58 protein-coding genes (2 of these 58 only partly in view) are annotated in these 55,702 nt (G+C 71.9%); 32 read left to right on the top strand and 26 right to left on the bottom strand.

All coding sequences use genetic code 11. The annotated features are described in order from the left end of the window. Positions 1 to 137 carry the end of an ABC transporter substrate-binding protein gene (locus AB0927_RS16545; RefSeq protein WP_366668281.1) on the top strand. It extends 1,408 nt beyond the left edge of the window, so 137 of the gene's 1,545 nt are visible here — the last part of the coding sequence; its start codon lies beyond the left edge, outside the window; its stop codon occupies positions 135 to 137. On the opposite strand, the gene AB0927_RS16540 is transcribed toward AB0927_RS16545, so the two are convergent. From AB0927_RS16540 to AB0927_RS16500, 9 genes are all read right to left on the bottom strand, one after another. Beyond that, complete coding sequence (locus AB0927_RS16540) at positions 138 to 743, bottom strand: Uma2 family endonuclease (RefSeq protein WP_366668280.1); 606 nt, start codon at positions 741 to 743, stop codon at positions 138 to 140. Positions 744 to 833: 90 nt separating this feature from the next. After that, positions 834 to 1,580: a TetR family transcriptional regulator gene (locus tag AB0927_RS16535; protein WP_366668279.1), complete on the bottom strand. Its 747-nt coding sequence runs from the start codon at positions 1,578 to 1,580 to the stop codon at positions 834 to 836. Positions 1,581 to 1,617: 37 nt separating this feature from the next. Continuing rightward, a complete protein-coding gene (locus tag AB0927_RS16530; protein ID WP_366668278.1) occupies positions 1,618 to 2,028 on the bottom strand; it encodes a VOC family protein in 411 nt (136 codons plus the stop codon). Positions 2,029 to 2,082: 54 nt separating this feature from the next. Beyond that, the gene (locus AB0927_RS16525; RefSeq protein WP_366668277.1) at positions 2,083 to 2,610 is read right to left on the bottom strand and encodes a hypothetical protein; all 528 of its coding nucleotides are present in this window, start codon (positions 2,608 to 2,610) and stop codon (positions 2,083 to 2,085) included. Positions 2,611 to 2,708: 98 nt separating this feature from the next. Then, the gene (locus AB0927_RS16520) at positions 2,709 to 3,488 is read right to left on the bottom strand and encodes a succinate dehydrogenase iron-sulfur subunit (protein ID WP_366668276.1); all 780 of its coding nucleotides are present in this window, start codon (positions 3,486 to 3,488) and stop codon (positions 2,709 to 2,711) included. Next, positions 3,488 to 5,242 carry a succinate dehydrogenase flavoprotein subunit gene (sdhA, locus tag AB0927_RS16515; RefSeq protein WP_366668275.1) on the bottom strand — a complete coding sequence of 585 codons (1,755 nt, stop codon included), beginning with the start codon at positions 5,240 to 5,242 and terminating at the stop codon, positions 3,488 to 3,490. The genes AB0927_RS16520 and sdhA overlap by 1 nt, the downstream gene beginning before the upstream one ends. A 19-nt stretch (positions 5,243 to 5,261) precedes the next feature. Next, positions 5,262 to 5,744: a succinate dehydrogenase hydrophobic membrane anchor subunit gene (locus AB0927_RS16510; RefSeq protein WP_366668274.1), complete on the bottom strand. Its 483-nt coding sequence runs from the start codon at positions 5,742 to 5,744 to the stop codon at positions 5,262 to 5,264. 5 nt (positions 5,745 to 5,749) lie between these two features. Then, complete coding sequence (gene sdhC, locus AB0927_RS16505) at positions 5,750 to 6,130, bottom strand: succinate dehydrogenase, cytochrome b556 subunit (protein ID WP_145483083.1); 381 nt, start codon at positions 6,128 to 6,130, stop codon at positions 5,750 to 5,752. A gap of 192 nt (positions 6,131 to 6,322) precedes the next feature. Then, positions 6,323 to 6,871, bottom strand: a complete 549-nt coding sequence (locus tag AB0927_RS16500; RefSeq protein ID WP_366668273.1) for a 2-oxo-4-hydroxy-4-carboxy-5-ureidoimidazoline decarboxylase — start codon at positions 6,869 to 6,871, stop codon at positions 6,323 to 6,325. Between the two features lie 207 nt (positions 6,872 to 7,078). Here AB0927_RS16500 and AB0927_RS16495 point away from each other — a divergent pair, with 207 nt between their 5' ends. From AB0927_RS16495 to AB0927_RS16460, 8 genes are all read left to right on the top strand, one after another. After that, positions 7,079 to 8,644 (top strand): glycoside hydrolase family 20 protein, encoded by a 1,566-nt coding sequence (locus AB0927_RS16495; protein WP_366668300.1) that lies wholly within the window; start codon positions 7,079 to 7,081, stop codon positions 8,642 to 8,644. A 179-nt stretch (positions 8,645 to 8,823) separates the two neighbouring features. Next, entirely contained in the window at positions 8,824 to 9,543 is a 720-nt protein-coding gene (locus tag AB0927_RS16490; RefSeq protein WP_366668272.1) for a DUF4328 domain-containing protein, read from the top strand. 92 nt (positions 9,544 to 9,635) lie between these two features. After that, positions 9,636 to 10,187 (top strand): hypothetical protein, encoded by a 552-nt coding sequence (locus AB0927_RS16485; RefSeq protein ID WP_366668271.1) that lies wholly within the window; start codon positions 9,636 to 9,638, stop codon positions 10,185 to 10,187. Between the two features lie 170 nt (positions 10,188 to 10,357). Then, complete coding sequence (locus AB0927_RS16480; RefSeq protein WP_366668270.1) at positions 10,358 to 10,804, top strand: hypothetical protein; 447 nt, start codon at positions 10,358 to 10,360, stop codon at positions 10,802 to 10,804. 160 nt (positions 10,805 to 10,964) lie between these two features. Then, on the top strand, positions 10,965 to 11,612 hold the full coding sequence (locus tag AB0927_RS16475; RefSeq protein WP_366668269.1) for an RNA polymerase sigma factor: 648 nt from the start codon (positions 10,965 to 10,967) through the stop codon (positions 11,610 to 11,612). Continuing rightward, positions 11,605 to 12,234, top strand: coding sequence for a hypothetical protein (locus AB0927_RS16470; RefSeq protein WP_366668268.1), 630 nt, complete (start codon positions 11,605 to 11,607; stop codon positions 12,232 to 12,234). The genes AB0927_RS16475 and AB0927_RS16470 overlap by 8 nt, the downstream gene beginning before the upstream one ends. 210 nt (positions 12,235 to 12,444) lie before the next feature. After that, positions 12,445 to 13,197 carry an RNA polymerase sigma factor gene (locus AB0927_RS16465; RefSeq protein ID WP_366668267.1) on the top strand — a complete coding sequence of 251 codons (753 nt, stop codon included), beginning with the start codon at positions 12,445 to 12,447 and terminating at the stop codon, positions 13,195 to 13,197. Further along, entirely contained in the window at positions 13,197 to 14,456 is a 1,260-nt protein-coding gene (locus AB0927_RS16460; protein ID WP_366668266.1) for a hypothetical protein, read from the top strand. The genes AB0927_RS16465 and AB0927_RS16460 overlap by 1 nt, the downstream gene beginning before the upstream one ends. 225 nt (positions 14,457 to 14,681) lie before the next feature. On the opposite strand, the gene AB0927_RS16455 is transcribed toward AB0927_RS16460, so the two are convergent. Further along, entirely contained in the window at positions 14,682 to 15,461 is a 780-nt protein-coding gene (locus AB0927_RS16455) for a L,D-transpeptidase family protein (protein ID WP_366668265.1), read from the bottom strand. 79 nt (positions 15,462 to 15,540) lie between these two features. Between AB0927_RS16455 and AB0927_RS16450 the strand changes: the two genes are divergently transcribed. Together AB0927_RS16450 and leuE are read left to right on the top strand one after the other, a co-directional pair. After that, on the top strand, positions 15,541 to 17,121 hold the full coding sequence (locus tag AB0927_RS16450; protein ID WP_366668264.1) for a methylmalonyl-CoA mutase family protein: 1,581 nt from the start codon (positions 15,541 to 15,543) through the stop codon (positions 17,119 to 17,121). A gap of 72 nt (positions 17,122 to 17,193) precedes the next feature. Beyond that, complete coding sequence (gene leuE / locus AB0927_RS16445; protein WP_366668263.1) at positions 17,194 to 17,844, top strand: leucine efflux protein LeuE; 651 nt, start codon at positions 17,194 to 17,196, stop codon at positions 17,842 to 17,844. Between the two features lie 31 nt (positions 17,845 to 17,875). On the opposite strand, the gene AB0927_RS16440 is transcribed toward leuE, so the two are convergent. The 3 genes from AB0927_RS16440 to AB0927_RS16430 form a co-directional block, all read right to left on the bottom strand. After that, complete coding sequence (locus AB0927_RS16440; RefSeq protein WP_366668262.1) at positions 17,876 to 18,820, bottom strand: class I SAM-dependent methyltransferase; 945 nt, start codon at positions 18,818 to 18,820, stop codon at positions 17,876 to 17,878. A 160-nt stretch (positions 18,821 to 18,980) separates the two neighbouring features. Continuing rightward, positions 18,981 to 20,315, bottom strand: a complete 1,335-nt coding sequence (locus tag AB0927_RS16435) for a polysialyltransferase family glycosyltransferase (RefSeq protein ID WP_366668261.1) — start codon at positions 20,313 to 20,315, stop codon at positions 18,981 to 18,983. Next, the gene (locus tag AB0927_RS16430) at positions 20,312 to 21,289 is read right to left on the bottom strand and encodes a glycosyltransferase family 2 protein (protein WP_366668260.1); all 978 of its coding nucleotides are present in this window, start codon (positions 21,287 to 21,289) and stop codon (positions 20,312 to 20,314) included. The genes AB0927_RS16435 and AB0927_RS16430 overlap by 4 nt, the downstream gene beginning before the upstream one ends. A 199-nt stretch (positions 21,290 to 21,488) precedes the next feature. Here AB0927_RS16430 and AB0927_RS16425 point away from each other — a divergent pair, with 199 nt between their 5' ends. The 5 genes from AB0927_RS16425 (at position 21,489) to AB0927_RS16405 (ending at position 26,911) form a co-directional block, all read left to right on the top strand. Continuing rightward, positions 21,489 to 22,802, top strand: a complete 1,314-nt coding sequence (locus AB0927_RS16425) for a DUF6716 putative glycosyltransferase (RefSeq protein ID WP_366668259.1) — start codon at positions 21,489 to 21,491, stop codon at positions 22,800 to 22,802. A gap of 23 nt (positions 22,803 to 22,825) precedes the next feature. After that, complete coding sequence (locus tag AB0927_RS16420; protein WP_366668258.1) at positions 22,826 to 24,067, top strand: acylneuraminate cytidylyltransferase; 1,242 nt, start codon at positions 22,826 to 22,828, stop codon at positions 24,065 to 24,067. Between the two features lie 11 nt (positions 24,068 to 24,078). After that, positions 24,079 to 25,017 carry an N-acetylneuraminate synthase family protein gene (locus tag AB0927_RS16415; RefSeq protein WP_366668257.1) on the top strand — a complete coding sequence of 313 codons (939 nt, stop codon included), beginning with the start codon at positions 24,079 to 24,081 and terminating at the stop codon, positions 25,015 to 25,017. Positions 25,018 to 25,361: 344 nt separating this feature from the next. Continuing rightward, positions 25,362 to 26,420, top strand: a complete 1,059-nt coding sequence (locus AB0927_RS16410) for a hypothetical protein (RefSeq protein WP_366668299.1) — start codon at positions 25,362 to 25,364, stop codon at positions 26,418 to 26,420. A 95-nt stretch (positions 26,421 to 26,515) separates the two neighbouring features. Beyond that, positions 26,516 to 26,911, top strand: a complete 396-nt coding sequence (locus AB0927_RS16405) for an SSI family serine proteinase inhibitor (RefSeq protein ID WP_366668256.1) — start codon at positions 26,516 to 26,518, stop codon at positions 26,909 to 26,911. A gap of 21 nt (positions 26,912 to 26,932) precedes the next feature. On the opposite strand, the gene AB0927_RS16400 is transcribed toward AB0927_RS16405, so the two are convergent. Then, positions 26,933 to 27,766, bottom strand: a complete 834-nt coding sequence (locus AB0927_RS16400; protein WP_366668255.1) for a helix-turn-helix transcriptional regulator — start codon at positions 27,764 to 27,766, stop codon at positions 26,933 to 26,935. Between the two features lie 117 nt (positions 27,767 to 27,883). Here AB0927_RS16400 and AB0927_RS16395 point away from each other — a divergent pair, with 117 nt between their 5' ends. Further along, the gene (locus AB0927_RS16395; protein WP_366668298.1) at positions 27,884 to 28,948 is read left to right on the top strand and encodes an aldo/keto reductase; all 1,065 of its coding nucleotides are present in this window, start codon (positions 27,884 to 27,886) and stop codon (positions 28,946 to 28,948) included. A gap of 90 nt (positions 28,949 to 29,038) precedes the next feature. Next, entirely contained in the window at positions 29,039 to 30,580 is a 1,542-nt protein-coding gene (locus AB0927_RS16390; protein ID WP_366668254.1) for a hypothetical protein, read from the top strand. A gap of 11 nt (positions 30,581 to 30,591) precedes the next feature. Here the strand turns inward: AB0927_RS16390 and AB0927_RS16385 are convergent, their stop codons facing one another. Further along, positions 30,592 to 31,251 carry a class I SAM-dependent methyltransferase gene (locus tag AB0927_RS16385; RefSeq protein ID WP_366668253.1) on the bottom strand — a complete coding sequence of 220 codons (660 nt, stop codon included), beginning with the start codon at positions 31,249 to 31,251 and terminating at the stop codon, positions 30,592 to 30,594. A 233-nt stretch (positions 31,252 to 31,484) separates the two neighbouring features. Here AB0927_RS16385 and AB0927_RS16380 point away from each other — a divergent pair, with 233 nt between their 5' ends. The 8 genes from AB0927_RS16380 (at position 31,485) to AB0927_RS16345 (ending at position 40,675) form a co-directional block, all read left to right on the top strand. Continuing rightward, positions 31,485 to 32,726 (top strand): amidohydrolase, encoded by a 1,242-nt coding sequence (locus tag AB0927_RS16380; protein ID WP_366668252.1) that lies wholly within the window; start codon positions 31,485 to 31,487, stop codon positions 32,724 to 32,726. A gap of 262 nt (positions 32,727 to 32,988) precedes the next feature. After that, positions 32,989 to 34,053: a BMP family ABC transporter substrate-binding protein gene (locus AB0927_RS16375; RefSeq protein WP_366668251.1), complete on the top strand. Its 1,065-nt coding sequence runs from the start codon at positions 32,989 to 32,991 to the stop codon at positions 34,051 to 34,053. A 201-nt stretch (positions 34,054 to 34,254) separates the two neighbouring features. Next, positions 34,255 to 35,814, top strand: coding sequence for an ABC transporter ATP-binding protein (locus AB0927_RS16370; RefSeq protein ID WP_366668297.1), 1,560 nt, complete (start codon positions 34,255 to 34,257; stop codon positions 35,812 to 35,814). Further along, the gene (locus AB0927_RS16365) at positions 35,811 to 36,941 is read left to right on the top strand and encodes an ABC transporter permease (protein WP_366668250.1); all 1,131 of its coding nucleotides are present in this window, start codon (positions 35,811 to 35,813) and stop codon (positions 36,939 to 36,941) included. The genes AB0927_RS16370 and AB0927_RS16365 overlap by 4 nt, the downstream gene beginning before the upstream one ends. After that, positions 36,941 to 38,230: an ABC transporter permease gene (locus AB0927_RS16360; RefSeq protein ID WP_366668249.1), complete on the top strand. Its 1,290-nt coding sequence runs from the start codon at positions 36,941 to 36,943 to the stop codon at positions 38,228 to 38,230. Before AB0927_RS16365 ends, AB0927_RS16360 begins: the two co-directional genes overlap by 1 nt. Then, complete coding sequence (locus AB0927_RS16355) at positions 38,227 to 38,631, top strand: cytidine deaminase (RefSeq protein ID WP_366668248.1); 405 nt, start codon at positions 38,227 to 38,229, stop codon at positions 38,629 to 38,631. Before AB0927_RS16360 ends, AB0927_RS16355 begins: the two co-directional genes overlap by 4 nt. Positions 38,632 to 38,709: 78 nt before the next feature. Further along, positions 38,710 to 39,993, top strand: a complete 1,284-nt coding sequence (locus AB0927_RS16350; protein ID WP_366668247.1) for a thymidine phosphorylase — start codon at positions 38,710 to 38,712, stop codon at positions 39,991 to 39,993. Positions 39,994 to 40,090: 97 nt separating this feature from the next. Continuing rightward, positions 40,091 to 40,675, top strand: coding sequence for a Uma2 family endonuclease (locus tag AB0927_RS16345; RefSeq protein WP_366668246.1), 585 nt, complete (start codon positions 40,091 to 40,093; stop codon positions 40,673 to 40,675). A gap of 3 nt (positions 40,676 to 40,678) precedes the next feature. Here AB0927_RS16345 and AB0927_RS16340 read toward each other — a convergent pair whose 3' ends face one another. Next, complete coding sequence (locus AB0927_RS16340; protein ID WP_366668245.1) at positions 40,679 to 41,599, bottom strand: AEC family transporter; 921 nt, start codon at positions 41,597 to 41,599, stop codon at positions 40,679 to 40,681. Positions 41,600 to 41,719: 120 nt separating this feature from the next. On the opposite strand from AB0927_RS16340, the gene AB0927_RS16335 reads away from it, so the two are divergent. Next, positions 41,720 to 42,073, top strand: a complete 354-nt coding sequence (locus tag AB0927_RS16335) for an STAS domain-containing protein (RefSeq protein WP_366668244.1) — start codon at positions 41,720 to 41,722, stop codon at positions 42,071 to 42,073. Here the strand turns inward: AB0927_RS16335 and AB0927_RS16330 are convergent. From AB0927_RS16330 to AB0927_RS16320, 3 genes are all read right to left on the bottom strand, one after another. Continuing rightward, positions 41,957 to 42,970 (bottom strand): sigma-70 family RNA polymerase sigma factor, encoded by a 1,014-nt coding sequence (locus tag AB0927_RS16330; RefSeq protein WP_366668243.1) that lies wholly within the window; start codon positions 42,968 to 42,970, stop codon positions 41,957 to 41,959. The genes AB0927_RS16335 and AB0927_RS16330 overlap by 117 nt on opposite strands. 102 nt (positions 42,971 to 43,072) lie before the next feature. Then, on the bottom strand, positions 43,073 to 44,200 hold the full coding sequence (gene dnaN, locus AB0927_RS16325) for a DNA polymerase III subunit beta (RefSeq protein WP_366668242.1): 1,128 nt from the start codon (positions 44,198 to 44,200) through the stop codon (positions 43,073 to 43,075). Positions 44,201 to 44,318: 118 nt separating this feature from the next. Then, on the bottom strand, positions 44,319 to 45,614 hold the full coding sequence (locus AB0927_RS16320) for an MFS transporter (RefSeq protein ID WP_366668241.1): 1,296 nt from the start codon (positions 45,612 to 45,614) through the stop codon (positions 44,319 to 44,321). Positions 45,615 to 45,676: 62 nt separating this feature from the next. Between AB0927_RS16320 and AB0927_RS16315 the strand changes: the two genes are divergently transcribed. After that, entirely contained in the window at positions 45,677 to 46,627 is a 951-nt protein-coding gene (locus AB0927_RS16315; protein ID WP_366668240.1) for a LysR family transcriptional regulator, read from the top strand. A 21-nt stretch (positions 46,628 to 46,648) separates the two neighbouring features. Here the strand turns inward: AB0927_RS16315 and AB0927_RS16310 are convergent, their stop codons facing one another. Continuing rightward, complete coding sequence (locus tag AB0927_RS16310) at positions 46,649 to 47,413, bottom strand: alpha/beta hydrolase (protein ID WP_366668239.1); 765 nt, start codon at positions 47,411 to 47,413, stop codon at positions 46,649 to 46,651. Between the two features lie 145 nt (positions 47,414 to 47,558). Here AB0927_RS16310 and AB0927_RS16305 point away from each other — a divergent pair, with 145 nt between their 5' ends. Then, on the top strand, positions 47,559 to 48,746 hold the full coding sequence (locus AB0927_RS16305; protein WP_366668238.1) for an adenosine deaminase: 1,188 nt from the start codon (positions 47,559 to 47,561) through the stop codon (positions 48,744 to 48,746). 174 nt (positions 48,747 to 48,920) lie between these two features. Continuing rightward, positions 48,921 to 49,256 (top strand): ATP-binding protein, encoded by a 336-nt coding sequence (locus AB0927_RS16300; protein ID WP_366668237.1) that lies wholly within the window; start codon positions 48,921 to 48,923, stop codon positions 49,254 to 49,256. Between the two features lie 65 nt (positions 49,257 to 49,321). On the opposite strand, the gene AB0927_RS16295 is transcribed toward AB0927_RS16300, so the two are convergent. From AB0927_RS16295 to afsQ1, 5 genes are all read right to left on the bottom strand, one after another. Further along, positions 49,322 to 49,525 (bottom strand): PspC domain-containing protein, encoded by a 204-nt coding sequence (locus tag AB0927_RS16295; protein ID WP_366668236.1) that lies wholly within the window; start codon positions 49,523 to 49,525, stop codon positions 49,322 to 49,324. 78 nt (positions 49,526 to 49,603) lie between these two features. Then, the gene (locus tag AB0927_RS16290; RefSeq protein ID WP_366668235.1) at positions 49,604 to 50,167 is read right to left on the bottom strand and encodes a VanZ family protein; all 564 of its coding nucleotides are present in this window, start codon (positions 50,165 to 50,167) and stop codon (positions 49,604 to 49,606) included. A 262-nt stretch (positions 50,168 to 50,429) separates the two neighbouring features. Next, positions 50,430 to 51,053 (bottom strand): hypothetical protein, encoded by a 624-nt coding sequence (locus tag AB0927_RS16285; protein ID WP_366668234.1) that lies wholly within the window; start codon positions 51,051 to 51,053, stop codon positions 50,430 to 50,432. Next, the gene (locus AB0927_RS16280; RefSeq protein ID WP_366668233.1) at positions 51,053 to 52,663 is read right to left on the bottom strand and encodes a HAMP domain-containing sensor histidine kinase; all 1,611 of its coding nucleotides are present in this window, start codon (positions 52,661 to 52,663) and stop codon (positions 51,053 to 51,055) included. The genes AB0927_RS16285 and AB0927_RS16280 overlap by 1 nt, the downstream gene beginning before the upstream one ends. Further along, positions 52,660 to 53,337 carry a two-component system response regulator AfsQ1 gene (gene afsQ1 / locus AB0927_RS16275; protein WP_106980762.1) on the bottom strand — a complete coding sequence of 226 codons (678 nt, stop codon included), beginning with the start codon at positions 53,335 to 53,337 and terminating at the stop codon, positions 52,660 to 52,662. The genes AB0927_RS16280 and afsQ1 overlap by 4 nt, the downstream gene beginning before the upstream one ends. 286 nt (positions 53,338 to 53,623) lie before the next feature. Between afsQ1 and AB0927_RS16270 the strand changes: the two genes are divergently transcribed. Then, complete coding sequence (locus AB0927_RS16270) at positions 53,624 to 54,415, top strand: SigE family RNA polymerase sigma factor (protein ID WP_366668232.1); 792 nt, start codon at positions 53,624 to 53,626, stop codon at positions 54,413 to 54,415. Between the two features lie 183 nt (positions 54,416 to 54,598). Here AB0927_RS16270 and AB0927_RS16265 read toward each other — a convergent pair whose 3' ends face one another. Beyond that, entirely contained in the window at positions 54,599 to 55,201 is a 603-nt protein-coding gene (locus tag AB0927_RS16265; RefSeq protein ID WP_366668296.1) for a uridine kinase, read from the bottom strand. Between the two features lie 160 nt (positions 55,202 to 55,361). Here AB0927_RS16265 and AB0927_RS16260 point away from each other — a divergent pair, with 160 nt between their 5' ends. Next, positions 55,362 to 55,702, top strand: the 5' portion of a protein-coding gene (locus AB0927_RS16260; protein ID WP_366668231.1) for a hypothetical protein. Its footprint extends 64 nt past the window's final position; the window shows 341 of its 405 coding nt (coding positions 1–341); it begins with the start codon at positions 55,362 to 55,364; the stop codon falls past the right edge of the window.

The following is a 55,702-nucleotide window of genomic DNA, read 5'->3' as shown; positions in this document are numbered from 1 at the left end:
CCATCGCGACGGACGTCCCCCTGATCCCCCTCTGGCAGCGCAAGGAGTACACGGTCAGCACGGAGGACGTCGGCGGCGGCCAGTACCTCTCCGACGGCACGGGCGTCTACCGCCTGTGGCGGCTCGACTGGATCTGATCAGCGACCCTGGTTCCGCCCGGTCCGGATGATCTCCCCGACGTCGAGGGTGATCTTGGCACCGAGGGAGTCGGGGAGTGCGACGGTCTCGCCGGGAGCGTGGACGCGATGACTCGCGTACTCGCTCCCGGCCGGCTCGGTGAGCACGTGGAGACGCTCGTGCTTGCGGTCGACGATGACGTAGACCGGGACCTTGGCCTCCGCGTAGGCGCCCACCTTGGTGCGCAGGTCGGTCCGGAAGTTGCTGGAGGTGACCTCCAGGACCATGCGGAAGCAGACGGGGTCGTAGCAGTTGTTCTCGATGTAGTGGTCCGCGAAGTCGGCGTCGACCAGGGAGACGTCGGGGATCGCGAAGTCCTCGGGCCCTGTCGGCAGCCAGAGGCCGATGTTCTGGATCAGCCTGGATTCGGCTCCGTGCAAACCGGCTGCCATGAAAGGCGCCATCAAGTCGGTCAGGACATCGCCGTGATGGCCGTCAGGGGGCGGGGACACGATGATCTGGTCTCCGATGATCTCGACGCGGTAGCCCGGGAGGCGCTCCATGATCCGGTCGGCTTCCGCGATCAGCGGACGGTCGTGAGATCGCTCGACGGCTGCTGCGGACATCAGGTGCCTCCCAAGGGCCGGTATCGAGAGCATCATCGTAGGCAGACCGATGGCAGGACGACCCTTTCCCACGCCTTCACCCGAAAGTGATCACTCGCCTTCTGCCGGTTCCCGGCCCGGGGCCGGCAGGAACCTCGTCATTCCCGGCAGGAAGTCCGTGAACAGCTCGTGGACCTCCAGGACCAGGGGGCGCAGGACGCGGAAGCGGGCGAGGGTGACGCCGCGGGTGGTGAGGCGGGCGCCGCGGCGGGCCAGGCGGTAGCTGCGTTCGCGGTTCTCCGTGCGGTCGAAGATCCAGTACATGATCAGGCCCATCTGGGAGAGCCACATCAGTTCCGGGAGCACCTCCCGGAGTTCGGCCGGGACCTTGGCCCTGGAGCCGGCCAGCACCTCCCGGTGCACCTGGATCGCCTGCTCGCGGGCGTGCTCGCTCTCCTGGGAGAAGGGGCTCAGCGGACTGTCGGGATCGGCGGCGTTCTTGAAGAACTGCACCGCGAACTCGTGGTACGGCCGGGCGATGTCCAGCCAGGTGGTGAGCACCCCCGCGAGCCGCGCCTCCAGGTCCGTCTCCCGCTCCAGGATCCCCCGGACCGCCTGCCGGTGCTCGGCCGCGATCCGGTCGTAGAAACCCTGGATCAGGTGTTCCTTGCCCTCGAAGTAGTAGTACGCGTTGCCGACGGAGACCCCCGCCTCCTGGGCGATGGCCCGCATGGTGGTCTTGTCGTACCCCCGCTCCCGGAACAGCCGCATGGCCGTCTCCAGGATCAGCGCACGGGTCTGCTCGGACTTGCTGCTGGGGGTACCGGCCGCCTCGGGACCGTCGTTCTTCACGGGCACGCCACAGAGCCTAACGAGTGCCGTACACGCCCTGGGCTCAGCCTCTGCGGCCCAGCTCCGGGCGCCGGGTGTAGTCCGTCAGGCCGAGCACGTTGCCCCATGGATCGGCGATCTCCACCGTCCAGCCGGTCGCCGTCTGGAACACCTCGTCCACGGGCCGGATGCCCAGGGAGACCAGCCGCCGCGCCGCCGCCCGCGCGTCCGGCACCTCCAGCCAGACGCGCGGCGAGGGCCACGGCGGACCGCGGTGGCCCAGCGCCTCCTCCACCCGCAGCAGGATCCCGGGCGTCTCCGCCCCCGCCCGCAGCAGCGCGATCCCGGCCTCGTCGAACCGGAACCCCACCCCGAACCCGGCCCGCTCGTAGAACCCGACGGCCTCCGCGAGGTCGCCCACGGGGAGCAGTACGTTGTCGAACCCGAGCAGTTCGTACGACCCTTCGTCTGACATGTCGTCAGATTAGGGCGCCGTCCGCCGGGATCCGGTGATGACCGGGCCGTGGGTTCACATGCTGCTCAGCGAGCGGGCGTAGTTGACCTGCCCCATGATCGCCGGGAACGTCTCCGGACCGAGCGCCGGGACCATCGTCTGGTGGTGCCGGCCCGCGCTGGTCACGGTGACCTGGATGTAGCCCGTGGTCTTCTTCTCCTTCATCAGGAGGAAGAGCAGCCCGAGCAGGCAGAACACGAAGAACACGATCGCGAGCACGATGGCGTGCGTCGGTATCTTCTCCTCGGTGTGCGACATGTCCGTCGCGTTCCATATCGCCCCGCGCAGCGGCAACTGCCCGGCCGGCGTGATGATCTGATCACCCACCACCGTGATGTCACCGATGGCGAGCACCGGCGCGCCGCCCATCGGCATCGGGGCACCGGCCGGGGGAGCCGCCGGCTGCTGTGGATAGCCGTACCCCTGCGCGGGATCACCGGCGGCGGGGTACCCGTACCCCGGCGGCGGCGTGTCGGACGGCACGGGCGGATGACCGGGGCCCCAGTCGCCGGCGCCGCTCTGGTACGGGTTCTGCTCGGTCACGCTGGTGCCCCCCGGGATGTGGTGAAAGACGCGGATGAGAATACGAGGGCCGTTCACCCCGACGGGTGAACGGCCCTCGTATTGTGCCAGGCGTCGCGTCAGTAGCGGCGGGTGATCAGCGCCCGCTTGACTTCCTGGATCGCCTTGGTGACCTCGATACCGCGCGGGCACGCGTCCGTGCAGTTGAAGGTCGTACGGCAGCGCCACACGCCGTCACGGTCGTTCAGCACCTCGAGACGCTGCTCCCCGGCCTCGTCACGCGAGTCGAAGATGAAGCGGTGGGCGTTGACGATCGCGGCCGGGCCGAAGTACTGGCCGTCGTTCCAGAACACCGGGCAGGACGACGTGCACGCGGCGCACAGGATGCACTTGGTGGTGTCGTCGAAGCGCGCCCGGTCCTCCACGGACTGCAGACGCTCGCGCGTCGGCTCGTTCGTCTCCTTGGTGATCAGGAACGGCATCACGTCCCGGTACGCCTGGAAGAACGGCTCCATGTCCACGACCAGGTCCTTGAGGACCGTCAGGCCCTTTATGGGCTCGACCGTGATCGGCTTCTCGGGGTTGATGTCCTTGATCAGCGTCTTGCAGGCAAGGCGGTTCTTGCCGTTGATCCGCATCGCGTCCGAGCCGCAGATGCCGTGCGCGCACGACCGGCGGAAGGTGAGGGTGCCGTCGACGTCCCACTTGATCTTGTGGAGACCGTCGAGGACACGCTCCTTGGGGTCGATCTCCAGCTGGAAGTCTTCCCAGACGGCCTCGGCCGAGACCTCCGGGTTGAACCGGCGGATCCGGAAGGTGACGGTGATGTAGGGGGAGTCGGCGAAGCCGGGCTCGGGCTGTCCCGCCGCGTCCGCCTTGTCCAGAACAGGGGTAGCCATCAGTACTTACGCTCCATCGGCTGGTAGCGGGTCTGGACGACCGGCTTGTAGTCGAGACGGATGGACTCGGTGCCGTCGTCGCCCACCTCGCGGTACGCCATGGTGTGGCGCATGAAGTTGACGTCGTCGCGGTTCGGGTAGTCCTCGCGGTAGTGACCGCCGCGGGACTCCTTGCGGGCCAGGGCCGACGTGGCCATGACCTCGGCCAGGTCGAGCAGGTTGCCCAGCTCGATGGCTTCGAGGAGGTCCGTGTTGAACCGCTTGCCCTTGTCCTGGATGGACACGTTCTTGTAGCGCTCGCGCAGCTCGGCGATCTTCTCGACCGCCGTCTTGATCGTCTGCTCGGTGCGGAACACCATGACGTTGGCGTCCATGGTCTCCTGCAGCTCACGGCGCAGGGTGGCCACCCGCTCGTTGCCGGTGGAGTCGCGCAGCCGCTCGATCTGCTCGACGACGAAGGACTCCGGGTTCTCCGGCAGCTCGACGAAGTCGGCCTTGTGGGCGTACTCCGCGGCGGCGATGCCCGCGCGACGGCCGAAGACGTTGATGTCCAGCAGCGAGTTGGTGCCCAGGCGGTTGGCGCCGTGCACCGACACGCAGGCGACCTCGCCGGCCGCGTACAGACCCGGCACGACGGTGGTGTTGTCCGCCAGGACCTCACCCTCGACGTTGGTCGGGATGCCGCCCATCGCGTAGTGCGCGGTCGGCTGGATCGGGATCGGGTCCGTGTACGGCTCGATACCGAGGTAGGTGCGCGCGAACTCGGTGATGTCCGGCAGCTTGGCGTCCAGCTGCTCCGGCGGCAGGTGCGTGAGGTCCAGGTACACGTGGTCGCCCTCGGGACCGCAGCCGCGGCCCTCGCGGATCTCCGTGTAGATGGAACGGGACACGACGTCACGGGACGCCAGGTCCTTCATGACGGGAGCGTACTTCTCCATGAAGCGCTCGCCGTCCTTGTTGCGCAGGATGCCGCCCTCACCGCGGGCGCCCTCGGTGAGCAGGATGCCCATGCGCCAGATGCCGGTCGGGTGGAACTGGAAGAACTCCATGTCCTCCAGCGGCAGGCCCCGGCGGTAGCAGGCGGCCTGGCCGTCACCGGTCAGGGTGTGCGCGTTCGAGGTCACCCGGAAGAACTTGCCGGTACCGCCGGACGCGTAGATGACCGACTTCGCCTGGAAGATGTGGATCTCGCCGGTCGCCAGCTCGTAGGCGACGACACCGGCCGACCGCTTGACGCCGTCGACCTCGGTCATGAGCTGGTCCAGGACGTAGAACTCGTTGAAGAACTCCACGCCCTCCTTGACGCAGTTCTGGTACAGCGTCTGGAGGATCATGTGGCCGGTGCGGTCGGCCGCGTAGCACGCGCGGCGGACCGGGGCCTCGCCGTGGTTGCGGGAGTGGCCGCCGAAGCGGCGCTGGTCGATCTCACCCTTGGGCGTGCGGTTGAACGGCAGGCCCATCTTCTCCAGGTCGAGGACCGCGTCGATGGCCTCCTTCGCCAGGATCTCGGCGGCGTCCTGGTCGACCAGGTAGTCGCCGCCCTTGATCGTGTCGAAGGTGTGCCACTCCCAGTTGTCCTCCTCCACGTTGGCGAGCGCGGCGGCCATGCCGCCCTGCGCGGCGCCCGTGTGGGAGCGGGTGGGGTAGAGCTTGGTCAGCACGGCGGTGCGGCTGCGCTTCGTCGCCTCGATGGCGGCACGCATGCCCGCGCCACCGGCGCCGACGATGACGGTGTCGTACTTGTGGATCTTCATGATTCTCGCAGCCCCGTGCCTAGCGGATGTTCGGGTCGAAGGTGAAGATCACCAGCGTGCCCAGCAGGATGGTCCACACCGTGGCGGTGTACAGCAGGGCCTTCAGCCACATGCGGGACGCAGGCCGCTCGGCGTAGTCGTTGATGACCGTGCGCAGGCCGTTGGCGCCGTGCAGCATCGCGAGCCACAGCATGGCCAGGTCCCAGACCTGCCACCACGGGGACGCCCAGCGGCCGGCGACGAAGGCGAAGCCGACCTTGGCGACGCCGCCGTCCAGCACCAGCTGGATGAGCAGGTGGCCGATGACGAGGACGACCAGCACGACGCCGGACAGGCGCATGAACAGCCACGCCGCCAGCTCGAAGTTGCCGCGGGTGGACTTCGGGGTCTTCTTGGTCCGCTGGCGCGGAGCCTCGATCAGCGGGGCCGGGTTGTCCACGTTGTAGACGGCGGCACCCTCGACGGGGCCGACCCCGGAGGCAGTGGTCTCAGTGGTAGACATCGGCGTCAGCTCCCGAACAGAACACGAGCGGCGTGGCCGAGGACGGGGTAGATCGCGCCGAGCATGAGCACGATCCAGACACCCATCACGGTCCAGAACATCTGCTTCTGGTAGCGCGGGCCCTTCGACCAGAAGTCGACGGCGATGACGCGCAGACCGTTCAGCGCGTGGAAGAGGATTGCGGCGACGAGGCCGTACTCCAGCAGCGCGACGATCGGCGTCTTGTACGTGGCCACGACCTTGTCGTAGGCCTCGGGGGAGACACGCACGAGAGCGGTGTCCAGCACGTGAACGAACAGGAAGAAGAAGATGAGGACGCCGGTGACTCGATGAGCCACCCAGGACCACATTCCTTCCCGGCCGCGGTACAGCGTTCCAGCCGGCACGGAAGAACCCTCCGGGAGCGGGGACTAGGGCCGCGCCGGCTTCGGTGTCGGTCGGGCCCGGCCGGGTACGGTCCACCGGCCCCCAGCATGGTATCCGTGTGGCGGGGTGAGGCTTACGGGGGGCCTACCTGTGTGATCAAACTGGCACGCGGTTGGGCTAGCCGGGGCGGCCGGCTGGGATGGTTCGTGCCGTTATCTGCCGGGTGCGGGCGCGTTCGGGCTGGTCGTACAGGTCCCCGCGCCGCTGAGGAAAGTGCCCAGACGGCCCCTTGCGAGGCGGCGGAGCTCGTCCGCGGCCGTCGCGCGTTCCTCGTCGGGATCGTTGGCCGATCGTGACTGGATGGCTTCCAGAACGTAGTCGGCGGTCTCGGCCGCCGGGACCTCACCCAGATAGATGACGAACACATGTCCGAATCTGGCCTCGTACGCCGCGTGGGCCGCGTCCAGGGCCATATGGGCGGCCGAGTAGGTGTCCTTCGGCAGCCGCGGCAGCGCCTCGTGGGCCAGGGCCTCCGAGATGTCCGCCGGGGACAGGTCGTACGCCGCCTCGTCCGCCGCGGCCAGGAGGGCGTCCAGGTCGGGGTAGGGGCGGTGGGCCGCGAGGCGATGGGACCAGCGCGGACTGTGCAGGCAGCGCAGGAGGAGGGCGCGGGCCTCGGTGGCGCTCGCCACGTTGAAGGCGTCGAGCGGCCGGGGCAGATGCGGGGGGCGGTGGGCGGGCAGCGTGGGTCCTCGCGTCACAGTCGTGTGTGGCAGGGAAATGCTGTGAAAGGTGTGTCGTCAGGTTATCGAGGATGGTCACTCTGTGTCCGCACGATGCCTGAAATTCACCCGATCGGTAGAGTTTGCGAACTCTCGGGTGACCGTTCGAGTGGTGAAGGGCCTTACGTTGGCGGAGTGAGCCAGCACAGGCGCCGTGCGACGGCGCAACAGGTGAAGCGGAAGCGGATGGCGGTGGCCGCCGCGGTGGTCGGTACCGTCGCGCTCGGCACAGGCGTGGGGGTGTGGGCCTCGTCGAGCGGTGACGGCCAGCAGGGCTCGTCCGGACAGGCGACCGTCGCTGAGACGAGTCCGTCGCCCACCCGGTCGTACCCGATGTCCCAGGCGCCCCGGACGATTCCGGCGGTGCGCTCCCATACCCCGGCGCGCGGCCCCGGCTGGCGCCCGCAGCACGGCGAACGCGTGGTGATCAGCGACCCCGGCCTTGCCGACGAGGGCAAGCTGATAGCCGGCGAGCTGGGGATGAGCTACGCCGGCCAGACGAACGACACCAGATCGGGCGACGTACGGCTGTCCCTGGGCGGCGGAAGCGGCAACCAGGAGTCGTACACCATGACCGTCCACGGCGGACGGGTCGACATCAGCGGAGCCGGCCAGGCGGGCGTCTTCTACGGCACCCGGACGCTGAAGCAGGAGGTCCACGGCGGCGGTACGGCGCCGGAGGGCGTCGTGCGCGACGAGCCGGCCAAGCCGGTGCGCGGCTTCATGCTGGACATGGCGCGCAAGCCGTACACCGAGTCCTGGATAGAGGACCGGATACGGGAGCTGGGGGACCTGAAGTTCAACGAGCTGGGGCTGCACTTCTCCGACGACCAGGCCTTCCGGATCGAGTCCAGCAGCCACCCGGAGATCGTCTCCGCGGACCATCTCACCAAGGCGCAGGTCAGGCGGATCGTGGACCTGGCCGACAGCCGGCACATCACCGTCGTACCGGAACTCGACTCGCCGGGACACCTGGGCGCGGTCCTCGCCGCCCACCCCGAACTCCAGCTGCGCAATGGCAACGGTGTCGCGACCAAGGGCGCGATCGACATCTCCAAGCCCGCCTCGGCCAAGCTGATCGACGACCTGCTGAACGAGTTCGCCGATCTGTTCACCGGCAACCAGTGGCATCTGGGCGGCGACGAGTACACGGCGCTGATGGCGAGCAACCCCGCTACCGCCTATCCGCAGCTCGCCGCGGCCGCCCGGCAGAAGTTCGGGGCGAACGGCACCGTCTCCGACCTCGCCACCAGTTGGCTGAACGACCGGGCCGCCACCGTCCGCGCCCACGGCAAGACCCTGCGCGCCTGGAACGACGGCTTCTACCGCGGCACCTCCGTGCAGCCCGCGGGCGATCTCCAGGTCGCCTACTGGACCGGCAAGGAGATCGGCGCCCGGCCGCCGGAGGACTACCTGGGCACCGGCCGCAAGCTGATCAACTACAACGACGAGTTCCTCTACTACGTCCTCGGCCAGCCGCAGACCTTCGTCTACCCGACGGGCCGGCGGATCTACGAGCAGTGGACCCCGCGGGTGGTGCGCGGCACCACGGCGGTCCCGGAGCGGTACGACAGCCAGATCCTCGGTGGCACCTTCGCGGTGTGGGGCGACTTCCCCAACGCCCAGACGCAGGACCAGGTCGCGGCCGGGATCCGGATGCCGCTGCGGGCCACCGTCCAGAAACTGTGGGACCCGCGAACACCCACCCTGTCCTGGGCGGACTTCACGGCACTGGCGAACCGGCTGGGCTGACGTATGTAGGGGACGGACAGGCAGGGGAGGCGAGCGGACGGGGCCGGAGGTGAGGGGAGGCGAGCGGACGGGCCGGTGAAAACAGTGGACGCGCGACGATCTTCGATCGTATGTTCCAGTGTCCTTGTCTCCGGCCCGTCACGCGCCGGTCACCGTCCGTACCCCAGGGGAATCCCACCATGGCCTCGCCGAGACCCGTCCCGTTCCAGCCCGTCCCGCCGCCCCCGGTGCTTCCGCTCGGCGCCCGGCTGCGCTCGCCCGCCGGGCTCGGCCTGGCCGCGGCCATTCTGCTGGGCCTCGTCCTCGCCGCCGACCTGTTCGCCTGCTTCGCGGACCAGATGGAGGCGGAGGTCGCCCACGATCTCCTCGGGGGTGTCGACGCCGAGCTGTCCCGCCGGGCCAACCGCGCCGACGGGCTCTACGGCACCGCCGGCATCATGCAGGGGGTCACGATGGTGGCCACGGTCGTCGTCTATCTCTGCTGGCTGTGGCGGGCGCGGCTGAACGCCGAGGTGTTCGAGCCGTACGGGCACCGCATGAAGCGCGGCTGGGCCATCGGGAGCTGGTTCGTGCCGATCGGGAACCTGTGGCTCCCGCGCCGGGTCGTCCTGGACGTCTGGACGGCCAGCGTCCCGCCGGGCGCGCGCGTCCGGAACACCCCGGTCAACGCCTGGTGGACGCTGTGGATCATCAGCCTCCTCGCGGGCCGGGCCGCGGCCCAGCAGTACGACGCCGCGGACACCGCCGCCGAGGTCGGCGACGCTGCCCGGCTGATGCTGTTCTCCGACGCGCTCGACGCCGTGGCCGCGATCCTCGCCATCGTGGTCGTCGTGCACCTGACCCGGATGCAGCGGCGCAGGCTTCTCGTGCCGCCCGGCGCCGCGCCCGCCTTTGGCTGAAACCCGACGGCTGTGACACTTCCGCACGGGTGCACGCAGTAAGGGGAAGTGCGGGCTCCGTACCGGTCGGCGCCCAGGGTTGGGAGGCTTTCATGAGCCTTGGGGAACGGATCGCGCGGGCCGACGAGCGGGGGATGGCCGCCAGCGGGTTGGCCTGTTTGGATCGGTGCCTGCCCCTGCTCGACGGCGACGAGGAACTGCTGCGCCCACTGTGGGGGAGCCTCGCCGACGGGTCGGACTGGGGCGGCCATCTGGAGAAGGCGCGGGACGCGCTCGGTTCCGGTGGGGGCGGGGGCGAGCACGAGGAGGCGGCGCGTCTCGTCCGGCGCATGCTGGACACGGCCCCGGCCGAGCGCACCGCCGACGCCGTACGACCCTGGGCCGAGGCCTGCTCGGCCGCCTCGCTGCGCGTCCACCACCTGCTCGACCCCGCCGCCGAGGGCGCCCCGGACCCGGCCGGGGCCGAGGACCCCTCGCCGCTCGTCGCCGCCGAGCTGCGCCGCCAGCTCACCGTCCTGGAACTCCTCGAAGGCCACGGCAAGCAGGGCCTGCGCCGCGCCCTCGACGTGTCGGGCGAGGGGCGCCGGGTGCTGCGCGCGGTGGTCTCGCGACGGGCCCGCGGCGGCGCCGACGCCATGGCGTGACGGCGCGTGACGGCGCGTGACGGCTGACCCGCCGGACGCGCGGGCTCTGTGCCGGTCGTGCGGCGGCGGTGGGGCGGTCCTGCGACGGTTGGCGAAACGCTTCCGCGAAGGGTGACGAAAGCGCCGCCCCGCTCGCTCTTCCTATTGTGAACGCCCATGTGAACGCCCCCATGACAGCTCGTGTGCCGGTCGATACGGCCGCGACGACCGCCGACGTGGCCGCCCCGGACGGGACGGCCCCGCAGGAGAGCAGGCCCCACGCCGCCGCGACGCCCGTGCGCTGGGCGGCGGACGCGGTCGCGACCATGCGCGAGGGCGCCCGGGTGCGGCTCGACTACTCGGCGCGGAGCCTGTGGCGCGTGGACCGCGTGATCGAGGAGATACGACGCGAAGGCGCGCCGATCGAGGCGGTCCAGAGCGTGCTGCGCGGCTTCGGCGCCTACGCCGGCGAGGTGCTCGTCCGCCACACCGGCGCCGAGTGGTGGGCGACCGGCGGCGAGTACTGGGTGCGCACGACCGACGGCCGGCTCTGGGACCCCATCGAGGAGGCCCGGCGCTGCTTCACCGGCCACGGCTCCCTGCGCCTGCTGTGCCGGGACGCGTCCGCCGACGTCTGACGGTCCGTTTGCCGCGCCGCTCCTGACGGACCGTCCGCTGTGACACTTCCGTGAGGGCGGACGCTGATGACCGTGGAGGGCGAAAGACACGGCCGGAGCGTGTCGCACCGTGCGGCACGCGCCATGCGGTGGCCATGAACTCGGCACGACGGGGACGGTCTTGGGCCAGGGAGGGGAACCCAGCCGCCGGCAGCCGCGGGACGGGGAACTGGGCGCGGCCGTCGCGCGGGCCCAGGACGGCGACGAGCGCGCCTTCGCGGTGGCCTACCGGATCGTGCAGCCCGGACTCCTCGGCTATCTGCGCGGTCTGGTCGGCGAGGACGCGGAGGACGTGGCTGCCGACGCCTGGCTGGAGATCGCCCGGGACCTCGGCCGGTTCACCGGCGACGGCGCGGGCTTCCGCGGCTGGACCGCGACCATCGCCCGGCATCGCGCCCTGGACCATCTGCGCCGCCGCCGCACCCGGCCCCGTACCACCGCGCTCGACCAGGACGTGCTGGACCGGGCGGGCCCGCACAGCACCCACGACCAGGCCCTGGAGAGCCTGTCCACCGCGCGCGCCCTCGAAATGGTGCGCGCGCTGCCCCCGGACCAGGCGGAGGCCGTGCTGCTGCGGGTGGTCGTCGGCCTCGACGGCCCCGCCGCCGCCCGCGTCCTCGGCAAACGCCCCGGCGCGGTCCGCACCGCCACCTACCGCGGTCTCAGACGCCTCGCCCGCGCCCTGGCGCCCGGCCCGGGTGTGACGGATGAGGGCCCCGGCACGCTGGGGGAGGTGGACGGCACGGGGGACGGGGACGGACATGGGTGAAGGCACCGGCGGCGACGGACCGCCCGGCCACCGGCGCGCACCGAGGGGCGGCGCCCTCGCCCCACCGTGCTCCGGTACGACCGACGTCGAGGCACGCCTCCGCACCGCGCTGCGCGCCTACGGTCCCGACCCCGGGGGCGAGGGCCGCGCCGTGGCCGCCTTCCGGGCCGCCCGCGCGTCCGGGGCGCGCCCGCCGCGCACCCGCACCCGCGACGACTGGCGTCCGGCGGCACCCCGCCGCTCCCTGCGCACCGTGCTGTCCCTGGTGCTCGCCTGCCTCGCGCTGGGCGGTGCCGCCACGGCTGCGATCGGGGTCTCCGGGGCCCACTCCGGCCGGCCCGAGCCACGGCGGACACACCCCGCCCCGGCGGCGACGGCCCCGGCGGTCACCGCTGCCCCCGCCACCATGACGCCTTCGCCCACCGTGCCCGGCTCCCGCGAGGCCACCCACCCGGCCAGGGGGCCGCGGCCTGCCGCGCGGCCCGGGACACGCACAAGTCGGGCGGAAACGGCGCGAGTTCGAGGCGGGGCGACCGCGGGAAACGAGAGGGCGAAGGGAGCGGCAAAGGGCAACGGCCGGGGCCGCCACCCCCCACAGGAGAGGCCCCGACCGTCGCTCTGAGGGCCGCTCGGCGACCCGTACTCTCTACAGCGCCGTCCGTGCGTTTTCTGTCACACCCCGGCCGCACTCCGTTCTCACAAGGTGCTCACGCTGCGCACACCCGCACCCGGTCACGAGTTAGTTGCATCTTCTACGGACATGGACGGCGCAAGGTTTCACGCCGTAACGTGCCATTCGCGCCGACCAGGAGACAGGCGTAAAGGGAGTGCGGTGCTGGGGGACGACGCGGAGCTGACCGCCGCGGTGTGTGCGGCACAGGGCGGAGACGAGAGCGCGTTCCGTACGGTGTACCGCGCGGTGCATCCACGGCTGCTCGGGTACGTGCGCACACTCGTCGGTGACCCTGACGCCGAGGACGTGGCCTCGGAGGCCTGGCTCCAGATCGCCCGCGACCTCGACCGGTTCAGCGGTGACGCCGACCGGTTCCGCGGCTGGGCCGCCCGGATCGCCCGCAACCGCGCCCTGGACCACATCCGCATGCGCGGCCGCCGCCCCGCGATCGGCGGCGACGAGACCGAACTGACCGGCCGGCCCGCCGAGTCCGACACCGCCGGCGAGGCCATCGAGGCGCTCACCACCGGCAGCACCCTCTCCCTCATCGCCCGGCTCCCGCAGGACCAGGCCGAGGCGGTCGTCCTGCGCGTGGTCGTCGGCCTGGACGCCAAGACCGCGGCCGAGACCCTCGGCAAACGCGCCGGCGCCGTCCGCACCGCCGCGCACCGCGGCCTCAAACGGCTCGCCGAACTGCTCGGCGACGACCCGGAGACGGCGGGCGTCCTCGACGCGCTGCCGCTCCAGCGGGATTCCGGGCAGCCGTCGCCGTCCCGGCCGGTGTCCCGGCAGGAAGCCCGGCGGCAACGCGAGCGGACGTCCCAGCAGGACCCCGAGCGAGAACCGCGCCGACGCGCGGTGACGTCCGGCACTGTGACGCATCCGCGCGCGCGGACGCAGAAGGACATGTGATGGCCGACGAGCAGGACAAGTGGCTCAACCGGGAGACAGCGGAACGCCTACTGCGCGGTGAGCCCCTGGACGCCGTCGACCCATCCGCCCGTGACCAGGCGGAACGCCTGTCCCGGGCGCTCGGCGCGCTGTCCGCCGAGGCGGCCCCCGCCCCCTTCGAACTCCCCGGTGAGCAGGCCGCCCTGGCCGCGTTCCGCAAGGTCCGCGAGGCCGGGACGGACGAGCGGACGGCGGCGTTCGCCGCGGGCGGCTCCGGCCGTCGCGCCGGTGCGTGCGGACGCGGCGCGGGCGCCCGGGGGCATGACGGGGGCCTGGTCCGCATCGGCGCCCCGGCCCGGCCGGCGGGCACCGCCCGCCGTCCCCGCTGGGGCCGCCCGGTGCGGCTCGCGCTGGCCGCGATGGTGGCCGCCGGCACGCTCGGCGGGGTCGCCGTGGCCGCCGGCAGCGGGGTGCTGCCCACCCCCTTCGACCTGGAGCGGCCCGGCCCCGCGGCCACCGCCGGCGCGGACGCCTCCGGCCGGCCGCCGGCGCCGGTCGCCCCGCAGCTGCCCCTGGACACCGGCGCGCCCGGCGGCGGCACGGACACCGGCCGCGCCGACGGCTCCGGCCGCGTCGACGGGCCGGACGGCCGTACGGGTCCGAGCGCCCACCCCGGCATCTCCACCGGTCCTGGCGGCCGTTGGAACGATGTCGTCACCGCCTGCCGCGACCTGCGCTCCGGCGCCGGGCTGAACGCCGAGCGCAGACGGGTCCTGGAAAACCTCGCGGGCGGCTCCGCCCGGCTGCCCCAGTACTGCAAGCTCGTCCTGTCCGCCGGCGGCCACGTCACCGGCGACCCCGTCCGGAGCGAGGGCGGCGACAACGGCGGCCAGGACAAGGACACGGGCCAGGGCCGGGGCTCCGGCCAGGACGGCAAGGGCCAGGGCGGTGACGGCCAGGGTGGTGACGGCCAGAGCGGTGACGGCCAGGGTGGTGACGACGAAAGCCACCCCGGCGGCGGCTCGGGGTACGGCCAGGGCGTCGGCGAGGGCAGCGGAACCGGCGGCGGCAAGGTCCGTTTCCCGCACCGCGGCCCCACCGCACCGGCGCCCGACCCGCACGGTCACGGCCACGGCCGGCCGTCGTCCCCGGCCTCCCCGAAGGCGACCACCGTCGCCCCCGCTTCGACCACCCCGGCTCGCACGCCGACTCCGACCGCCACCGCCCCCGCTCCGACCCCCACTCCCGCCGCGCCCGCTCCCACACCTGCTCACTCCTGATCATCCACACCCCCCTGACCTGTCACTTTCGGACGTCGCGAAAGTTTTTCCGCTCAGGGTGTGACACTTTCGGGCCCCGCGACGCAGTACAGAGTGAGCCGACTGGTCATCGGCCGTAGCACTGAGCCGGGGTTCCCCCCGTACCCGCGGCTCGTGCACCTGGCGCGGGCGGGGCATGTTCCCCCGGTCCCGCCCGCGCCCCCACAGCCCGCCGCCGTGCGGGGCTCACCGGTACACCACGACCTTGTCGCCCACCCGCACCTGTGCGAACACCTGGGCGATCGCCGCCTCGTCCCGTACGTTCACGCACCCGTGCGAGCCCCCGGCGTAGCCGCGCGCGGCGAAGTCGTACGAGTAGTGCACCGCCTCGCCGCCGCTGAAGAACATCGCGTACGGCATCGGCGAGTCGTACAGGGTCGACACGTGGTGCCGTGACTTCCAGTAGACGCGGAAGGTGCCCTCGCGGGTCGGGCTGTACTGCGTGCCGAAGCGCACGGCCATGGTGGACACGGTCCGTCCGTCGGTCATCCAGCGCAGCGTCCGGCTGGTCTTGCTGATGCACAGCACCCGCCCGGTCAGACAGCGCGGATCGGGCGCGGCGGCGGGCTGGCCGCCCATCAGGTACAGCTCCCACTTGCCCGGCGGATGGGTCATCCTCACCAGCCGCCGCCAGGTGACGGCGTCCGTGTCGCCGGTGACCGGCAGTCCGCGCTTGCGCTGGAAGCCCCGGACGGCCCGCTCGGTGAGATCGTCGTACGAGCCGGTGGGCCCGTCGAACAGCCAGTCCAGCTCCCGCAGCCGCGCCTGGAGTTCCCGCACCCCCGAGCCGCTGTCGCCGGGCCTCCACAGCACCCCCGAGGCGTGGCTCCCGGGAGCACCGGGGGACACCGGGCCCGGGCCCAGCGGCCGGCCGTCGGCGTCCAGCGGCTGGACGGTGCACCCGCAGAGCGCGGCGAGGGCGGCGAGCACACCGAGCACGGCGACGGTCCTGCCCCTGGTCCTCATCCCCGAATGCTTCCCCGCGTGACCCCGGTCGAACTACGGGGCATGGTGAGGAGGTACGGAACGTACTGCGGAGGCATCCATGGCGCGTGAGTCGGAGTCGGGCCTGCCGATCGAGCCGGTCTACGGGCCGGACGGGCTGACCGGCTGGAACCCGGCCGAGAAGCTCGGGGAGCCGGGTTCGTACCCCTTCACCCGCGGGGTCTACCCGAGCATGTACACCGGCCGCCCCTGGACGATGCGCCAGTACGCCGGTTTCGGCACCGCGGCGGAGTCCAACGCCCGCTACCGGCAGCTCATCGACCATGGCACGACCGGCCTGTCCGTCGCCTTCGACCTGCCCACCCAGATGGGCCACGACTCCGACGCGCCCCTCGCGCACGGCGAGGTGGGCAAGGTGGGTGTGGCGATCGACTCGATCGAGGACATGCGGGTGCTGTTCGACGGCATCCCGCTGGACCGGGTCTCCACGTCCATGACGATCAACGCCCCGGCCGCCCTGCTCCTGCTCCTGTACCAGCTCGTGGCGGAGGAACAGGGCGTCCCGGCGGACAGGCTGACCGGCACGATCCAGAACGACGTGCTCAAGGAGTACATCGCCCGCGGCACCTACATCTTCCCGCCGAAGCCCTCGCTGCGGCTGACGGCCGACATCTTCCGGTACTGCGCCGCCGAGATGCCGCGGTGGAACACGATCTCGATCTCCGGCTACCACATGGCCGAGGCGGGCGCCTCCCCCGTGCAGGAGATCGCCTTCACCCTCGCCGACGGCATCGAGTACGTGCGCACGGCGGTCGCGGCCGGGATGGACGTGGACGACTTCGCGCCGCGCCTGTCCTTCTTCTTCGTGGCCCGTACGACGCTCCTGGAGGAGGTCGCCAAGTTCCGCGCGGCGCGCCGGATCTGGGCGCGGGTGATGCGGGAGGAGTTCGGCGCGCGCAACCCGAAGTCGCTGATGCTGCGCTTCCACACCCAGACCGCCGGGGTCCAGCTCACCGCGCAGCAGCCGCAGGTGAACCTGGTCCGGGTCGCCGTCCAGGCGCTCGGCGCGGTCCTCGGCGGCACCCAGTCCCTGCACACCAACTCCTTCGACGAGGCGATCGCGCTGCCCACCGCCACGTCCGCGCGGCTCGCCCTGCGCACCCAGCAGGTGCTGGCGTACGAGACGGACGTGACCGCGACCGTCGACCCCTTCGCCGGTTCCTACGCGGTGGAGCGGATGACGGACGACGTGGAGGCGGCGGCGGTCGCGCTGATGGACAAGGTCGAGGAGCTGGGCGGGGCGGAGTCCGCCATCGAGCGGGGCTTCCAGAAGGCCGAGATCGAGCGCAATGCCTACCGCATCGCCCAGGAGACCGACTCCGGCGAGCGGGTGGTCGTCGGCGTCAACCGCTTCCGGCTGGACGAGGAGGAGCCGTACGAGCCGCTGCGCGTGGACCCGGCCATCGAGGCCCGCCAGTGCGCACGCCTCGCCGCCCTGCGCGCCGACCGCGACGGGGGCGCGGTCGACTCTGCCCTGACCGCCCTGAAGAAGGCCGCCGAGGGCGAGGACAACGTCCTCCACCCCATGAAGGAGGCCCTGCGGGCACGGGCCACGGTGGGCGAGGTGTGCGGGGCGTTGCGGGACGTCTGGGGAAGGTATGTGCCGACTGATGCCTTTTGAGCGGGGGTCCGGACGGCGTCGGCCGACCCCGGTGGGGGAGCGTTGTCGTACCCCCGTGCGACACTCCTTTCCATGTTCGGTGTCATCCATCTCCCCACGTACCTCGCGGGTGTGGCCCTGATCGTGCTGCTCCCCGGGCCCAACTCGCTCTATGTGCTGTCCGTGGCCGCCCGCCGCGGGGTGCGGGCCGGGTACACCGCGGCCGCCGGGGTGTTCTGCGGGGACACCGTGCTCATGACCCTGTCCGCCGCCGGGGTCGCCTCGCTGCTCCAGGCCAACGCGCTGCTGTTCGGGATCGTGAAGTACGCCGGGGCCGGCTATCTGACCTGGCTGGCCCTCGGCATGATGCGGTCCGCTCGGCGGATATGGCGGACCCGGCGGGAGCAGGTGGCCGAGGAGACGGCGGCGCCGACGGCCGTCGCCGAGGAGCGTCCCTACCGGCGCGCCCTCGTCGTGAGCCTCTTCAACCCGAAGGCGATTCTTTTCTTCGTCGCTTTCTTCGTTCAGTTCGTGGATCCGGGCTATGCCTACCCGGCCCTCTCCTTCGTCGTCCTCGGCGCCATCGCCCAGGTGGCCAGCGTGCTCTATCTCAGCGCCCTCATATTCGGCGGCACCCGTCTCGCCGCCGCCTTCCGCCGCTGCAAGCGCCTGTCCGCGACGGTCACGTCCGCGGCCGGTGCGCTCTTCCTCGGCTTCGCGGTGAAGCTGTCTCTGGCGTCGTAGCGCCGTAAGGCGGCGGCGGGCCGGGGCGTTCTCAGGGCCGGGCGGTGCGCGCGTTGCGGATCGCGCGGGTCAGGATCGGCGGGAGCAGGTCCACGGCGACCCGGCGGACCCGCCGGCCGGTGCCCCGGCGCGGTGCGGCGGCGGCCGGGGCCGGGGTGCGCGCGGGGGCGGGCCGGGCGGCCGCCTCCGGCTTCGTCTCGGGCTCCGGCTCCTTTGCCGCGTGCTTGGACAGCGGGAACTCGGGGGCCCGCATGTTCTTCGACTTCAGCCGGATGATCCGGTGCCCGGCGGCCTCCTGCACGCTGAGATGGCAGTCGGAGCGGTCCCGCGCCATCTCCAGCAGCGCCTCCTGGACCGGCTCCGGGTCGTCCCAGGTGCCGTAGAGCTTCTGGGTGCTCAGACAGACCGGGCGCAGACCGCGGTTGAGCACGGCCTCCCAGGCGGCTATGGAGACCCCGGGCGTGTGCTCGGAGCGGAAGTCGTCCAGGACGACGATTCCCTCCGGGAGGAGCAGCTCGCGCGCCGCGCCGATGTCGCCGTGCACGTGCTCGTACAGGTGCGAGGCGTCGATGTGCACGAACCGGCAGGAGCCCGGTGCGACCTCGTCCGGCACCACGGAGCTGGGGCCCTGGAGGACGCGCGGCAGCTCGTCGTGGAAGGAGAGGTAGTTCTCCTCGAAGCGGGCCCGGGTCAGCGCGCTGTACGACTTGGTCGCCTCCGCGCGGTTGGCGTCGTCCGGGGCGTCGCCCTCGAACAGGTCGCACACGGTGTACTTCTCGCCGGGCCGCTGGTGGCGGCCGGTGAAGATCGCGCTCTTGCCCATGTAGACCCCGACTTCCAGCAGGTCGCCCCGCATCCCGCCGGTCTCCTGCCGGGTCAGGAACCAGTCGAAGAGCATCTGGTCGAGCACCGGGAACCAGCCGGGGACGTCGTCGAGACGGCGGGGCGGGCGCGTTGTTTCGTGGATCGTGGCCATGCGGGGCGAGCACTCCCTCGGGTACGGCGGTGGTAGGCGAAAACCCTGTGGGGCCGGTGGGGCGGGGGCGATTCGCCCTCCACGGTGCCTGCCCGCGGGGCGGTTCCAGAAGCCAATGCGAGGTGAACGGCCGGACAAATGTCCCCCGCCCCGCCCCTCCTCAGCGCCGTACCGTCCTGCGCAGACCGCGCGCCTTCTTCGCCACCCTGCGCACGGTCGCGTTGCGCGGGATGAACGCGAGCTGCGCGGGGAGTCCGCCGGGCAGGGCCAGCGAGGTCAGCCGGCGGCGCTTGAAGTAGCGGGAGGTCCCCGGGCCGAAGTGCGCCGCGAGCCAGGTCTCCGCCTCCGGGCGCAGCCCCGGCAGGATCTTCGGCTGCATCGCGAAGCCCACCGCCCGCACCAGCGCGCCCAGCCGCTCCACGTCCGTGCCCCGGCGCCGCTCGGTGACGGCGGCCGCGTCGGCCAGGTCGGGCAGCAGGGCGTCCACGATGGTGACCGGGATCCGGTTGCTGTTCTCGTACGGCGTCAGCCGTTCCAGCAGCAGCTCCGTGCCCACCCGGGCGACCGGCAGGTCGTAGAACGCGGAGGCCGTGAGCAGGGCCGTGGAGAAGCAGCCGACGACCAGCGCGGGACGGATCCGCTGGTACAGCACCTCGGCGAGGACCGGCGTGGCCACGACGGTCAGCTCGACGCCGAGCCGCTCCGCCGCCCGCTCCAGCGAGCGGGTGTAGCGGGCCGGGGCGGTGGGGTGCGGCTTGAACACCACCTGGGTGTGGCCCAGTTCGGCCGCGCCCTGGAGCATCCGCACATGCAGGTCCTCCTCCTGCTCGGCGGTGAGGATGTCCAGCGCCGACAGGTACTGCCCCAGCAGCAGCGCCGGCTCCGGTATAGCCGGCAACTCCTCGGCTGCCGAGGCCAGTTCGGCGAGCACTTTGGTGAAGGCGGCGGCCGGCACCAGCTCGCCGGGCACCCCGAACTCGGTCAGCAGCAGCGGCGTGAGGCCCGGCACCAGGTCCAGGTGGAGCACCCGGTCGACGCGGGTGCCGACCAGCGGGTCGATCTTGTTGCGCGTCGGGCCGTAGGACATCAGACCGTCGGCGTAGACCGTGACCGGCGCGCCGTTGAAGATCTGCGCGAGCGCGAGCGCCGGGTTGACCTGGATCGACTCGACCGCCAACTCGACGTGCTCGCCGCCCAGTCGCCACTCGTGCCGGAGGAAGCGTTCCCACAGCGGCATGTCGTCCACGCGGGGGGCCCAGCCGCCCGGATGGAACGGGAAGATCGTCTCGTTGTACGAGATCACCTCGTCGAACCGGTCGCGCAGCCGCTCGAACCCGGGCATCTCGTCCGGGCCCGGCGTGGTCTCGGGCGTCGCCGCGTTGTTGCAGACCAGCAGGATCCGCCGGTCGGCGGCGTCGAAGCAGCCGGAGTCCAGGGCGGCGGCGAGGGTGGCGACGCCGTACAGCGTCGACGCCTGGAAGATCTGGGTGGTCACGCGGCGGCCCCCGCGGCGGCGGGACGGCGGCGCAGCCGGCGCAGCTTGGTGGCGCGCTGGAGGTCCATGGAGTCCAGCGCGTCGTCCAGCACGTCCTGCGGCAGGCGCCGCAGCGCGGCGGCACTCATGGATTTCAGTTTCTTCGCCACCGCGGGCTCGAACCTTTCGATGGATCCCAGATGATGGGAAATGATCGCGCAATATGTGCGCACTGCCTTCGGCAGCAATGCGTCCGCATCCCGGTCCTTCGCGGTTTCCGCGATCACCTGGTCGAATGCCCGAATGAAATCGAGCTGGCGCACATCGCCGATCTGGGTGAGCGAGGAGGCGACACCGCGCCGGTAGAACACGCCGAGCAGGCTCACCGCGGCGAAGGATTCCGCCTCCCGGTGCAGCTTCCAGATCCACGGCCGGTCCTCGGCCGTGCGCAGCCCGTCGGTGAAGTGCAGCAGGCCCCTGTCGGCCAGCCGGCGGTGGTAGACGCCCGCCCAGGCGAACGCGTAGTCCACGGAGGTGGAGCGGTCCGCGGGCAGGATCGCCTCCCGCGGGTTCAGCACCCGGCCGCGCCGGCCGACCGGCACCCGGTGCACCTGGCGGGCCCGCGCGGTGCACTGCACATGGTCGGTGCGGATGAAGTCGCAGCCCAACTCCTCCATCGCGGCCACCAGTCGCGGGAAATAGCCCGGGGCGAGCCAGTCGTCGCCGTCCAGGAACGTCAGATACTCGCCGCGCGCCCGGTCGATGCCGGTGTTGCGCGCGGTCGCCAGACCCCCGTTCTGTTCGTGCCGGACGAGGACCGCTCCGGGCAGCTCGCGCTCCGCGCGCGCGAGGATCTCGGGCGTCCCGTCGCGGGAACAGTCGTCGACAAGAATGAATTCGAAGTCCTCACGCGCGTTCGCCTTCAGGCTCCTGAGCGTGTCGGGGGCGTATTGCTGCACGTTGTAGAACGGCACGATGACGGAGAGCTTGACCACGTCAGGGACGTTAGGGGGGATGCCCGTCATTCGTCTTGACGCTTTGCTTGATGCGGGGTGAATGACACGTGGCGAAGCTGTGAACCAGACCTTTTTCCGGGCCCCTCACGAGCCGATTCGCCATTCGGCGACGTGCTGTTAACCGTTTGTTGCGGTCGGGTTGGGCGGAACGGCGGAATGGCTTCCTAGCGTCGTGGACGTGCCAGCAAGTGCAACGAAGTCCCTGCGGGTCGCCGTCCTCGCGGACTCCGACACCCGGTGGAAGTGGGGCGCGCTCACCGCGCGGCGGCTCACTCCGGCGGATGCCGAGGTCCGGCTCGACGGCTACCTCCTGCGCGGCCGAGCCACCCCCACCGCCCGCCAGCTCCAGGAGGTCGGCGTCCGCGCCGACTCCCTCAGCGAGGTCACCGGCGTCGAGTTCCTGCACGCGATGAGCCGGGAGCCGTACGACGTCCTGGTGCTGGCGCTGGTCGGCGGCGGAGTGCAGGCCATGCTGCACGGACTGCGGAGCGCGTGGGGCACCGGCCGGCGGCCCGTCGTCGTCACCGGCTACGTCGGCGTCGTCTACGAGAAGCTCACCGACGGCCTGCTGCTGCGGCACGGCGCGGACCTGGTCCTCGCCAACTCCCGCCATGACGCGGACCGGTTCCGGGCCGTGTACGAGGGGGTCGGCGCCGACGCCGGCGCGGTCACCGAGGTCGCGCTGCCCTTCCTCGGCGGGGCGCCGTACACCGGTGAACACGAGCCCTACACCGTGGTGTTCGCGGCCCAGCCGTCCGTCCCGGACAACCGCCGCGACCGTACCTACCTCCTCGACCGCCTCATCCGGCACGCCCGCACGCACCCCGAACGGGAGGTGCTGCTCAAGCTGCGCTCCAAGCCCGGCGAACACACCACCCACATCGAGGAGTTGCCCTACCAGAAGCTGGCCCAGGGCAAGGACGTGCCCGCCAACTTCCGCCTGGTGTACGGCCACATGGGCGAGGTGCTCGACCGGACCGACCTGCTGGTCACGATCAGCTCCACGGCCGCCCTGGAAGCCCTGCACCGCCGGGTCCCCACCGTCGTCCTGACCGACCTGGGCGTGCGCGAGGCGCTCGGCAACCACCACTTCACCGGCTCCGGCTGCCTCGCCTCCTGGGACCAGCTCGACGCCGGCCACCGGCCCGCCCCCGACGAGGAGTGGGTGGCCCGCCAAGGGGTCGCCGCCGGGGAAGGGTCGTACGACTCCTGCTTCTCCGCGGCCCGCGAGCGCATCGCCGAGCTGCTCGACCGCGCGGACGGGCTGCCGCCCCTGACCCCCTACTACACCGCCGAGACCGCGCCCGGCTATCTGCCCGGCATCCTCGCCCGCCACCACCTCGGCCCCGACGGCGTCCCGCTGCCCGGCGCGCCCACCGCCGACCGGGCGCCCGGACCCGTCCGGCAGATCGTGCGCCGGGCCGCGCGCGGCGCCTACCGGCACGGCGTCCAGCGCGTCGCCCCGGTGATCCGGCGGATGGGGGAGCTGTGACCACTACCCAAGGAGTAGACCCCATGTCCGACCCGGAAGCGGGCCAGGGCGCCTCGGTGCGCCGGGTGCTCGCGGTGATCCCCGCCCGCGGCGGCTCCAAGGGCGTGCCCGCGAAGAACCTCGCCCCGGTCGGCGGCGTCCCGCTGGTCGCCCGCGCGGTGCGCGAGTGCCGCGCCGCCCGCCTGGTGACCGACGTCGTGGTCTCCACCGACGACCAGGCCATCGCGGCCGCCGCCCGCGAGGCCGGCGCCGAGGTGGTGCTCCGCCCGGCCGCCATCGCCGGGGACACCGCCACCTCCGAGGCCGCCGTCCGGCACGCCATGGACGCCCACGAGGCCCTGCACGGCGCGGCCGTCGACGTCGTCCTCCTCGTGCAGTGCACCAGCCCCTTCATCGTCCGCGAGGACGTCGACGGGGTGGCCGGCGCGGTGGTCGAGAACGGCGCGGACACGGCGGTGACCGTGGCCCCCTTCCACGGCTTCGTCTGGCGTGCCGGTGACACCGGGGAAGGTGAGGGGGCCGGGGACGGGGTGGGCGTCAACCACGACAAGTCGTACCGCCCCCGTCGCCAGGACCGCCCCCAGGACTTCCTGGAGACGGGCACGGCCTACGCCATGGACGCGGCGGGCTTCCGCGCGCACGGGCACCGCTTCTTCGGCCGCACCGAACTCGTGCGCACCGACCCCGCCCGGGTGCTGGAGATAGACGACCCGCACGACCTCGCGCGGGCCCGCGCCCTGGCCCCCCTCTTCGACGCGGACCTCCTTGGCGCGCTGCCGACGGCCGGCGACATCGACGCGGTCGTACTCGACTTCGACGGCACCCAGACCGACGACCGGGTGCTGATCGACTCCGAAGGACGGGAACTCGTCTCCGTGCACCGCGGGGACGGACTCGGCATCGCCGCGCTGCGCAGGAGCGGCCTGCGGATGCTGATCCTGTCGACGGAACAGAACCCCGTGGTCGCCGCCCGCGCCCGGAAGCTGAGGCTTCCCGTGCTGCACGGCATCGACCGCAAGGACCTCGCCCTCAAGCAGTGGTGCGAGGAGCAGGGCATCGCGCCGGAGCGCGTGCTCTACGTGGGCAACGACGTCAACGACCTCCCCTGCTTCGCCCTCGTCGGCTGGCCGGTGGCGGTCGCGAGCGCCCACGACGTCGTCCGCGGCGCCGCACGCGCGGTCACCACCCTGCCCGGCGGTGACGGCGCGATCCGGGAGATCGCCAGCTGGATCCTCGGCCCCTCTCTCGATTCCCTCCCCAAGTAAGGAACCCCCTGATGAGCACCAACTCCCGGCTGCGTACGTTCGGTTCGCGCGAGGTCGGCCCCGGCCGTCCCGTCTACATCTGCGGCGAGATCGGCATCAACCACAACGGTGAGCTGGAGAACGCCTTCAAGCTGATCGACGTCGCCGCCGAGGCGGGCTGCGACGCCGTCAAGTTCCAGAAGCGCACCCCCGAGATCTGCACCCCGCGCGACCAGTGGGACATCGAGCGCGACACCCCCTGGGGCCGGATGACCTACATCGACTACCGCCACCGGGTGGAGTTCGGGGAGGACGAGTACCGCCAGATCGACGAGTACTGCAAGGAGAAGGGCATCGACTGGTTCGCGTCCCCGTGGGACACCGAGGCCGTCGCCTTCCTGGAGAAGTTCGACGTCCCCGCCCACAAGGTGGCGAGCGCCTCCCTGACCGACGACGAGCTGCTGCGCACCCTGCGCGCGACGGGCCGCGCGGTCATCCTCTCCACCGGCATGTCCACCCCGAAGCAGATCCGCCACGCGGTGGAGGTCCTCGGCTCGGACAACATCCTGATGTGCCACGCCACGTCGACCTACCCGGCGAAGGCCGAGGAGCTGAACCTCCGCGTGATCAACACGCTGGAGAAGGAGTTCCCGAACGTCCCGATCGGCTACTCCGGCCACGAGACCGGCCTGCAGACCACGCTGGCCGCCGTCGCCCTCGGCGCCGCCTTCGTCGAGCGCCACATCACCCTCGACCGCGCCATGTGGGGCTCCGACCAGGCCGCCTCCGTCGAGCCGCAGGGCCTCACGCGCCTGGTCCGCGACATCCGCACCATCGAGGCCTCCCTCGGCGACGGCGTCAAGAAGGTCTACGACTCCGAGCTGGGCCCGATGAAGAAGCTGCGCCGCGTCGCCGGTGTCGTCGCCGAGGCGGAGATCGCGGCCGCGGCCGGCGAGCCGGTCACGGTGTGAAACCAGGTCACTGACGACGGGACGGTCGACCCCCGATGAGCCCCCGCGCCGGCCGCACCGGCCACCCCTCCCGCACGCTCGCCTTCGTGGAGAGCCCGGTCCAGCTTCTGAACGTACTGGAATGGGCACACGCGCACGCGTACGGGCCACGGCCGCGTCCGCGACCACGCGGCATGGCCCCGGATCCGGCACCGGACGGGGGGTCGGTGCGGGGCGGGGACGTGGGGGCGGAGCCGGGCGGGGGCGCGGGTGCGGTGCCTGATGCGGGGCCCGTGCCCGGTGCGGGGCCCATGTCGGGTGCGGGCCCGATGCCGGGTGCGGGGGCCCTGCCGGGTGCGGGCCCGATGCCGGGTGCGGACCCCGTCCCGATCGCGGGACCGCTGCCGTCCGTGCCCGCGCAGGTGCGGCGGACGGTGGTCGGCGGGACCTCGTCCCCGGCCGGCGCGGACCTCACGGTCGTCGTCCTGTCCCCGACCGACCCCATGACCCGGGGCCAGCTGCGCCGCATGGCCGACCTGGCCCGGGACGAGGGCTACCGGGTGCGCTGGGAGGAGGCCCGCGGCGGCCCGACCGCGCCCTTCGCCACCATCGGCGGCCTCGCGGGCCTGCTCCGCCGCGCCGACCGCGTGGTCATGGGCGACCCCTTCTCCCGCTACGTCCAGCTTCTGCTGACCATCACCCGGGCGCGCGACCTGGTGGTGGTGGACGACGGCACGGCGACGATGGAGTTCGTCGCCCAACTCGCCCGCGGCGAACGCCTGGTGCGCTGGCACCGCAAGGGCGGCCGTCCCGGACCCCGTGACCTGCTCTTCGCGCCGGTCTCCGCCTCGGCCCGCCGCCGGCTGACGCCCAGCGCGCGCCGCCGGGTGGAGATCTTCTCCTCCATGCCGGTGCACGAGACCCCGGACGGCGTCACGGTCACGGCCAACGACTTCTCCTGGACCCGGGCCCGCTTCGGCCCGCCGCGCATCACCAAGGGCACGGACATGGTGGGCACGTCCCTGGTGGAGACGGGAGTGGTCGACGGCGACTCCTACCTGGAGGCCGTCCGTGCCCTGGCCAAGGCCCACGGCACCACCCGTTACTTCGCCCACCGCCGCGAAAGCACGGAGAAGCTGCACCGCCTGGCCGCGGAAACCGGCCTGGAGATCGTCCGCCCCGACCTCCCCCTGGAAGTGATCGCCCGCCGCGGCCCGATCGGCCGTACGATCCTCAGCTTCCCCTCCACCGTGGTCCACACCCTTCCGCTGGCCCTGGCCGGCACCGGCGTACGCGTCGCGGTCTGCGACATCGACCCGGCCTGGCTCACGGCGCACGCGTCCCCCCGGGCCCAGGGGTTCCTGTCGGGGGTGACGGGGACGGCGCGGGACGTCCATCGGCTGGCGTCGGTGAGCCTGGCGTAGCCGCTGTGAGGGTGGCCGACGCGCCATCTGTCCGGCACCACCGGGTGCGCGCTTCAATGGCACTCGACGGCACACCTACGGATGATCGGAGGAACATGAGAAAGAGACTCGGAGTTCTCCTGGCCGCGGGCCTCGCCGCGACGGCCGCGTCCGTCGTACCGGCCGCGGCCGACGCCTCGTCCCCGACGAACCTGACCCTCACCAAAACCGGCACGAGTGGGGCCGGCCCCGTGAACAAACAGGTCACCCTCCAGTGCGAACCCACCGGGGGCACCCACCCCACGGCCCAGGACGCCTGCACCCAACTCATCGCCGTCGACGGACAGTTCGCCCTGATCCCGCGCGCCTCGGGCTACGGCTGCGGGGGCGACTGGGCACCCATTACCGTCACCGTGACCGGCACCTGGCGCCGGCAGCCCGTGTACTTCACCAAGACGTACGGCAACGACTGCGAGGCCTCGGTGGGCAGTAGCTTCGTCTTCCGCTTCTGACGCCGGCCGGGCGGTGGGACATCACCGCGCGTACAACCGGTCCAACGCCGACCGGCTCTCATCGTCCGCGGCGCGGAAGATCAGCAGTCGCTGGTCCGGATCCTCAAGTGGTACGAGCACCTCGAAACGCAGCGCGATCACACCGACGTCGGGATGCCGGAGCACCTTGTCCCCGCGGCCGTTGACCTTGATGTCCCGCTCGGCCCACAACCTCGCGAAGTCCTCGTCGCGAGCCATGAGTTCGGCGATGAGGCCGGTCAGCGCCCGATCCTCCGGATGCGCGGCCCACGCGGCGCGCAGGTGGGCGATCCCCTCCCGCACGGCGCGTTCCCGGTCGACGTAGAACTCGCGTATCTCCGGGTGCGTCAGGCACAGCCGCATCGAATTGCGCCGCGACGGAGGCAAGGTCTCGAAATCCAGTAGCAGCCGCGTCATTTCGCGGTTCCAGGCCAGGCTGTCGTAGCGGTGGTTCATCAGCATGGCCGGCAGCGGCGACAAGTCTGCGACCAGCCGGGTCAGCGGCGGCGCCGCGGTGGTGGCGGGCTTGCCGGCGCTACGGGGGCGCTGCTGGGCCAGGTCGAAGAGGTAGACGCGTTCGGCGGGGGCGAGGCGCAGCGCCCGGGCCAGCGCCTCCACCACCTCCGCCGAGGGCCGCAGCCCGCGACCCTGTTCCAGCCGCACGACGTAGTCGACGCTGACCCCGGCCAGTTCCGCGACCTCCTCGCGGCGCAGCCCCGGGGTCCGCCGGGCCTGCCGACGCGAGGGCAGACCGAGGTCGTGCGGGTCCAGCCGCTCGCGCCGGGTCCGCAGGAACGCGGCCAGCTCCCGTGTCGTCTCCACGGCGCGCGTCGTCATGCCCGGTCCAACAGCCAGGGTAGGACCGCTGTTCCCAGGAAACCTCTTCCCTTATCCCCGGCTCGCGGCGGTCACAGGCTTGTCCTCGACGACGGACCACGGGCACAGGAGGACATGATGTCGCTCACTCTCGACACGTACCGGCTGCTGGGCCGTTCCGGGCTGCGGATCTCACCGCTGGCGCTGGGCGCGGCGACCTTCGGCACCGAGTGGGGCTGGGGCGCCGGGCGGGACGAGGCACGCAAACTGTTCGACCTCTACGTCGAGCGCGGCGGCAACTTCATCGACACCGCCAACACCTACACCAACGGCAGCTCCGAACGGCTGCTGGGTGAATTCACCCGTGACAACCGCGAAAGCCTGGTGCTTGCGACCAAATACACGACGCTGCGCCGGCCCGGCGACCCCAATTCCGGTGGCCCTCACCGCAAGAGCCTGTTCGGGTCGGTGGAAGCCAGTCTGCGGCAGCTGAACACGGACTACATCGACCTGCTCTACCTGCACGTGTGGGATTTCACGACGCCGGTCGAGGAGATCCTGCGCGGTATGGACGATCTGGTCCGCCAGGGCAAGGTCCTGTACGTGGCGATCTCCAACGCCCCGGCCTGGCAGGTGTCGCGGATGCAGACGATCGCCGACCTGCGCGGCTGGTCGCCGCTGGTCGCGCTGCAGATCGAGTACAACCTGACCGAGCGTGCCGGGGAGCGTGACCTGATCCCCATGGCACGTGAGATGGGGCTGGGCGTGATCCCGTATTCACCGCTGGCCGGCGGGATTCTCACCGGCAAGTACAGCCGTGACGACCTGGCCGCGGCGAACATCACAGCCGGCGACGGCACCCGAAAGAGCTTCAACTTCGCCTTGGGCACGCTCACCGAACGCAACCTCGCCCTCGCCGACGTCGTGAAGGACGTCGCCGCGGAGCTGGGCCGCACACCCGCCCAGGTCGGACTGGCCTGGACCCTGCTGAACCCCGATGTGACGGCGCCGATCATCGGCGCCCGCACCCCGGCCCAGCTTGAGGACAACCTGGGCGCCCTGGAGGTCGACTTCACCGCCGCCCAACGGGCCCGCCTGGACGAGGCCGGCGCGATCGGGCTCGGCTTCCCGCACGACGTGCTCGCCAGTGACCATATCCGCAAGGTGACCGCGGGCGACCTGAAGATCGAACCGCGCCGCTGACACCCGGCGAGCGCGGAGAGCGCGCCGTGCGGCGGAGCCGTGTGACAGGACCGATGCACGGACGTGATGTCCTCCTGGCAGGGTGAGCCGGTGGACACGTTCGAGGAAGTCAAGTGGCCTTTCACAAAGGGGAGAAGGAGCGTCGCCGCCCCGATCCGGCTCTTCCGTGCGGCCGTCGGGCCGGTCCTCCTCCTCGCCGCGACGCCGGCGTCACTCGTCGGCTGCGCGTCCTCTTCCGTGCCCGAGCTGGTCGTGCCGTCGGTCCTCTACGTTCCGCACGACCCCCACGGCACCGCCGACCTGCGCGTCCAGGAGAAGCAGGCGGCCGGTGCCACGGTCACCTTCGACGCCGGTGATCTGGCGGGCACCGCGATCATCAGGACGGCACTGGACCGGTGTCCCGTCCGGCTGCCGGTCTTCCGGTGCGAGGGGGACGTCGGGGGACTCTCCGGCGGCGGGAGTCTCCAGGTCTTCCACCTGAGTCCCGCGAAAGGCGCCGCGGCGGGCGACTCGGCGGTGCTGCGCTACCGGGTGACCTCGCCCGGCCGGCCCGCCGTCACGGGAAGCACCCGCATCGTGATCGGCAGGCCGGTGCTGACGGTCGAAGCGCACGCCGACCGGCTCGACGTCGACCCGGGCGGCCGCCTCGCCGTCTCGCTGACCATCCGCAACACCGGCGACGTACCCGCGCGTGGAGTCGCGCTCTTCGTGGACACCCGGGACGGCATCGAGCCGGCCGAGAGGCACGGCAACTGCCGTTACCGGGGCGGCACATCGACGTGGTGTCGCCTGCCGGCCGCCGAGGTCGTCATCCCCCCTGGCGCGTCCTACCGCCTCGGCGCGCCGGAAGTGCTGCGGGCCGGCCGTGACGCCACGTACCCGAGCGTCTCGTTCCGCGCCGACGCCCTCGGCACCGACTACGTGCCCCCGCAGCCGCTGGCGTCGCGGTACCGACGGGGCGACGGAGCCGCGCTCCGCCTGGTGGCGGCCGACGCCCGGGGCGCGGGTACGGCGCACGGAAACTCGTCGGAACTGAAGGTGACGGTGCGCAACCAGAGCGACCTGGTCGCCGTCGCCGGTACCGCCAGGGGGCCGGTCGGCAGCCTCGCCACGGTGCGCGTCGGTGTGCGCAACGACGGGCCCGGCGCGCTGCCCGCCCCGGCGCGGGTCGAGTTCACGGTGCCGCCGGGTACCACCGTCGTCTCCTCCCCCTACGAGTTCGAGAGGGACGAGGAACTGATCGACCAGCAGTGCCGCGCGCTCGCCCCGGACGGCACGCCCCTGACCACGCCCTCCGCGAGACAGCCGAGGGCACGCCGGTACGTGTGCACGGCACGGGCCGGAGCGGTGGGCGCCACGACGACCTTTCCCTTCACCCTCCGCATCGACAAGGCGGCCGCCGGCCGCGGGGGGCGGGTCAGCGTCTCCGGCGGCGAGGCCGGGCGCCCCGGTCATGACGCCGTGGCCGCCAATGACACGGCCGAGGTGGACGTGTCGGTCTGGCCGGGTCCCGCCTGGGCCACTCCCGGTCACTACGTGGCGGCGGTGGTCGTCCTCGCGGTACTGGCCCTCGCCACCGCCCTGGGCGCCTGGCGCCGCAGACGCTCGCACCGGGCCGGCCACACCGGCTGACCGCTCTACGGCTACGGCTTCGCGGCCAGCACGAAGGCCCGGGGTCGGGTCTCCTCGCCCTGGGGCTCCCGGCGCACCGTCGCCACCAGGGCCAGGCCCGCCTCCGTAAGCAGCGTCGTGACCTGTTCGGGCGTACGCCAGTAATAGTCGAGGGCGATCTCGTGGTCGAAGCGCTCGGCGAGGTGCAGGCGGGGATCGGCCTCGGCGGGCTTGCGGGCCTGGAAGGCGAGGAGAGCGGGGGCGCCGGGGCGCAGGGCACGGTGGAATTCGGCGAACGCGCCCGGCAGGTGGGTGTCGGGCACGTGGATCGTGGAGTAGAGGGCGAGGATGCCGCCGAGCGAGGCGTCGGGCACGTCCAGGGACGTCATCGAGCCCGTCTGGAAACGGAGTTGGGGGTGCGCCTCACGGGCCAGCGCCACCATCTCGGGGGACAGGTCGATGCCGAACGCCGGAACCCCCTGCTCGTGGAGCAGCGCGGTGACGCCGCCGGGCCCACTGCCCAGGTCGGCCACGGGGGCCGTGCCCCCCGCCAGCTCCGCGAAGGCCGTGATCATGCTCCGGTCCAGGGGGTGCATGAGGCTGTACGGGTAGTGCGCCGCGTAGTCCCTCGCGATCGCGTCGTAGGAGCTGCGGGTCCTCTGGAGGAAGTCCTCGGTCGTCGTCTGCGTCACGGGGCGCGACCCTACTGGCTGCGGGCCGACTGGAGGTCCGGTTCGTGGACATGACGAGCGTGATCCGGCCAAGGCGTGGTATGCGTGGAAGGAGAAAAAAGTGGTTTTACCCATCAGAGTCCACAGTCATGCGTCCAGCGGTCGGATTTTCTTCCCCCCACGGGCTGAACTTTTGTAGATCCAGGGGCAGTTGACCAGCCGGGCGTCCTACCCTTCAGAGGGTGAAGCAATTGATGTCCCTAGAGTCCGAGGCCGGCCTTTCGGGGGATGTGCTCCCCGGCGTGCTGAGCGAGTCCCTGCACGCCGAACTCGTCGCCTTCCGCCGCGACTTGCACATGCACCCCGAGCTGGGCAACCAGGAGTTCCGTACGACCGCCGCGATCAAGGAGCGGCTGGAGAAGGCCGGGCTGCGCCCCCGCGTCCTCGCCACCGGAACCGGACTCGTGTGCGACATCGGCATGACGGAGGGGGAGCGGCCCGCCGTACCGCTGCTCGCGCTGCGGGCCGACATCGACGCCCTGCCGATCCCGGACACGAAGAGTGACTGCTCGTACCGCTCCACCGTGCCCGACCGGGCGCACGCGTGCGGACACGACGTGCACACGACCGTGGTGCTGGGCACCGGTCTCGTCCTCGCCGACCTGCACGCGAAGGGGCTGCTCACCCGACCCGTACGGCTGATCTTCCAGCCCGCCGAGGAGGTGCTGCCCGGCGGCGCCCTCGGCGCCATCGAGGACGGCGTGCTCAGCGGGGTCGGGCGGATCCTCGCCGTGCACTGCGACCCCCGCGTCGACGCCGGCCGCGTCGGGCTGCGGCACGGCCCCATCACCAGCGCCTGCGACCGCCTGGAGATCTCCCTCGACGGGCCCGGCGGCCACACCGCGCGCCCGCACCTGACCACCGACCTCGTCACCGCCGCCGCCCGCGTCGCCGTCGACGTGCCCGCGCTGGTCGCCCGCCGCGTCGACACTCGCGTCGGCCTCGCCGTGACCTGGGGCCGTATCGAGTCGGGTCACGCCCCGAACGTGGTGCCGCAGCACGCCGAGCTGTCCGGCACCGTACGCTGCCTGGACCTGGAGGCGTGGCGGCAGGCCCCCGACATCGTGCACGCGGCCATCGACGAGGTCGCCACCATGCACCGGGCCAAGTCCGAGATCAACTACGTGCGCGGGGTGCCGCCCGTCGTCAACGACCGCGGCTCGGCCGACCTGCTGCGCCGCGCCATGGCCGCGCGCCGGGGCCGGGACTCCGTGGAGAGCACCGAGCAGAGCCTCGGCGGCGAGGACTTCTCCTGGTACCTGGAGCAGGTGCCCGGCGCGATGGCCCGGCTGGGCGTGCGCCGCCCCGGCGAGCGCATCGCGCGTGACCTGCACCAAGGCGACTTCGACGCCGACGAGCACGCCATCACGGTCGGCGTGGAGATGTTCACGGCGGCCGCGTTCCTGGACGACGAGGGCAGCACCCCGCAAGGCTGAGGCGACCCGGCGGACGGCTCCCGAGAGGGGCCGTCCACGCTCGGGCGCAACCTATTCGCAAGCCAATCGTGCGCTGGCCGCAACAACGGTATGGGAGGACTCGGAGAGCGAGTTCAGATGCTGTTTGCCTCGAATCGATAACAGCTTCGAGAGAGGGTTTTTTGCGACATCTACGCGCGTTACGATGCCGCGAAGCCGTCGCCGCCGGGGTGTTCGGCTCAAGCGCCGACATGGCGCTCAGGTCAGGTGAAGGAGCCTTCCCGTGCGCCGGGTAGCCAAGCTTTCCGCTGCGTGTTTTGTTACCGCAGCCCTCGCCCTTTCCGCCACTGCCTGTGGCAAGACGTCCTCCGACGACGCCAGCTCTTCGTCCTCCTCCTCGGGCGGCGGCGCCAAGGGCGGCATCAAGATCGGTCTCGCCTACGACGTCGGCGGCCGTGGTGACCGGTCCTTCAACGACTCCGCCGCCCGCGGTGCCGACAAGGCCGAGAAGCAGTTCGGCGGCTCGATCAAGGAGCTGACCGCGAAGACCTCGGACACCGAGGCCGACCGCGAGCAGCGCCTCCAGGACCTGGCGGACGCCGGCTACAACCCGATCGTCGCCGTGGGCTACGCCTACGCCCCGTCGGTGCAGAAGATCGCCGCGAAGTACCCCAAGACCAGCTTCGGCATCGTCGACTCGGTCGTGGACGGCAAGAACGTCGACAGCATCACCTTCACCGAGGAGCAGAGCTCCTACCTGGCCGGCGTCGCCGCCGCGCTGAAGACCAAGAAGACCCACGTCGGCTTCATCGGCGGTGTCGACAACCCGCTGATCAAGAAGTTCGAGGCCGGTTACGTCCAGGGCGTGCACGACACCAACCCCAAGGTGAAGGTCGACGTCCAGTACCTCACCCACGGCCAGGACTTCTCCGGCTTCTCCAGCCCGGACAAGGGCCAGCAGGCCGCGCAGGGCATGCTCGACAACGGCGCCGACGTCGTCTACACGGCGGCCGGCTCCTCCGGCACCGGCGCGATCGAGGCCGTCAACGGCGTCAAGGGCGCCTGGGCGATCGGCGTGGACTCGGACCAGTACAACATCCCGGGCATGGAGAAGTACAAGAGCTCCATCCTGACCTCCGCGGTCAAGAACGTCGACGTCGGCGTCTTCGACTTCATCCAGTCCGTCAAGAACGGCAAGCCGCTCGCGGGCAACAACGTGTACTCCCTCGCCAAGGGCGGTGTCTCCCTGGCCACCAGCGGTGGCTACCTGAAGGACATCCAGCCCAAGCTGGACGCCGCGAAGCAGAAGATCGTCGACGGCAAGATCACGGTCAAGACCACCCCTTGATCCGGTCCGACCGACCGCTGGCCGGTCGGTAAGGGTCCGGCCCGTCCACCGGACTCCGGCTCGGCGCGGGGAGCCGTTCACGGCCCCTTCGCCGAGCCATAACAATGTGTCAACTCTACGCGTGTAGCACGGAGTTGCCGCGCTAGCGTCGCCGACGCCTGCCCTCCCCTACGCAGCCCCTTTCCCCGAGGAGAGTGCGCCATCAACGCGTCCAGCCCTCCCGCTGCCGTCGAACTGCGCGGCATCACCAAGCGTTTCCCCGGCGTCGTCGCCAACCGCGACATCGACATCACCGTGGCCAAGGGCACCGTCCATGCCCTGTGCGGTGAGAACGGCGCCGGCAAATCCACCCTGATGAAGATCCTCTACGGCATGCAACAGCCGGACGAGGGCACCATCACCGTCGACGGCGAGCAGGTCGTCCTGCACAACCCCGCCGACGCCATCGCCCGCGGCATCGGCATGGTGCACCAGCACTTCATGCTCGCCGACAACCTCACCGTCCTCGAGAACGTCGTCCTCGGCGCGGAGAAGCTGTACGGCATCGGCGGCAAGGCCCGCGCGAAGATCAAGGAGATCTCCGACGCGTACGGCCTGAACGTGCGCCCCGACGTCCTCGTCGAGGAACTGGGCGTCGCCGACCGCCAGCGCGTGGAGATCCTCAAGGTCCTCTACCGCGGTGCCAGGACGCTCATCCTTGACGAGCCGACCGCCGTGCTCGTGCCCCAGGAGGTCGACGCCCTGTTCGACAACCTGCGCGAGCTGAAGGCCGAGGGCCTCACCGTCATCTTCATCTCGCACAAGCTGGGCGAGGTGCTGTCCGTCGCCGACGAGATCACCGTCATCCGGCGCGGCACGACGGTCGGCACCGCGGAGCCGGCCTCCACCACCACCCGCCAGCTCGCCGAGATGATGGTCGGCAGCGAACTGCCCACCCCGGAGACCGAGGAGTCCACGGTCACCGACGTCCCGATGCTCACGGTCGAGGGCCTGCACCTGAGCCAGACCGACCTCGACGGCGTCGAGCGCGTCATCCTCGACCAGATCTCGCTGACCATCCACCGGGGCGAGATCCTCGGCATCGCCGGCGTGGAGGGCAACGGCCAGTCCGAGCTGGTCGAGGCCATCATGGGCATGCGCCACCCGGACGCCGGGACCGTGACCCTCGACGGCACCGACATCTCGCAGAGGGCCACCCGCGACCGCCGCGAGGCCGGCATCGGCTACATCCCCGAGGACCGCCACCGCCACGGTCTCCTCCTGGAAGCCCCGCTGTGGGAGAACCGCATCCTCGGCCACGTCACCGAGAAGCCCAACTCCCGCGGTGTCCTGCTCGACATCAAGGGCGCCCGCGCCGACACCGAGCGGATCGTGGCGTCGTACGACGTCCGCACCCCCGGCATCGACGTCACCGCGGCCTCGCTGTCCGGCGGCAACCAGCAGAAGCTGATCGTCGGCCGCGAGATGAGCCACGGCCCCAAGCTGCTCATCGCCGCCCACCCCACCCGGGGCGTGGACGTCGGCGCGCAGGCGGCCATCTGGGACCACATCCGCGAGGCCCGCCGCGAGGGCCTCGCCGTGCTGCTGATCTCCGCCGACCTGGACGAGCTGATCGGCCTGTCCGACACCCTGCGGGTGATGTACCGCGGCCGTCTGGTCGCCGACGCCGACCCCGCCACCATCACCCCCGAGGAGCTGGGCTCCGCCATGACGGGTGCGGCCACCGGCCACCTGGAGCACGCAGAGGACGACGCCCGATGAAAAAGATGACCTCACGGTTCGACAAGGAGCGGCTGCTCCTCGGGATCGCGGCACCGCTGCTCGCGGTCGTCGCCGCGCTCGTCATCACCGCCCTGGTGATCCTCGCGACCGGCAAGAACCCCGGCCCCGCCTTCAACGACATGCTGACCTACGGCTTCGCCAGCGACAGCCAGGTCTACATCCTCAACAAGGCGACGACGTACTACCTCGCGGGCGTCTCGGTGGCCGTCGGCTTCCGGATGAACCTGTTCAACATCGGTGTCGACGGCCAGTACCGGCTCGCCGCGTTCTTCGCCGCCGTCCTCGGCGGGGCGCTGACCCTGCCGGGCTGGCTGTCCATCGTGCTGATCCTGGTCTGCGCCATGGCGACCGGCGCGGTGTGGGCGGCCATCGCCGGCGTCCTCAAGGTGACCCGGGGCGTCAGCGAGGTCATCTCGACGATCATGCTGAACTCGATCGCCACCGCGATCATCGGTTACCTGCTCCAGCCCGGGAAGCTGGCCCACCTCTACCAGGGCGGCACCGTCGTCGCCACCAAGCCGCTCCCGTCGGCCTCGCACTTCTTCCTCTTCGACACCGGCCCGGCCGGCGAGCTGGACGGCTTCATCGTGATCGCCGCGATCGTCGGCATCGCCTACTGGTTCGTCCTCGGGCGCACCCGGTTCGGCTACGACCTGCGCACCGTCGGACAGTCCGAGAGCGCGGCCACCGCGAGCGGTGTGTCGGTGAAGAAGATGGTCGTCACCAGCATGATCATCTCGGGTGCGGCGGCCGGTCTGATCGGCATGCCGACCCTGCTCAACGAGAGCTACCAGTACAGCAGCGACTTCCCGACCGGCATCGCCTTCACCGGCATCGCCATCGCGCTGCTCGGCCGCAACAACCCGATCGGCATCGCGCTCGGCGCCCTGCTGTGGGGCTTCCTGGAGCGCACCACCAACCACCTGGAGTTCCAGGGCTACGACAAGGAGATCCTCGGCGTCATCCAGGGCGTCATCGTCCTGTGCGTCGTGATCGCCTACGAGGTCGTACGCCGCTACGGCCTCAAGCGCCAGCAGCAGAAGGTCGGCGCCGAACTCGCCGCCCAGGCCGCCGCCGCCCCGATGAAGAAGCAGGAGGTGGCGTGATGACTGCCACGATGACCGACGCGCCGCCGCCCGCGGCGCCCAAGGCCGCCGGCGTCGCGCCGCAGCGTTCGGGCCGCTCGCTCGGCCAGATCCTGGTGCTCGTGGCGGGCGCGCTGCTGCTCCTGGCCGCGGTCCGGATGATCACCGGCTCGCAGGACCTCGACTCCGCCGGGCAGGTCGCCGCCGCCCTCGGGCTCGCCGTGCCGATCGGCCTCGCCGGTCTCGCCGGCCTGTGGTCCGAGCGGGCCGGCGTGGTCAACATCGGCCTCGAAGGCATGATGATGCTCGGCACCTTCGGCGCCGGCTGGGCCGGCTGGCAGTCCAGCCCCTGGCTGGGCCTGCTGTGCGGCATCGGCTTCGGCGTCCTCGGCGGCCTGGTGCACGCCGTCGCCACCATCACCTTCGGCGTCGACCACATCGTCTCCGGTGTCGCGCTCAACCTGCTCGCGCTCGGCGCCACCCAGTACCTCGCCAAGCTGTGCTTCACCAGCGGCGCGGCTTCCGACGCGGGCGGCAACCCCAAGCAGTCCCCGCCCGTGGACGCCCTGCCGGACGTCACCGTCCCCGGCCTGTCCGACGGCCTGCACTCGATCGAGAAGCACCACTGGTTCGTGGTCTCCGACCTGGCCGGCGTCATCGGCGGCGTGGTCACCCACCTGTCCGTGGTGACCATCCTGGCCGCGGTGCTGTTCGTGGCGAGCTGGTGGCTGCTGTGGCGCACCCCCTTCGGGCTGCGGCTGCGCTCCTGCGGCGAGAACCCGGTCGCGGCGGAGTCCCTCGGTGTCAACGTCTACACGTACAAGTACGCGGCCGTGGCCGTCTCCGGCGGCCTCGCCGGCCTCGGCGGCGCCTTCCTCGCGCTGGTCACCTCGCACACCTACCTGGAGAACCAGACCGGCGGCCGCGGCTACATCGGCCTCGCCGCGATGATCTTCGGCAACTGGCGGCCGGGCGGCCTCGCCATGGGCGCCGGCCTGTTCGGCTACTCCGACGCGCTCCAGCTGCGCAACGGCGGCACGACCGTGCACGCGCTGCTGCTCCTCCTGGTCGTCCTCCTCGTCGCCCTGGCGGCCTGGAAGCTGTACCGCAAGGCCGTGTGGCAGGGCGCGACCAGCCTGATCGTGGCGGTGGGCGTCCTGGTCTGGTACCTGTTCACCGACGAGGTGCCGAACGACTTCGTGGGCGCCACGCCGTACGTCGTCACGCTGCTGGTGCTGTCGCTGTCCGCGCAGCGCCTGCGGATGCCGAAGGCGGACGGCATGCGGTACCGGAAGGGTCAGGGCAAGTGACCGAGAACGCGGCCGGGTTCGACTGGGAGGCGCTGCGCGCCGAGGCCCGGGAGGCGATGGCGCACGCCTACGCCCCCTACTCCGGCTACCCCGTCGGCGTGGCGGCCCGGGTCGACGACGGCCGCACCGTCACCGGCTGCAATGTCGAGAACGCCTCGTACGGGCTCGGCCTGTGCGCCGAGTGCGGCCTGGTGTCGCACCTCCAGCGCACGGGCGGCGGTCGCCTGACGCACTTCACCTGCGTGGACGGCGAGGGCTCGCTGCTCGTGCCGTGCGGGCGCTGCCGCCAGCTGCTGTACGAGTTCGGCGGCCCGGCCCTGCTCCTGGACACCCCGGCGGGCGTCCTGCCGCTGTCCGAGATGCTGCCCCAGGCCTTCGGCCCGGACCATCTCACCAAGTAACTCCCCGTACGGCCCCCCTGGCGCCTCGGCACAGGGGGGCCGTACCCCTTTGCACCTCCCGGAAGGAAGCCACCAGCCATGGCCATGGACGCCATCTCCGTGATCCGCACCAAGCGGGACCGCGGCGAGCTGACCGACGAGCAGATCGACTGGGTCATCGACGCGTACACCCGCGGCGAGGTCGCCGACGAGCAGATGTCCGCGCTCGCCATGGCGATCCTGCTCAACGGCATGAACCGGCGCGAGATCGCCCGCTGGACGGCGGCCATGATCGCCTCCGGCGAGCGCATGGACTTCTCCGCGCTGTCCCGCCCGACCGCCGACAAGCACTCCACGGGCGGCGTCGGCGACAAGATCACCCTGCCGCTGGCCCCGCTGGTGGCGGCCTGCGGCGCGGCCGTCCCGCAGCTGTCCGGCCGGGGCCTCGGCCACACCGGCGGCACCCTGGACAAGCTGGAGTCCATCCCCGGCTGGCGCGCCCTCCTCTCCAACGAGGAGATGCTGAACGTGCTCGACGGCGTCGGCGCGGTGATCTGCGCGGCGGGCGACGGCCTCGCCCCCGCGGACAAGAAGCTGTACGCGCTGCGCGACGTGACCGCCACGGTCGAGGCGATCCCGCTGATCGCGTCCTCCATCATGTCCAAGAAGATCGCCGAGGGCACGGGCTCGCTGGTGCTGGACGTGAAGGTGGGCACGGGCGCCTTCATGAAGACGCTGGACGACGCGCGCGAGCTGGCCTCCACGATGGTGGGCCTGGGCACGGACCACGGCGTGCGCACCGTCGCGCTCCTGACCGACATGTCCACCCCGCTCGGCCTGACGGCGGGCAACGCGCTGGAGGTCCGTGAGTCGCTGGAGGTCCTCGCGGGCGGCGGTCCGGCCGACGTGGTCGAGCTGACGCTCGCGCTGGCGCGGGAGATGCTGGACGCGGCGGGCCTGAAGGGCGCCGACCCCGCGAAGGCGCTGGCCGACGGCTCGGCGATGGACGTCTGGCGCCGCATGATCGCGGCCCAGGGCGGCGACCCGGACGCCCCGCTCCCCACGTCCCGCGAACAGCACGTGATCACCGCGCCCTCCTCCGGCGTCCTGACCCGCCTCGACGCCTACGACATCGGCCTCGCCGCCTGGCGCCTCGGCGCCGGCCGTGCGCGCAAGGAGGACCCGGTGCAGGCCGCGGCGGGCGTGGAACTCCACGCCAAGCCGGGCGACACCGTCACCGCGGGCCAGCCCCTGCTGACCCTCCACACGGACACCCCGGAACGCTTCGACTACGCCCTCCAGGCCGTCGACGGCTCCTACGACATCGCCGCCCCGGGCACCGCGTTCGAAGCCACGCCGGTCGTGCTGGAACGTATCGCCTGACCTGCGGTTTCCCCATACGGGTGAACGGGATCGGTGGACCTTCGCCGGTCCCGTTCGGCATGCTGGGATCGGTGACGCACCGACAAGGAGACCCGCGATGCGCGCACTCACCGTGAGCCAGGACCCCGACCAGTACTGGGACGACCTCGTCCGGTACTGGGAGGAGATGGAATGGCCCGAGGGTAGCAAGGTGGAGATCATCGAGGGGATCATCACCGTGTCACCTTCTCCCACGCTCCGCCACAATGTGATCGCGGAACGCATCCAGCGTCGCCTCTACTCCGTCATCCCCGAGGACTGGGCCATCTTCCAGACCCAGTCGATCGCCGTACCGGCACGGCTGGGCATGCTCATTCCGGACCTGCTGGTGATGCCCGTGCAGGAGCACCTGGAGGAGGACTCCTACGTCCCCGCCGCCCTCGCCGAACTCGTCGTCGAGGTGACCTCCAAGTCCAATGCCCGCCACGACCGCGTCAGCAAGGCGGCCGCCTACGCCACCGCGGGGATCCCGCTCTACCTCCTCATCGACCGCTGGGCGCCCGGCGGCCCCACCGTGACCCTCTACGGAGAACCGAAAGGCGATGTCCACCGGGTCCTCAGCGCGGTGAAGTTCGGGGATCCCCTCAAGCTCCCGGCACCTTTCGACGTCACGATCGACACCGGCGAGTTCCCTGTCGACTGACCCTCACCCCAGCACCGCCGCCACCCCCACCAGCACCGGTACCGACACCACCGTCGACAGCAGGATCGACTCGCGGGCCAGGGACTGGGCCACGTGGTAGCGGCTGGCGTAGGTGAAGAGGTTCTGGGCGGCGGGCAGGGCGGAGGTGACGACCACGTCCAGCAGGGGGGCGCCGTGGAGGTGGAAGAGGGACGTGGCGAGGGCCCAGGCGGCGAGGGGCTGGCCCAGGGATTTCAGGGCCACGGAGAGCAGGACGAGCCGGCGGTCCCGGCCGCGCCAGGGGGCCGTGCCGCCGTGCAGGGACATGCCGAAGGCCAGCAGGGCCGCCGGGACGGACATGTTGCCGATCAGGGTGAGCGGATCCATCACCGGGCCCGGCAGCTTCCACCCCGCCGCGGAGACCACCACGCCGGACAGCGAGCCCACCGCGATCGGATTGCGCAGCGGGGTCAGCAGCCGTTGCCCGAACGTGCCCTTCTCGCCCGTCCCCGACAGGTCGAGCACCGTGAGCGCGACCGGCGTGACGAGGACGACCTGGAAGAGCAGGACCGGGGCCACGAGGGACGCGTCGCCCAGGACGTACGCGGCGATGGGGATGCCCAGGTTGCCCGAGTTGACGTAACCGGAGCACAGCGCGCCGATCGTCGTACGACCCACGCCCCACCCTCGTGCCACCCCCGCCACCACGAAGACGGCCGAGACGGCCGCCGTGCTCAGCGCCGTCACCAGCAGGCGGGCGGAGAAGAGCACCGACAGGTCGGCCCTGGCCAGGGTGGTGAACAGCAGCGCCGGGCCTGCCACCATGAACGCCAGCCGGGTCAGCACCTCCATGCCCTGCGCCCCGAGCGTCGCACGGCGGGCGAGCACGTAGCCCGCCCCGATCACGATCGCGATCACCGCGAACCCGCTGAGTACCCCCGTCACGGCCTCAACCCTCCAGCGTGGGAGGGAAGTCGGTCAATGTGACGCGTGTGACGCCGGTGACCCGCCTCGGGTCGCACGGCGGCGCGATGAGTTACGCGCGGCCCGGCTGTCTACCCTCGCGTGGACGCCGAGGAACCCCCTGTGCTGGTGCTGCCCGGACCCGTCGGCCGTGACGGGATACCGGTGCTCTGCGACGCCGTACGGTCGGCCCTGGAGCGCACCGGCGCCCGCGTGGTCGTCTGCGACGCGGGCGCGCTCGGGCCGCTGGGCCTCGCGCAGGTGGATCTGCTGGCCCGGCTGGAACTGGCCGCCCGCCGGGCCGGCGGCCGGATCCGGCTGCGCGCCCCCGCCCCCGCGCTACTCGCCCTCCTCGCGCTCGCCGGGCTCCGCTTCCAGACGGAGGGGCAGCCCGAAGAGGGGGAACCAGCGCTGGGTGTCGAGGAAGCAGTGGAAACCGGTGATGCGGCCGGCTGACAGCTCCAGCACCTGCACCGCCCACGGGCCGAACCCGCCGCTGTCCGGGTCCGGCTTGTAGTGCGCGAACCCGGGCAGCCCGTTGGCCCGCACCGGGACCAGCCGGGAACCGGCGCAGGAGGCGCCGAGCGTGCTCATGAAGCCGGTGATGTCGGCCGGGCCGCGCAGCCACAGGTCGAACGGCGGCATCGTCATCACCGCGTCCTCGTGCAGCAGCGCCGTCAGCGCCGTCATGTCGTATCCCTCGAACGCCCGCACATAGCGCTCCAGCAGCTTCTGCTGCTCCTCGTCCAGCGGATCGGACACCGCGCCCTCGGGACCCGCGTCCGCCCGCTCGGCGAGCGTGGCCCGCGCCCGCTGCAAGGCGCTGTTGACCGAGGCGACCGAGGTGTCCAGCAGCTCGGCGACCTCGCTCGCCTTCCACGCCAGCACCTCGCGCAGGATCAGCACCGCCCGCTGCCGGGGCGGCAGTTGCTGGAGTGCCGCCATGAACGCCAGCCGGATCGACTCCTTGGCCACCGCCGCCTCCGCCGGGTCGCCCACCGAGGGCAGCACCCGCGCGTCCGGCACCGGCTCCAGCCAGGTGTGATCCGGGCGCGGCGCCAGCGCCGCCTGCGCGAGCGGGGTCGCGTCGGTCAGATCCATCGGCCGCGCCCGCTTGTTGGCCGCCGTCAGCATGTCCAGGCACACGTTCGTCGCGATCCGGTACAGCCACGAGCGCAGCGAGGAGCGGCCCTCGAATCTCTCATGGCTCCGCCAGGCCCGCACCAGGGTGTCCTGCACCGCGTCCTCCGCCTCGAAGGAGGAGCCGAGCATCCGGTAGCAGTACCCGGTCAGCTCGGTCCGGTGCTTCTCCAGCGCGACGTCGATCCCCGCCGTCGCCGTGCTCTCGCCCATCGTCCACCCGCCCCTGTGGCCGCTCCGCGCCTTCGCGCCCCAGCATTTCGCAAGCTACCGCAGCCCACTGACAATGACCGCCGGAGCAAGAAAAAGACCAGATCAGACCAGTTGCTTCACGGACATGAGCAGATGGCGATGACCGGCCGCCGCCCCGGTGCCGCTCAGCAGCGTCCGCTGCCCCGCCCCGAGCAGCTCGAACCGCAGCCCGGGGCTCTCGAAGGAGTTCAGCGCGTCCAGCAGATACGCCGGGTTGAACGCCACCGTCAGCTCCTCGGCGCCCCGCAGCACGGCCGGCAGCCGCTGCGCCGCCACGTCGTCCCCGTACCCGGCCCGCACCAGCAGCGTCCCCTCGGCCGCGGCGAAGTCCAGCCGCACCGGGCTGTTCGCCTCGGCGACCACCGCGACCCGCCGCGCCGCCTCCGCCAGCGCCGCGGTGTCCACCTCGGCGACCGAGGCGCCCGTCAGCTCGAACAGCGAGCCGTACCCCGGCAGCCGGCCCTCCAGCCGGCGCAGCAGCGTCCGCGCGCCCCCGCCCTCGAACCCCACGACCCCGGTGCCCCCCGCCCCCGGATCCAGCAGGACCCGCGCCGATCCGCAGCGCGCGAGCCCCCGCGCCGTCTCCAGCAGCCGCCGCGCGGGCACCAGCGTCTCCACCGGATCCCCGGCCGCCCCCGCCCCCGGCTTCCACTCCAGCCGCCGTACGGCATACCGGTACCGGTCGGACGCCGACAGCGTCATCTCCTCGCCGTCCAGCCGGAGCTGGATCCCGGTGAGCACCGGCAGCGTGTCATCGCGCCCCGCCGCCACCGCCACCTGTCCCACGGCCGCCGCGAACGCCTCCGCGTCCACCGCGCCGTACTCCGGCGGCGCCTCGGGGAGCGCCGGATACTCCTCGTACGGCAGCGTCGACAGCCCGAACCGGGTGCCGCCCGCCGTCAGGGTGAACCGCGTCCCCTCCAGCGCGCAGTCCACCGGTCCCTCCGGCACCACCCGGCAGATGTCCAGCAGCCGCCGCCCGAGCACCAGCACCCGGCCCGCCGCGCCCACCTCCGCCTCGGTCTCCGCGCGGGCCGCGGTCTCGAAGTCGTACCCCGACACCGCCAGCCGCCCGGCCGCCGCGGTCAGCAGCAGCCCGCCCAGCACCGGTACCGGCGTCCGCGCGGGCAGCGCCCGCGCCGCCCGGCCCACCGCCTCCGCCAGCTCCCCGCGCGTGATCCGGAACTCCATACGGCAAACCCCCTGCTCGACGGTCCAGTAGCCACGGACGCTATCCGCGCCCACTGACAACCGGCCCCGACCAGGGGGGAGAGACGATGCCCCGCGCCGAGGCGGGGGGCTCAGCGGGTCATGCTGCGAGCGGCTCGCGCGCCGCCACCCGCGCCGCCCGGGAGCCGAGCACCGTGATGGCCACGACGCCGAGGACCGCGAGGAGCCCGACGCCCACCGTGCCGGGCCAGCCGCCCGCGTGGAAGGCGAGCGCGCCGACCGTGCTGCCGACGCTGGAGCCGATGTAGTAGGCGGACTGGTAGAGCGCGGAGGCCTGGGCGCGGCCGTGGGTGGCGGTCTTGCTGACGGCCGAGGAGGCGGCCGCGTGGCCGGCGAAGAAGCCCGCGGTGATCAGCACCAGGCCGAGCAGGACCAGGGGGAGGGACGCGGCCAGGGAGAGGAGCAGGCCCGCCGCCGTCGTGCCGCCCGCCAGGTACAGCGCGCCGCGCCGGCCCAGCCGGCCCACCAGCCGGCCCGCCGTGGACGCCGAGACCGTGCCCACCAGGTAGACCAGGAAGATCGAGCCCACGATGCCCTGCGGCAGCCCGAACGGCGCGCCCGTCAGCCGGTAGCCGATCACCGTGTACACGCCGCCGAACACCGTCATGAACAGCGCGCCGATCACGTACAGACGGCGCAGCAGCGGGTCCGAGAGGTGGGCGCGGACCGTGCCGAGCAGCACCCGGGGACGCAGCGAGCCCGCCGTGAAGTGCCGCGGAGCTGGCAGCAGCAGCCGGAACGCCACCGCGCAGCCGACCGCGATCAGCCCGATCACGCCGACCGACACCCGCCAGCCCCACATCTGCGCCACCCAGCCGGTGATCACCCGGCCGCTCATGCCGCCGACGCTGTTGCCCGCGACGAACAGGCCGATCGCCGTGACCAGCGCCCGCGGGCGCACCTCCTCGGCCAGATACGCCTGCGCCGAGGCGGGCAGTCCGGCCAGGGCCGCGCCCTGCACCGCGCGCAGCGCCACCAGCGCGCCGATCGACGGCGCGAAGGGCACCAGCAGGCCGACGGCCACCGCGACCACCAGCGAGGCGGTCATCACCGTGCGACGCCCGAAGCGCTCCGACAGGGCGCTCATCGGCAGCACGAACAGCGCGAGCCCGCCGGTCGCGGCCGCCACGGTCCAGCTCGCCTCGCTCGCCGCGACCCCGAAGTCGTCGGAGATCAGCGGCAGCAGGGCCTGGGTGGAGTACAGCAGGGCGAAGGTCGCGACTCCGGCGAGGAAGAGGGCGAGGCTCATCCGGCGGTAGCCGGGGCCGCCCGGGGTCAGCCGGGAGTCGGAGACGCCGGTGTCGGAGGAGGAGGCGGTGACGACGGGGGACGCGGCGTCCACGGTGGCGGACGCCCCGGTACTGGCGGGAGACATGCTTCGACCGTAGGGACGGACCTCTGATCCGTCCAATGCATGGAATCGCCATAATCGTTCCCATGGAGCATCAGCAGAGGTCAGAGCAGAGACTGTCACCATCCGGTGACACAGAAGACATGGCGCTGTTGCTCGCGCCCCGCCTCGCCTACTTCGCCGGCGTGGCCCGGAACGAGCACGTCACCCGCGCCGCCCAGGAGCTGAACGTCCCCCAGTCCACCCTCTCCCGCGCGATGGCCCGCCTGGAACAGGACCTGGGCGTCGAACTCTTCGCCCGCCGCGGCCGCACCCTCGTCCTCACCACGGCCGGCCGCACCTTCCTCGCCTCCGTCGAACGCGCCCTCGGCGAGGTGGAACGGGCCGCCGAAGAGGTCCGCGCCGACGCCGACCCGGCCACCGGCAAGGTCGCCTTCGGGTTCCTGCACACCATGGGCGCCGAGACGGTGCCCGGACTGCTGGGCGCCTTCCGCGCCGAGCACCCGCGCATCCGCTTCAGCCTGGTCCAGAACTACGGCGAGGCCATGCTGGAGGGCATGCGCGCCGGCCGCCTCGACCTGTGCCTGACCTCTCCCGTCCCGGACGCCCCCGACCTCGTCGTGCGCCGCCTGGACGAGCAGAAGCTCCGCCTGGTCGTCCCCGCCGACCATCCGCTGGCCGGCCGCCGCCGGATCCGGCTGGCCGAGGCGGCCGAGGAGAACTTCGTCACCCTGGAGCCCGGCTACGGCCTGCGGCGCATCACCGACGCCCTGTGCCGCGAGGCCGGGTTCGCGCCCCGGATCGCCTTCGAGGGGGAGGAGGCGGAGACGCTGCGGGGGCTGGTCGCGGCCGGACTCGGGGTCGCGCTGCTGCCGCCGCCGACGGTGCCGAGGCCGGGGGTGGTGGAACTGACCGTCACCGCGCCGCGTGCCGTCCGCGAGATCGGCGTCGCCTGGCCGGCCGACCGCGCGGACACCCCGCCGGTCGCCGCCTTCAAGAAGTTCCTGCTGTCGAGGCGGGGGAACCTGCTCGCCTGAAGGGGGCCCGCCACCGCGGGTTCACCGCCGCAGCGACCTGCCGAACCCGGCCGCCAGCGGCATCCGCAGCCCGATCGGCGGCGGCGCCGCCAGCGCGTCCTCGACCGGCCGGGAGACCGGGTGCCCGAACAGCGCGCCCCGCATGAAGTCGGCGGCCAGGGACTCCACTTCGTCCCGGTGGCCGCCCAGCCGGTGCCCGTCGGAGTGCACCTCGAACCGGCACACCTCCCGGTTCACCTTCTTCGCCCGCGCCGCGAGCCGGAACGACAACTCCGGGTCACTGCGCTCGTCGTTCGTGCCGTGCACGATCAGCACCCGCCGCCCCACCAGCTGCTTCACCGGCTCGGCGGGCGCGGCCACGTCCTCCTCGGGCAGCCAGGGGGCCAGCGCCACCACCGAGTTGACGGCCTCGTGCCCGCCCGCCCGCAGCGCCGCCCGGCCGCCCATGTCGACGCCGACCAGGCAGACGGGAACATCCCCGTACCGCCGTACGACCTCGTCGGCGGCCCATTCCGCGTCGGCGGCCAGATGCGCCTCGCTGCCGTTCCACCCCCGGTAGCGGTAGCGGACGGTGTGCACGGCCAGCCCCTCCCCCCGGCCCGTGCGGACGAACCGCCGGCCCAGCGAGCGGACCAACGCCGGTGCCCCCATCAGGGAGGACGGCCTGCGCGCGGAGATCTCCTCCCCGCCGGGCAGCAGCAGCACCGCCCCGCACACCGAATCCGGCACCGGCCCGACCGCCCTGCCCAGCCCGGCCGTTCGGACCGGCGTCGCTTGCTGTCCCATGGCAGAACAGTGTCAGAAGGCGCGGCGTACGAAACCCGTACGGCCGGTCACCGTTGGGTATCGGCGTAAAGGCGACGGAAAACGTCCGGCCAAGTCCGGGTGCGGAGCCGGAGATTTCTACGCGCGTAGGCGTTACAGTGCGGAAATGACGAGCCAGACTGCACCGAAGGGGACCGTCCCGGCGAATGTCCCGGGGCGTGTACCGACGCCGGACCAGATCCGCCGGGCGCCCAAGGTACTGCTGCACGATCATCTCGACGGCGGGCTCCGGCCGGGCACCGTCGTCGCACTCGCCCAGGACGCCGGGTACCGGGAACTCCCCGAGACCGACCCCGGCAAGCTGGGCATCTGGTTCCAGGAGGCCGCCGACTCCGGCTCGCTGGAACGCTATCTGGAGACCTTCCGGCACACCGTCGGCGTGATGCAGACACGGGAGGCCCTGGTGAGGGTCGCCCGGGAGTGCGCCGAGGACCTCGCCGAGGACGGCGTGGTCTACGCCGAGGTGCGGTACGCGCCCGAGCAGCACCTGGCCCGGGGGCTGGCCCTGGAAGAGGTCGTCGAGGCCGTCAACGAGGGGTTCCGGCAGGGCGAACGGCTCGCCCGCGAGAACGGCCGGCGGATCCGGGTCGGCGCCCTGCTCACCGCCATGCGGCACGCGGCCCGCTCCCTGGAGATCGCCGAACTCGCCAACCGCTACCGGGACTCCGGCGTCGTCGGCTTCGACATCGCCGGCGCCGAGGCCGGACACCCGCCCACCCGGCACCTGGACGCCTTCGAGTACCTCAAGCGCGAGAACAACCACTTCACCATCCATGCCGGCGAGGCCTTCGGACTGCCCTCCATCTGGCAGGCGCTCCAGTGGTGCGGCGCCGACCGGCTCGGGCACGGGGTGCGGATCATCGACGACATCGAGGTCCGGCCGGACGGGTCGGTGCGGCTCGGACGGCTCGCGTCGTACGTCCGGGACAAGCGGATCCCGCTGGAACTGTGCCCCACCTCCAACCTCCAGACGGGGGCCGCGACCTCGTACGCCGAGCATCCGATCGGGCTGCTGCGCAAGCTCTTGTTCCGGGCCACGGTCAACACCGACAACCGGCTCATGTCGCACACCAGCATGAGCCAGGAGTTCGAGCATCTTGTCGACGCGTTCGGTTACACGCTCGACGACCTCCAGTGGTTCTCTGTCAATGGGATGAAATCAGCGTTCATTCCTTTCGATGAACGGCTTGCGATGATCAATGACGTCATCAAGCCCGGCTATGCCGAGCTGAAATCCGAATGGCTGTTTCAGCAGACGTCTCCCACCAGCGGCTCCGCGGGATCGGAAGGGTAAGCCACCGCTTCTTTCGGCGTGAGATGCGGACGTGTTTTCACAGGGCGTCCGCATTTCGGTGTTTGCGGGACGGAGCGCGGCGTGTTTACGGTCGGAGTCCGCTCGGATCGTTTGCGATCCCCGGATCTTCTGTGATCCGCAGTCCCCGTCTCCGCATTCAAGGACGCATTCACCATGAAGCAGTCTGCCGCCAAGACCCTCGGTGTCGCCGCCCTCGGTGCCGCCTTCGCCGCCCTCGGCGCGGGCGCCGCCCACGCGGCACCCGCCGCCGACGCCACGCAGACCCTGAACGGCGTCACCAGGAACCTGCCGGCCGAGTCCGTCGTGCCCGGGACCGTCGGCACCCTCGCGCAGGGCCAGGGCGCCGTGGCCTCCGGGGTGGCCGCCGCGCAGCCGGCCGTGCGGCGGATGCACGCCCAGGGGTCGCCCGGGATGCTCGGCGGACTGCCGCTGAACAACACGGGCCTGCCCACGCAGGGCATGGGGGTGAACGGGGTCCCGCTCGGCTGACGCCGCCGCCCGCCCGCCGCCGGTGTGTCCCGGAACCGACCGGGGCGCCCCGGCGGCGTGGCGCGTCACCAGCTGGTGGCGCGGGCCTTGTCCTCGGCCGGCAGCAGGATCCACAGGGCTATGTACAACAGGAACTGGGGGCCCGGCAGCAGACAGGACAGCACGAAGATCACCCGCATCGTGGTGGCGGAGGTGCCGAAGCGGCGGGCCAGGCCCGCGCACACTCCGCCGATCATGCGGCCGTGGGTGGGTCGGGCAAGGGCGGTCATGACACATCCTCCGTGGTCGTCGGTCGGCTCGATCAGCTGTCTACGACGATACGGACACGAAGGGGACGAAGCGTCACTCTAAGGAGCGATTCCGACCCTGGGAATCGTCGGGGTACGCCCCTGAGAAAGCCCCTCGTGGAAGACGGCCGGCTCGGCCTCAGGCCGCTGGTGCAACCGCTCCGACCTGCGCAGACGCGCGCGGGCCGCGGGGACGACGAGCAGGTGGGCCAGGATCACCCCGGCGGTGTTCAACAGCACCGAGTCGACGTCCACGACCCGCCCCGGGACGCCGGTCTGCAACAGGGCGATGCCGAGCGAGACCAGACTGGCCGCGGCGGCGGTGCGCAGCAGCGAGGCGAGCGGCGACACGGTGAGCCTGCCGTGCGCCATCGGCAGCAGCACGCCGAGCGGCGCGAGCAGCCCGAGCCCTTCGCCCAGCGGCTTCACCGCGGCCGGCCACCCCCGCGCCAGATCCGCGCGGATACCGGCCAGCGGGTGCAGGTTGGGCGGCGTCACCCACGGCACGTCCAGCGGCCGCAGCATCAGCCAGGCGACGAAGACGAGGTGGGCGAGGAGGAGGATGCCTCCTGCCGCCCGGACGCGGATGACGGCGCCGCCGTCGAAGTCCCCTTGACGCTGCACGCCCCCCAAGACGCGCGGGTCCGCACGATCGGTTCCGCATCGGGCGGCGGCCTGTGCCGGGCCGGTGCCCGGGCCCGGCCGGGGGCGGGGCCGTTCGCCCACGCCGGCGGGGTCGCGGCCGTACCCGGCCCCCGGAACCGGCATCCGCGATCCGCGCGGTCGATCTCCTGCCAAGTGGCCCCGCGGGAAGGCGTAACCGGCGTGTCCGACGGAGCCGTCGCCGTGGCGCGTGACACCAGGGTCGGATGTCCCCGGTAGCCCGCTACCCCACTCCCTGCTGCACCTCACTCGCCGGCGGCGCCGTCGTGCCCGGGTGCTCGCGGACGTCGTCCGTGCACGCGTAGCGGCGCAGCGGCGCCGGGGCCGGGCCGCCCAGGGTCACCGAGCCGTCGCCCTCCGCCGCGGCGGAGTCGGAGAGGGTGCAGACGAGCTGGGCCAGGGCCGGGGCGGGGAGGCCGGAGGGGGCGGTGCCGAGCCGGAGGGTGTCCTCGGGGTCGCGCGGAGCGGGGCCGGAGACGGACAGGCCGCCCGGGACGCGGGTGGTGTAGCCCGCCGAGCGTTCCGCCGACGAGGGGGCCGCGGCCAGCTGGTCCAGCAGGCCCTGGGCCACCATCACCCGGCGGCGGGCGTCGGGGGTGCCCTCGGGGACCCGGACCGTGCGGTCCACCGTCACCAGGGAGTCCCCGCACAGCAGGAAGACCTGGACGGGCACGCCCTGCTGCGTCGCCGGGTCCGGGCCCGCCAGTGAGCACGGGACCCGCGAAGGGGCCGGGCCGAAGTCGGTCGGGACCTGGGTGGCGCGTATGCCGCAGCCGGTGAGCAGCACGCCCAGGAGGGGGAGGGCCAGGAGCCGGCGCCGTCGCGTTCGTCGTCGTACCGTCGTCATCACTCCTCCTCCCCCTTCGCCGCGTTCCCGTCCTTCTTTCCGTCCTTCTTCCCGTCCTTCTCCTCGGCCGGTTCCTCCGTCGGTTCCTCCGTCGTTTCCGACGTGTCCCGTGGCAGCCGGAGTGTGAACACCGCGCCGCCCTCGGGTGAGTTGGCCGCCGTGATCTCGCCGCCGTGGATGTGCGCGTTCTCCATCGCGATGGAGAGGCCGAGGCCACTGCCCTCCGAGCGGGGGCGGGAGGCGCTGGCCTTGTAGAAGCGGTCGAAGACGTGGGGGAGTACCTCTTCGGGGATGCCCGGGCCGTGGTCGCGGACCTGGATGACCACCGAGTCGGGCGCCTCGCGCACCGAGACGCGCACCGGCGAGCCCCCGTGCTTGAGGGCGTTGCCGATCAGGTTGGCCAGGATCACGTCGAGGCGGCGCGGGTCGAGGCGGACGTGGATGCCGCGCTCGGCGTCCAGCTCCACCGCGTCCAGCCAGGCGCGGGCGTCGATGCACGCGGTGATCAGGTCGGCGACGTCGACGTCGTCCAGGACCAGCCGGGCGGTGCCCGCGTCGAAGCGGGTGACCTCCATCAGGTTCTCGACCAGGTTGTTCAGGCGGCGCGTCTCGCTGACGACCAGGCGGACCGCCGGCTCGATCATCGGGTCGATGCCGCCCGCCTCCGACTCCAGCTCCTCCTCCAGCACCTCCGTCACGGCGGTGATGGCGGTCAACGGCGTACGCAGCTCATGGCTCATGTCGGCGACGAAGCGCCGGGACGCCTCGTCCCGTCCGGCCATCTCCGCGACCCGCTTCTCCAGCGCCTCCGCCGCGTTGTTGAACGTCCGGGACAGATCGGCGAGTTCATCGGTCCCCGAGACCCGCAGCCGGGTGTCCAGCCTGCCCTCGCCGAGCCGCCGGGCGGCGACGCCGAGGCGGTGCACCGGTTTCAGCACGGTCGTGGCGGCGGCCTGCGCGAGCAGCGCGGCGCCGATCAGCGCGAGACCGGTGGCGATGCCCAACGACCAGGCCAGCGAGTTGAGATCCTTCGCCTCCGGCTCCAGGGACTTCGCCATGTAGCCGGTCGGACCGCCGCCGATCACCCGCGTGCCCGCCACGAGGTACGGCGTGCCGTGTTCCACGACCCGCTGCCAGTACAGGTGGTACGGCTGTCTGTTGGTGTCGCCGGTCTCCTGCCGCCGGTTCACCGCCGTACGCAGCGACTTGGGCACGTCCTCCAGCGAGAACCCGTTGATCCCGCCCGAGTTGCCGTACACCGTCTTGCCGTGCGCGTCCTGGCCGACCAGCAGCACGCTGAAGCTCTGGCTGCTGGCCGCCATCTGCCCGGCGGTGCGCTGGAGTTCGTCCTGGGTGGGGCGGGCCGGAAGCGCGCCCGCGCGGTTCTGCATCTCCTGGCGGAAGTCGCGCAGCACCGCGTCCTGGGCGCGGGTGAGCACCGCCTCGCGGTTGAGCCAGTAGGCGATGCCCGACGCCGACACCGCGGCGGTGAGGGCGACCAGCCCGAAGACCACGACGAGCCGCAGCCGCAGACTGGTGAACCTGAGCCGGGACAGACTTCCCCTGCGGCCCGCGGCCCAGCCGCGCAGCCCCCCTCGCGTATCGCTCACTGAGGAGCGTCCAGGCGGTAGCCGACACCACGGACCGTACGGATCAGGGTCGGGGACGAGGGCACGTCCTCCACCTTGGCGCGCAGCCGCTGCACACACGCGTCCACCAGGCGGGAGTCGCCCAGGTAGTCGTGCTCCCACACCAGCCGCAGCAACTGCTGGCGGGACAGCGCCTGGCCGGGCCGCCGGCTCAGTTCCAGGAGCAGCCGCAGCTCGGTCGGGGTGAGCTGGAGGTCCTCGCCGTTCTTCGTCACGGTCATCGCCGAGCGGTCGATGACCAGGTTGCCGAAGGTCGCCGAGTCGCTGGACTCGCGCTCCCCGCGCCGCAGCACGGCCCGGATCCGGGCGTCCAGCACCCGGCCCTGGACCGGCTTGACCACGTAGTCGTCGGCGCCGGACTCCAGTCCGACGACCACGTCGATGTCGTCGCTGCGCGCGGTCAGCAGGATGATCGGCAGCTGGTCGGTGCGCCGGATGCGCCGGCACACCTCGAAACCGTCGATGCCGGGCAGCATCACGTCCAGCACGATCAGGTCCGGCCGCTGCTCGCGCAGCAGCTTCAGACCGTCCTCGCCGCTGGCAGCGGTGGCCACCCGGTGTCCCTGGCGCGTCAGTGAGAGCTCCAGGGCCGTACGGATGGCGTCGTCGTCCTCGATCAGCAACAGGGAAGGCACCCACTCATTCTGGCCCATGGACGGGGTGTCGTACGACCTGTCGGCATGAGCCCCGCGCTATCGCCACGGCCTGTGCACTTCCTGTGACGCCGCCGAGGGCGGGAGGCCCTGTGACAGGTCTGTGACAGTCGGCGGACACGGCGATGATGTGACCCCGGCAGTCTTTTGGTCACGGGCACGGCGAACAACCGGATCCGGCCCAACCGGCCGGAAACAGCCCGGAGCACGACCGGGCGAGTCCCGGAGCAGGACCGAAGCACCGGAACTCCACGACGGGGAGCGCGAGATGAACACGCTGCACAGCATCAGCACCAGCGCAGTGGTCACGCGTCTGCACGACGTGCACCGGGGTTCGGAGAAGACCGGTGCCGACGGGGGGTCCTCCCGCACGAGCGCGTTCGAGCGTGGGGGAGCACGGGGGTGCGCCCGCGGCACCGGGCGTCAGCACGCCGCCTACGGGCAGCAGCAGCCGTACATGTCGATGGTCGACGCGCGTCCGGGGGAGACGCACGGGGGGAGCGCGTACAGGGAGGAGCAGGGGGAGCGTCGTTCGCTGACGGAGGCGGAGTTCACCGCCTACGTCCAGGAGCGCCGTGCCTCCCTGTACGCCACCGCCTACCACCTGACCGGCGACCGCTTCGAGGCCGAGGACCTGTTGCAGAGCGCGCTGTTCTCGACCTACCGGGCGTGGGACCGGATCAGCGACAAGGCGGCCGTCGGCGGATACCTCCGTCGCACGATGACGAACCTGCACATCAGCGCCTGGCGGCGGCGCAAGCTCAACGAGTACCCGACCGAGGAACTGCCCGAGACGCCCGGCGAGACGGACGCGATGCGCGGCACCGAACTGCGCGCGGTCCTGTGGCAGGCACTGGCCCGGCTGCCCGAACTGCAGCGCACCATGCTGGTCCTGCGCTACTACGAGGGCCGTACGGACCCGGAGATCGCGGACATACTCAACATCAGTGTCGGCACGGTGAAGTCCAGCATCTGGCGCTCGCTGCGCCGGCTGCGCGAGGACGAGGTCCTCAGCTTCGGCCGTGACGAGGAGAACGCCTTCGGCGAACTGGTCGCCTGAGGTAGGGGGGAACGGGGGCCGGGCCGCTGGGGGGCGGCCCGGACAGCACGGGGGAACACGGGGGAACGCGGGGAACCACTGTGGGGGTGGTGAACCGTGGGGGAGGAACAGAAGAGGGGCTGGTCGGGCCGGGGGCCCGACCAGCCCCTCTTTGCCGTCCGCGGTCCACCGGGGGTACGACGGTCACGCCGCCGACTGCTGCCGTGCCTGCCGCCCCGCCGCCGCGGCCGCGAGCCGGCCGAGGGCCTCGTCCCGGTCGCACGGGTGGGCGCCCAGGGACACCTGGCGGGAGATGATCGTGCGTTCCGCGCGCATCAGCCGCCAGCCGCGGCGCAGCAGGAACGGCACCGACTTGCGGCCCTCCTTCAGGTCGCGCACGAAGCGCCGCCGGAAGGTGGTGACCGATCCGCGGCTCAGGCACAGCGCGTCGGCGAGGACCCCGAGTTCCCGGCAGCGCTCGACGATCTCCGCGGCGAAGATGCCCTCGGCGATGAACAGCGGGGTACGGCCCAGCCGCAGCGTCTCCTCGCCGGTACGGGCGCTGAGCGAGATGTCGTACACCGGCACCGGCGTCGAACCCGTGGCGCACAGCCGGGTGATGGCGTCGAGGGCGACCTGCGCGTCCCACGAGCCGGGGTGGTCCCAGTCGATGTCCGAACTTCCCTCCACCAGGGGCAGAGTCGGGTCGTCGGCCTCCTTGTAGAAGTCGTCCAGGCGCAGCACGGGCAGCCCGGAACGGGCGGCGACCAGGGACTTGCCCGAACCCGAGGGGCCGCACAGCAGCACGACACGGGCGGGGGACGGGGGATGAATGCTCACGGAACACCAGTTTGACGCATGGCGTGCCGCCTGCCGACCCCGCGGTTCGCTTTTGAAGCGCGGGTCACGCCTCAACTACCCTGTGTCGCGACATCATTACCCTGCGCACCAGAAGGTGGCACCAGCGATGGCCCGACACAGCAAGCCGCAGTACCCCACCGCCCGCCGTGCCCTGTTCGCGCTCGTGACCGCCGGCGCGGCGCTGGGCGCGGGCGCGGCGACGGCCCACGCGGACGCGGCCGCCCCGCACGGGAAGGCGCCGGGCCACTCGGCCCCCTTGGGCGACATCGACCCCCAGGCCGGGCTCACGGCCCTGGCCGGTTCGGCCGGCTACGCCACGGAACCGGTCGCCGGCCTCAAGCCCAACCCCCTGGCGGGCACCGGCGTCGACCCCCTCGACAACGGAGTGGGCACCCGGGTCGCCGACTTCAAGCCGGTGGACTCCCGCATGCTGACGGCCCCGGTCGC

This window comes from Streptomyces sp. NPDC048106, from assembly GCF_040706415.1.
Lineage (GTDB): Bacteria > Actinomycetota > Actinomycetes > Streptomycetales > Streptomycetaceae > Streptomyces.
The sequence above is the reverse complement of the archived record's forward strand: the minus strand, read 5'-3'. Positions and strand labels throughout refer to the sequence as shown.

Bases quoted from the DNA above. Each gene is read 5' to 3' on its own strand.
- AB0927_RS16455 (WP_366668265.1), bottom strand. From the start codon at position 15,461: ATGAGGACCAGGGGCAGGACCGTCGCCGTGCTCGGTGTGCTCGCCGCC.
- AB0927_RS16305 (WP_366668238.1), top strand. From the start codon at position 47,559: ATGACGAGCCAGACTGCACCGAAGGGGACCGTCCCGGCGAATGTCCCG.
- leuE (WP_366668263.1), top strand. From the start codon at position 17,194: ATGTTCGGTGTCATCCATCTCCCCACGTACCTCGCGGGTGTGGCCCTG.
- AB0927_RS16365 (WP_366668250.1), top strand. From the start codon at position 35,811: ATGAAAAAGATGACCTCACGGTTCGACAAGGAGCGGCTGCTCCTCGGG.
- AB0927_RS16350 (WP_366668247.1), top strand. From the start codon at position 38,710: ATGGCCATGGACGCCATCTCCGTGATCCGCACCAAGCGGGACCGCGGC.
- AB0927_RS16440 (WP_366668262.1), bottom strand. From the start codon at position 18,820: ATGGCCACGATCCACGAAACAACGCGCCCGCCCCGCCGTCTCGACGAC.
- sdhA (WP_366668275.1), bottom strand. From the start codon at position 5,242: ATGAAGATCCACAAGTACGACACCGTCATCGTCGGCGCCGGTGGCGCG.
- AB0927_RS16320 (WP_366668241.1), bottom strand. From the start codon at position 45,614: ATGTCTCCCGCCAGTACCGGGGCGTCCGCCACCGTGGACGCCGCGTCC.
- dnaN (WP_366668242.1), bottom strand. From the start codon at position 44,200: ATGGAGTTCCGGATCACGCGCGGGGAGCTGGCGGAGGCGGTGGGCCGG.
- AB0927_RS16310 (WP_366668239.1), bottom strand. From the start codon at position 47,413: ATGGGACAGCAAGCGACGCCGGTCCGAACGGCCGGGCTGGGCAGGGCG.
- AB0927_RS16415 (WP_366668257.1), top strand. From the start codon at position 24,079: ATGAGCACCAACTCCCGGCTGCGTACGTTCGGTTCGCGCGAGGTCGGC.
- AB0927_RS16495 (WP_366668300.1), top strand. From the start codon at position 7,079: ATGGCGGTGGCCGCCGCGGTGGTCGGTACCGTCGCGCTCGGCACAGGC.
- AB0927_RS16480 (WP_366668270.1), top strand. From the start codon at position 10,358: ATGACAGCTCGTGTGCCGGTCGATACGGCCGCGACGACCGCCGACGTG.
- AB0927_RS16485 (WP_366668271.1), top strand. From the start codon at position 9,636: ATGAGCCTTGGGGAACGGATCGCGCGGGCCGACGAGCGGGGGATGGCC.
- AB0927_RS16400 (WP_366668255.1), bottom strand. From the start codon at position 27,766: ATGACGACGCGCGCCGTGGAGACGACACGGGAGCTGGCCGCGTTCCTG.
- AB0927_RS16460 (WP_366668266.1), top strand. From the start codon at position 13,197: ATGGCCGACGAGCAGGACAAGTGGCTCAACCGGGAGACAGCGGAACGC.
- AB0927_RS16410 (WP_366668299.1), top strand. From the start codon at position 25,362: ATGCCGGGTGCGGACCCCGTCCCGATCGCGGGACCGCTGCCGTCCGTG.
- AB0927_RS16330 (WP_366668243.1), bottom strand. From the start codon at position 42,970: ATGGGCGAGAGCACGGCGACGGCGGGGATCGACGTCGCGCTGGAGAAG.
- AB0927_RS16510 (WP_366668274.1), bottom strand. From the start codon at position 5,744: ATGTCTACCACTGAGACCACTGCCTCCGGGGTCGGCCCCGTCGAGGGT.
- AB0927_RS16520 (WP_366668276.1), bottom strand. From the start codon at position 3,488: ATGGCTACCCCTGTTCTGGACAAGGCGGACGCGGCGGGACAGCCCGAG.
- AB0927_RS16540 (WP_366668280.1), bottom strand. From the start codon at position 743: ATGTCCGCAGCAGCCGTCGAGCGATCTCACGACCGTCCGCTGATCGCG.
- AB0927_RS16530 (WP_366668278.1), bottom strand. From the start codon at position 2,028: ATGTCAGACGAAGGGTCGTACGAACTGCTCGGGTTCGACAACGTACTG.
- AB0927_RS16470 (WP_366668268.1), top strand. From the start codon at position 11,605: ATGGGTGAAGGCACCGGCGGCGACGGACCGCCCGGCCACCGGCGCGCA.
- AB0927_RS16405 (WP_366668256.1), top strand. From the start codon at position 26,516: ATGAGAAAGAGACTCGGAGTTCTCCTGGCCGCGGGCCTCGCCGCGACG.
- AB0927_RS16300 (WP_366668237.1), top strand. From the start codon at position 48,921: ATGAAGCAGTCTGCCGCCAAGACCCTCGGTGTCGCCGCCCTCGGTGCC.
- AB0927_RS16490 (WP_366668272.1), top strand. From the start codon at position 8,824: ATGGCCTCGCCGAGACCCGTCCCGTTCCAGCCCGTCCCGCCGCCCCCG.
- AB0927_RS16450 (WP_366668264.1), top strand. From the start codon at position 15,541: ATGGCGCGTGAGTCGGAGTCGGGCCTGCCGATCGAGCCGGTCTACGGG.
- AB0927_RS16420 (WP_366668258.1), top strand. From the start codon at position 22,826: ATGTCCGACCCGGAAGCGGGCCAGGGCGCCTCGGTGCGCCGGGTGCTC.
- AB0927_RS16345 (WP_366668246.1), top strand. From the start codon at position 40,091: ATGCGCGCACTCACCGTGAGCCAGGACCCCGACCAGTACTGGGACGAC.
- AB0927_RS16315 (WP_366668240.1), top strand. From the start codon at position 45,677: ATGGAGCATCAGCAGAGGTCAGAGCAGAGACTGTCACCATCCGGTGAC.
- AB0927_RS16395 (WP_366668298.1), top strand. From the start codon at position 27,884: ATGTCGCTCACTCTCGACACGTACCGGCTGCTGGGCCGTTCCGGGCTG.
- AB0927_RS16285 (WP_366668234.1), bottom strand. From the start codon at position 51,053: ATGACGACGGTACGACGACGAACGCGACGGCGCCGGCTCCTGGCCCTC.
- AB0927_RS16380 (WP_366668252.1), top strand. From the start codon at position 31,485: ATGTCCCTAGAGTCCGAGGCCGGCCTTTCGGGGGATGTGCTCCCCGGC.
- AB0927_RS16270 (WP_366668232.1), top strand. From the start codon at position 53,624: ATGAACACGCTGCACAGCATCAGCACCAGCGCAGTGGTCACGCGTCTG.
- AB0927_RS16295 (WP_366668236.1), bottom strand. From the start codon at position 49,525: ATGACCGCCCTTGCCCGACCCACCCACGGCCGCATGATCGGCGGAGTG.
- AB0927_RS16360 (WP_366668249.1), top strand. From the start codon at position 36,941: ATGACTGCCACGATGACCGACGCGCCGCCGCCCGCGGCGCCCAAGGCC.